56 protein-coding genes, 5 pseudogenes and 1 riboswitch (2 of these 62 only partly in view) are annotated in these 55,483 nt (G+C 67.5%); of the genes and pseudogenes, 32 read left to right on the forward strand and 29 right to left on the reverse strand.

The genetic code is table 11. The annotated features are described in order from the left end of the window. The 3 genes in view from lnt to ACFVJ3_RS17110 are tightly spaced (at most 12 nt apart) and all read right to left on the reverse strand, a layout consistent with a single transcriptional unit that may run on beyond the window. Window positions 1-1,510, reverse strand: partial view of an apolipoprotein N-acyltransferase gene (lnt, locus tag ACFVJ3_RS17100; protein ID WP_378453154.1) — the 5' portion only. Its footprint begins 194 nt before the window's first position; only the first 1,510 of its 1,704 coding nucleotides appear in the window; it begins with the start codon at window positions 1,508-1,510; its stop codon lies beyond the left edge, outside the window. Further along, on the reverse strand, window positions 1,500-3,104 hold the full coding sequence (locus tag ACFVJ3_RS17105; protein ID WP_378453155.1) for an amidohydrolase: 1,605 nt from the start codon (window positions 3,102-3,104) through the stop codon (window positions 1,500-1,502). The genes lnt and ACFVJ3_RS17105 overlap by 11 nt, the downstream gene beginning before the upstream one ends. Window positions 3,105-3,116: 12 nt before the next feature. After that, entirely contained in the window at window positions 3,117-3,623 is a 507-nt protein-coding gene (locus ACFVJ3_RS17110) for an FxsA family protein (RefSeq protein ID WP_378453156.1), read from the reverse strand. A gap of 202 nt (window positions 3,624-3,825) precedes the next feature. On the opposite strand from ACFVJ3_RS17110, the gene ACFVJ3_RS17115 reads away from it, so the two are divergent. Then, entirely contained in the window at window positions 3,826-4,443 is a 618-nt protein-coding gene (locus ACFVJ3_RS17115) for a hypothetical protein (protein ID WP_378453157.1), read from the forward strand. 27 nt (window positions 4,444-4,470) lie between these two features. Here ACFVJ3_RS17115 and ACFVJ3_RS17120 read toward each other — a convergent pair whose 3' ends face one another. Then, on the reverse strand, window positions 4,471-5,130 hold the full coding sequence (locus tag ACFVJ3_RS17120) for a response regulator (protein WP_378453158.1): 660 nt from the start codon (window positions 5,128-5,130) through the stop codon (window positions 4,471-4,473). A gap of 177 nt (window positions 5,131-5,307) precedes the next feature. On the opposite strand from ACFVJ3_RS17120, the gene ACFVJ3_RS17125 reads away from it, so the two are divergent. The 4 genes from ACFVJ3_RS17125 (at window position 5,308) to ACFVJ3_RS17140 (ending at window position 8,685) form a co-directional block, all read left to right on the forward strand. Beyond that, on the forward strand, window positions 5,308-5,736 hold the full coding sequence (locus ACFVJ3_RS17125) for a CBS domain-containing protein (protein WP_378453159.1): 429 nt from the start codon (window positions 5,308-5,310) through the stop codon (window positions 5,734-5,736). An 11-nt stretch (window positions 5,737-5,747) separates the two neighbouring features. Continuing rightward, the gene (locus ACFVJ3_RS17130; RefSeq protein ID WP_378453160.1) at window positions 5,748-6,032 is read left to right on the forward strand and encodes a YciI family protein; all 285 of its coding nucleotides are present in this window, start codon (window positions 5,748-5,750) and stop codon (window positions 6,030-6,032) included. Window positions 6,033-6,153: 121 nt separating this feature from the next. Then, entirely contained in the window at window positions 6,154-6,888 is a 735-nt protein-coding gene (locus ACFVJ3_RS17135) for an ANTAR domain-containing protein (protein ID WP_378453161.1), read from the forward strand. Window positions 6,889-7,125: 237 nt separating this feature from the next. Next, window positions 7,126-8,685, forward strand: coding sequence for a hypothetical protein (locus tag ACFVJ3_RS17140; RefSeq protein ID WP_378453162.1), 1,560 nt, complete (start codon window positions 7,126-7,128; stop codon window positions 8,683-8,685). Window positions 8,686-8,767: 82 nt separating this feature from the next. Here the strand turns inward: ACFVJ3_RS17140 and ACFVJ3_RS17145 are convergent, their stop codons facing one another. Then, entirely contained in the window at window positions 8,768-9,496 is a 729-nt protein-coding gene (locus tag ACFVJ3_RS17145; RefSeq protein ID WP_378453163.1) for a TetR/AcrR family transcriptional regulator, read from the reverse strand. Window positions 9,497-9,667: 171 nt separating this feature from the next. Here ACFVJ3_RS17145 and ACFVJ3_RS17150 point away from each other — a divergent pair, with 171 nt between their 5' ends. From ACFVJ3_RS17150 to ACFVJ3_RS17160, 3 genes are all read left to right on the forward strand, one after another. Further along, the gene (locus tag ACFVJ3_RS17150; RefSeq protein ID WP_378453164.1) at window positions 9,668-11,203 is read left to right on the forward strand and encodes an APC family permease; all 1,536 of its coding nucleotides are present in this window, start codon (window positions 9,668-9,670) and stop codon (window positions 11,201-11,203) included. Window positions 11,204-11,263: 60 nt separating this feature from the next. Beyond that, window positions 11,264-12,919, forward strand: a complete 1,656-nt coding sequence (locus tag ACFVJ3_RS17155) for an amidohydrolase (protein WP_378453165.1) — start codon at window positions 11,264-11,266, stop codon at window positions 12,917-12,919. 116 nt (window positions 12,920-13,035) lie between these two features. Beyond that, window positions 13,036-13,440: a hypothetical protein gene (locus ACFVJ3_RS17160; protein ID WP_378453166.1), complete on the forward strand. Its 405-nt coding sequence runs from the start codon at window positions 13,036-13,038 to the stop codon at window positions 13,438-13,440. A gap of 11 nt (window positions 13,441-13,451) precedes the next feature. Here the strand turns inward: ACFVJ3_RS17160 and ACFVJ3_RS17165 are convergent, their stop codons facing one another. Beyond that, window positions 13,452-14,615, reverse strand: a complete 1,164-nt coding sequence (locus ACFVJ3_RS17165; protein WP_378453167.1) for a sensor histidine kinase — start codon at window positions 14,613-14,615, stop codon at window positions 13,452-13,454. Window positions 14,616-14,661: 46 nt separating this feature from the next. Between ACFVJ3_RS17165 and ACFVJ3_RS17170 the strand changes: the two genes are divergently transcribed. The 5 genes from ACFVJ3_RS17170 (at window position 14,662) to ACFVJ3_RS17190 (ending at window position 19,099) form a co-directional block, all read left to right on the forward strand. Then, entirely contained in the window at window positions 14,662-15,429 is a 768-nt protein-coding gene (locus tag ACFVJ3_RS17170) for a TSUP family transporter (RefSeq protein WP_378453168.1), read from the forward strand. A 22-nt stretch (window positions 15,430-15,451) separates the two neighbouring features. Then, window positions 15,452-16,972, forward strand: coding sequence for a TldD/PmbA family protein (locus tag ACFVJ3_RS17175; RefSeq protein WP_378453169.1), 1,521 nt, complete (start codon window positions 15,452-15,454; stop codon window positions 16,970-16,972). Then, window positions 16,969-18,330 (forward strand): metallopeptidase TldD-related protein, encoded by a 1,362-nt coding sequence (locus ACFVJ3_RS17180; protein ID WP_378453170.1) that lies wholly within the window; start codon window positions 16,969-16,971, stop codon window positions 18,328-18,330. Before ACFVJ3_RS17175 ends, ACFVJ3_RS17180 begins: the two co-directional genes overlap by 4 nt. 218 nt (window positions 18,331-18,548) lie before the next feature. Further along, window positions 18,549-18,755, forward strand: coding sequence for a hypothetical protein (locus ACFVJ3_RS17185; protein WP_378453171.1), 207 nt, complete (start codon window positions 18,549-18,551; stop codon window positions 18,753-18,755). Continuing rightward, on the forward strand, window positions 18,752-19,099 hold the full coding sequence (locus tag ACFVJ3_RS17190; protein ID WP_378453172.1) for an ANTAR domain-containing protein: 348 nt from the start codon (window positions 18,752-18,754) through the stop codon (window positions 19,097-19,099). The genes ACFVJ3_RS17185 and ACFVJ3_RS17190 overlap by 4 nt, the downstream gene beginning before the upstream one ends. Here the strand turns inward: ACFVJ3_RS17190 and ACFVJ3_RS17195 are convergent. Then, a pseudogene (locus ACFVJ3_RS17195) lies at window positions 19,068-19,473 on the reverse strand (DUF418 domain-containing protein); the annotation flags it as partial. The gene ACFVJ3_RS17190 and the pseudogene ACFVJ3_RS17195 sit on opposite strands and share 32 nt — an antisense overlap. 55 nt (window positions 19,474-19,528) lie before the next feature. Between ACFVJ3_RS17195 and ACFVJ3_RS17200 the strand changes: the two are divergent. Next, on the forward strand, window positions 19,529-19,912 hold the full coding sequence (locus tag ACFVJ3_RS17200) for a hypothetical protein (RefSeq protein WP_378453215.1): 384 nt from the start codon (window positions 19,529-19,531) through the stop codon (window positions 19,910-19,912). 693 nt (window positions 19,913-20,605) lie between these two features. On the opposite strand, the gene ACFVJ3_RS17205 is transcribed toward ACFVJ3_RS17200, so the two are convergent. After that, entirely contained in the window at window positions 20,606-21,778 is a 1,173-nt protein-coding gene (locus ACFVJ3_RS17205) for an epoxide hydrolase family protein (RefSeq protein WP_378453173.1), read from the reverse strand. Between the two features lie 101 nt (window positions 21,779-21,879). On the opposite strand from ACFVJ3_RS17205, the gene ACFVJ3_RS17210 reads away from it, so the two are divergent. Further along, a complete protein-coding gene (locus tag ACFVJ3_RS17210; protein ID WP_378453174.1) occupies window positions 21,880-22,467 on the forward strand; it encodes a CGNR zinc finger domain-containing protein in 588 nt (195 codons plus the stop codon). A 742-nt stretch (window positions 22,468-23,209) separates the two neighbouring features. Here the strand turns inward: ACFVJ3_RS17210 and ACFVJ3_RS17215 are convergent. The 3 genes from ACFVJ3_RS17215 to ACFVJ3_RS17225 all read right to left on the reverse strand — a co-directional run bounded on the left by ACFVJ3_RS17215 (window position 23,210) and on the right by ACFVJ3_RS17225 (window position 28,819). Further along, window positions 23,210-24,637: an FAD-dependent oxidoreductase gene (locus ACFVJ3_RS17215; protein ID WP_378453175.1), complete on the reverse strand. Its 1,428-nt coding sequence runs from the start codon at window positions 24,635-24,637 to the stop codon at window positions 23,210-23,212. Between the two features lie 146 nt (window positions 24,638-24,783). Next, window positions 24,784-25,185: a PPOX class F420-dependent oxidoreductase gene (locus tag ACFVJ3_RS17220; protein ID WP_378453176.1), complete on the reverse strand. Its 402-nt coding sequence runs from the start codon at window positions 25,183-25,185 to the stop codon at window positions 24,784-24,786. 31 nt (window positions 25,186-25,216) lie between these two features. Beyond that, complete coding sequence (locus tag ACFVJ3_RS17225) at window positions 25,217-28,819, reverse strand: cobaltochelatase subunit CobN (protein WP_378453177.1); 3,603 nt, start codon at window positions 28,817-28,819, stop codon at window positions 25,217-25,219. A gap of 55 nt (window positions 28,820-28,874) precedes the next feature. Beyond that, window positions 28,875-29,018: riboswitch (cobalamin riboswitch) on the reverse strand. 6 nt (window positions 29,019-29,024) lie between these two features. On the opposite strand from ACFVJ3_RS17225, the gene cobG reads away from it, so the two are divergent. The 3 genes from cobG to ACFVJ3_RS17240 are packed head-to-tail and all read left to right on the forward strand — an operon-like array spanning window position 29,025 to window position 32,308. Then, complete coding sequence (gene cobG, locus ACFVJ3_RS17230) at window positions 29,025-30,158, forward strand: precorrin-3B synthase (protein WP_378453178.1); 1,134 nt, start codon at window positions 29,025-29,027, stop codon at window positions 30,156-30,158. A gap of 24 nt (window positions 30,159-30,182) precedes the next feature. Continuing rightward, window positions 30,183-30,809: a precorrin-8X methylmutase gene (locus ACFVJ3_RS17235; RefSeq protein ID WP_378453179.1), complete on the forward strand. Its 627-nt coding sequence runs from the start codon at window positions 30,183-30,185 to the stop codon at window positions 30,807-30,809. Beyond that, window positions 30,806-32,308 (forward strand): precorrin-2 C(20)-methyltransferase, encoded by a 1,503-nt coding sequence (locus ACFVJ3_RS17240; RefSeq protein ID WP_378453180.1) that lies wholly within the window; start codon window positions 30,806-30,808, stop codon window positions 32,306-32,308. Before ACFVJ3_RS17235 ends, ACFVJ3_RS17240 begins: the two co-directional genes overlap by 4 nt. A gap of 5 nt (window positions 32,309-32,313) precedes the next feature. On the opposite strand, the gene ACFVJ3_RS17245 is transcribed toward ACFVJ3_RS17240, so the two are convergent. Then, a complete protein-coding gene (locus tag ACFVJ3_RS17245) occupies window positions 32,314-33,222 on the reverse strand; it encodes a serine hydrolase (protein ID WP_378453181.1) in 909 nt (302 codons plus the stop codon). Beyond that, window positions 33,219-34,112, reverse strand: coding sequence for a LysR family transcriptional regulator (locus ACFVJ3_RS17250; RefSeq protein ID WP_378453182.1), 894 nt, complete (start codon window positions 34,110-34,112; stop codon window positions 33,219-33,221). Before ACFVJ3_RS17250 ends, ACFVJ3_RS17245 begins: the two co-directional genes overlap by 4 nt. Window positions 34,113-34,258: 146 nt before the next feature. Here ACFVJ3_RS17250 and bla point away from each other — a divergent pair, with 146 nt between their 5' ends. After that, entirely contained in the window at window positions 34,259-35,212 is a 954-nt protein-coding gene (gene bla / locus ACFVJ3_RS17255) for a class A beta-lactamase (protein ID WP_378453183.1), read from the forward strand. Here bla and ACFVJ3_RS17260 read toward each other — a convergent pair. Then, window positions 35,187-36,014: an alpha/beta fold hydrolase gene (locus tag ACFVJ3_RS17260; RefSeq protein WP_378453184.1), complete on the reverse strand. Its 828-nt coding sequence runs from the start codon at window positions 36,012-36,014 to the stop codon at window positions 35,187-35,189. The two genes, bla and ACFVJ3_RS17260, sit on opposite strands and share 26 nt — an antisense overlap. A 145-nt stretch (window positions 36,015-36,159) precedes the next feature. Here ACFVJ3_RS17260 and ACFVJ3_RS17265 point away from each other — a divergent pair, with 145 nt between their 5' ends. Further along, window positions 36,160-36,933 (forward strand): class I SAM-dependent methyltransferase, encoded by a 774-nt coding sequence (locus tag ACFVJ3_RS17265; RefSeq protein WP_378453185.1) that lies wholly within the window; start codon window positions 36,160-36,162, stop codon window positions 36,931-36,933. Between the two features lie 31 nt (window positions 36,934-36,964). Here ACFVJ3_RS17265 and ACFVJ3_RS17270 read toward each other — a convergent pair whose 3' ends face one another. Next, complete coding sequence (locus ACFVJ3_RS17270; RefSeq protein ID WP_378453186.1) at window positions 36,965-37,285, reverse strand: serine recombinase; 321 nt, start codon at window positions 37,283-37,285, stop codon at window positions 36,965-36,967. A gap of 254 nt (window positions 37,286-37,539) precedes the next feature. Here ACFVJ3_RS17270 and ACFVJ3_RS17275 point away from each other — a divergent pair, with 254 nt between their 5' ends. Then, the gene (locus ACFVJ3_RS17275) at window positions 37,540-37,662 is read left to right on the forward strand and encodes a hypothetical protein (RefSeq protein WP_378453187.1); all 123 of its coding nucleotides are present in this window, start codon (window positions 37,540-37,542) and stop codon (window positions 37,660-37,662) included. A 15-nt stretch (window positions 37,663-37,677) separates the two neighbouring features. Here the strand turns inward: ACFVJ3_RS17275 and ACFVJ3_RS17280 are convergent, their stop codons facing one another. The 3 genes and pseudogenes from ACFVJ3_RS17280 to ACFVJ3_RS17290 all read right to left on the reverse strand — a co-directional run. Next, complete coding sequence (locus tag ACFVJ3_RS17280) at window positions 37,678-38,082, reverse strand: ester cyclase (RefSeq protein ID WP_378453188.1); 405 nt, start codon at window positions 38,080-38,082, stop codon at window positions 37,678-37,680. Then, complete coding sequence (locus ACFVJ3_RS17285; protein ID WP_378453189.1) at window positions 37,979-38,872, reverse strand: iron-containing alcohol dehydrogenase; 894 nt, start codon at window positions 38,870-38,872, stop codon at window positions 37,979-37,981. Before ACFVJ3_RS17285 ends, ACFVJ3_RS17280 begins: the two co-directional genes overlap by 104 nt. Before the next feature lie 103 nt (window positions 38,873-38,975). Continuing rightward, a pseudogene (locus ACFVJ3_RS17290) lies at window positions 38,976-39,410 on the reverse strand (hypothetical protein); the annotation flags it as partial. Between ACFVJ3_RS17290 and ACFVJ3_RS17295 the strand changes: the two are divergent. The 4 genes and pseudogenes from ACFVJ3_RS17295 to ACFVJ3_RS17310 all read left to right on the forward strand — a co-directional run. Further along, a pseudogene (locus ACFVJ3_RS17295) lies at window positions 39,358-39,675 on the forward strand (hydroxyquinol 1,2-dioxygenase); the annotation flags it as partial. The pseudogenes ACFVJ3_RS17290 and ACFVJ3_RS17295 overlap by 53 nt on opposite strands. Before the next feature lie 140 nt (window positions 39,676-39,815). Next, complete coding sequence (locus ACFVJ3_RS17300; RefSeq protein WP_378453190.1) at window positions 39,816-40,571, forward strand: SDR family oxidoreductase; 756 nt, start codon at window positions 39,816-39,818, stop codon at window positions 40,569-40,571. Window positions 40,572-40,622: 51 nt separating this feature from the next. After that, the gene (locus ACFVJ3_RS17305; protein WP_378453191.1) at window positions 40,623-41,084 is read left to right on the forward strand and encodes an RrF2 family transcriptional regulator; all 462 of its coding nucleotides are present in this window, start codon (window positions 40,623-40,625) and stop codon (window positions 41,082-41,084) included. A 68-nt stretch (window positions 41,085-41,152) separates the two neighbouring features. After that, window positions 41,153-41,347: a hypothetical protein gene (locus tag ACFVJ3_RS17310; protein WP_005246414.1), complete on the forward strand. Its 195-nt coding sequence runs from the start codon at window positions 41,153-41,155 to the stop codon at window positions 41,345-41,347. A 54-nt stretch (window positions 41,348-41,401) separates the two neighbouring features. On the opposite strand, the gene ACFVJ3_RS17315 is transcribed toward ACFVJ3_RS17310, so the two are convergent. Both ACFVJ3_RS17315 and soxR read right to left on the reverse strand, forming a co-directional pair. After that, a complete protein-coding gene (locus ACFVJ3_RS17315) occupies window positions 41,402-41,704 on the reverse strand; it encodes a hypothetical protein (RefSeq protein WP_378453192.1) in 303 nt (100 codons plus the stop codon). A 225-nt stretch (window positions 41,705-41,929) separates the two neighbouring features. Beyond that, a pseudogene (soxR, locus tag ACFVJ3_RS17320) lies at window positions 41,930-42,368 on the reverse strand (redox-sensitive transcriptional activator SoxR). 50 nt (window positions 42,369-42,418) lie between these two features. Between soxR and ACFVJ3_RS17325 the strand changes: the two are divergent. After that, window positions 42,419-43,828, forward strand: a complete 1,410-nt coding sequence (locus tag ACFVJ3_RS17325; protein ID WP_378453193.1) for an MFS transporter — start codon at window positions 42,419-42,421, stop codon at window positions 43,826-43,828. Here ACFVJ3_RS17325 and ACFVJ3_RS17330 read toward each other — a convergent pair. From ACFVJ3_RS17330 to ACFVJ3_RS17345, 4 genes and pseudogenes are all read right to left on the reverse strand, one after another. Continuing rightward, on the reverse strand, window positions 43,825-44,661 hold the full coding sequence (locus ACFVJ3_RS17330) for an HpcH/HpaI aldolase/citrate lyase family protein (protein ID WP_378453194.1): 837 nt from the start codon (window positions 44,659-44,661) through the stop codon (window positions 43,825-43,827). The genes ACFVJ3_RS17325 and ACFVJ3_RS17330 overlap by 4 nt on opposite strands. A 130-nt stretch (window positions 44,662-44,791) precedes the next feature. Further along, entirely contained in the window at window positions 44,792-45,079 is a 288-nt protein-coding gene (locus ACFVJ3_RS17335; protein ID WP_007295645.1) for a hypothetical protein, read from the reverse strand. Window positions 45,080-45,146: 67 nt separating this feature from the next. After that, window positions 45,147-45,794, reverse strand: a complete 648-nt coding sequence (locus tag ACFVJ3_RS17340; RefSeq protein WP_378453195.1) for a transglycosylase family protein — start codon at window positions 45,792-45,794, stop codon at window positions 45,147-45,149. 487 nt (window positions 45,795-46,281) lie between these two features. Beyond that, a pseudogene (locus ACFVJ3_RS17345) lies at window positions 46,282-46,527 on the reverse strand (response regulator transcription factor); the annotation flags it as partial. Between the two features lie 313 nt (window positions 46,528-46,840). Here ACFVJ3_RS17345 and ACFVJ3_RS17350 point away from each other — a divergent pair. The 4 genes from ACFVJ3_RS17350 (at window position 46,841) to ACFVJ3_RS17365 (ending at window position 50,707) form a co-directional block, all read left to right on the forward strand. Continuing rightward, window positions 46,841-48,445 carry an AMP-binding protein gene (locus ACFVJ3_RS17350; protein ID WP_378453196.1) on the forward strand — a complete coding sequence of 535 codons (1,605 nt, stop codon included), beginning with the start codon at window positions 46,841-46,843 and terminating at the stop codon, window positions 48,443-48,445. Window positions 48,446-48,621: 176 nt separating this feature from the next. After that, the gene (locus tag ACFVJ3_RS17355; RefSeq protein WP_378453197.1) at window positions 48,622-50,025 is read left to right on the forward strand and encodes a phenylacetate--CoA ligase family protein; all 1,404 of its coding nucleotides are present in this window, start codon (window positions 48,622-48,624) and stop codon (window positions 50,023-50,025) included. A 125-nt stretch (window positions 50,026-50,150) separates the two neighbouring features. Continuing rightward, entirely contained in the window at window positions 50,151-50,468 is a 318-nt protein-coding gene (locus tag ACFVJ3_RS17360) for a chorismate mutase (protein WP_378453198.1), read from the forward strand. Window positions 50,469-50,584: 116 nt separating this feature from the next. After that, entirely contained in the window at window positions 50,585-50,707 is a 123-nt protein-coding gene (locus tag ACFVJ3_RS17365) for a hypothetical protein (protein WP_378453199.1), read from the forward strand. A gap of 30 nt (window positions 50,708-50,737) precedes the next feature. Here the strand turns inward: ACFVJ3_RS17365 and ACFVJ3_RS17370 are convergent, their stop codons facing one another. After that, window positions 50,738-51,238: a DoxX family protein gene (locus ACFVJ3_RS17370; RefSeq protein WP_378453216.1), complete on the reverse strand. Its 501-nt coding sequence runs from the start codon at window positions 51,236-51,238 to the stop codon at window positions 50,738-50,740. Between the two features lie 176 nt (window positions 51,239-51,414). Here ACFVJ3_RS17370 and ACFVJ3_RS17375 point away from each other — a divergent pair, with 176 nt between their 5' ends. Next, window positions 51,415-52,341, forward strand: coding sequence for an LLM class F420-dependent oxidoreductase (locus tag ACFVJ3_RS17375; protein ID WP_378453200.1), 927 nt, complete (start codon window positions 51,415-51,417; stop codon window positions 52,339-52,341). Window positions 52,342-52,352: 11 nt separating this feature from the next. Here ACFVJ3_RS17375 and ACFVJ3_RS17380 read toward each other — a convergent pair whose 3' ends face one another. Next, the gene (locus tag ACFVJ3_RS17380) at window positions 52,353-52,739 is read right to left on the reverse strand and encodes a hypothetical protein (RefSeq protein ID WP_105421643.1); all 387 of its coding nucleotides are present in this window, start codon (window positions 52,737-52,739) and stop codon (window positions 52,353-52,355) included. 175 nt (window positions 52,740-52,914) lie between these two features. Beyond that, a complete protein-coding gene (locus ACFVJ3_RS17385; protein WP_378453201.1) occupies window positions 52,915-53,964 on the reverse strand; it encodes a sigma-70 family RNA polymerase sigma factor in 1,050 nt (349 codons plus the stop codon). A 209-nt stretch (window positions 53,965-54,173) separates the two neighbouring features. On the opposite strand from ACFVJ3_RS17385, the gene ACFVJ3_RS17390 reads away from it, so the two are divergent. Then, window positions 54,174-54,329 (forward strand): hypothetical protein, encoded by a 156-nt coding sequence (locus ACFVJ3_RS17390; RefSeq protein ID WP_378453202.1) that lies wholly within the window; start codon window positions 54,174-54,176, stop codon window positions 54,327-54,329. Here the strand turns inward: ACFVJ3_RS17390 and ACFVJ3_RS17395 are convergent. Next, window positions 54,310-55,122: an SMP-30/gluconolactonase/LRE family protein gene (locus tag ACFVJ3_RS17395; protein WP_378453203.1), complete on the reverse strand. Its 813-nt coding sequence runs from the start codon at window positions 55,120-55,122 to the stop codon at window positions 54,310-54,312. The genes ACFVJ3_RS17390 and ACFVJ3_RS17395 overlap by 20 nt on opposite strands. Window positions 55,123-55,126: 4 nt before the next feature. After that, window positions 55,127-55,483 carry the 3' portion of a serine hydrolase domain-containing protein gene (locus tag ACFVJ3_RS17400; RefSeq protein ID WP_378453217.1) on the reverse strand. The gene runs 933 nt beyond the window's last position, so 357 of the gene's 1,290 nt are visible here — the last part of the coding sequence; its start codon lies off the right edge, out of view — the gene reads right to left on this strand; its stop codon occupies window positions 55,127-55,129.

Genomic DNA, 55,483 nt, shown 5'->3' on the forward strand with positions numbered 1-55,483 from the left:
GAAGAACCTCCGGAATCGGGCCGAGCCGACTTGCCAGCGTAGTACCGGTGCGGAGCGGCACCTGCGACACCAGGGCCGCGGGTACGAAAAGTGAGGTTTCCGCCGCCGTGGAGCCGTCGGGGCCGATGATCGCGCTCACACCGCTGGTCGCGGCGACGACGACGGCGCGCCCGTGCTCCACTGCCCGCACCTTCGACATGGCGAGCTGCTGGTACGTCATCTCGGTGTCGCCGAACGTGGCGTTGTTGGTCGGGACGGCGAGCAGTTCGGCGCCGCTGCGCACCGACTGCTCGAAAGCCCGGTCGAAGGCCACCTCGTAGCAGGTCGCGACGCCGACGGCGATTCCGTCCGCGTGGACGACCCCGTCGCCGTCGCCGGGAACGAAGTTGCCCGCCCGGTCGGCGTACGAGGAGAAGTGCCGGAAGAACCCGCGGTACGGCAGGTACTCGCCGAACGGCTGGATGATCTTCTTGTCGTGCTGCTCCTGCGGTCCCGCATCGCCGTCCCACACGATCACCGAGTTGGTGGTGGTGCGGTCCGAGTTCACGAGTACCGCACCCACCAGGATGGGCGCGCCGATCGCCTCGGACGCCCGGGAGATGTCGGCGGCGGCATCTGCGTTGCGCAGGGGATCGATGTCGGACGCGTTCTCGGGCCAGACTACGAGGTCGGGCTGCGGCGCCGCTCCCGACGCGACGTCGTCGGCGAGTTCGAGGGTGCGGTTCACATGATTGTCGAGGACCCGCTTGCGTTGGTCGTTGAAGTCGAGTCCGAGTTTGGGGACGCTGCCCTGGATCGCGGCGACGGTGATCGTCCGGTCTCCCGAGTCCATGCCGGGCAGTGTCGGCCACAGTGCGAGTGACACGACGGTCGCGGCGAGGGCGGCGACCAGACCACCTGCGAACGGCCGCGTCCAGTTCAGGGCGCCGCCCGCCCGGGCCCGCACCGTCACTGCGACGGATGCCAGTCCGGCGCCGGTCAGCGCGACAGCGAAGCTGAGCAGCGGGGAACCGCCGATGCTCGCGAGCGGCAGGAACCAGCCCTCCGACTGGCCGAACGCCAACCGCCCCCAGGGGAAGCCGCCGAACGGCACGCTCGCGCGCAGCCATTCCGTGAGCGACCAGCACGCCGCGATCCACAGCGGGGCCCAGCGCAGCCGGGTGACGAGCACGGCGAGCACCCCGAACAGTCCGATGAACAGCGATTCGACCGCGGCGAGGGCAAGCCACGGGAGGGCTCCGACGAACACCCCGATCCACGGGAGCAGCGGCACGAGGAAACCGAGTCCCGCGAGGTAGCCGTAGCCGAAGCCCGCGCGCAGTCTCGGTGCCGCACCCCCGGCGCCGGTGAGGACCAGCGTCAGCACGGCGATGCCGATGGGTGCGAGGAACCAGAGGGGACGGGGCGCAAATCCGGCGAACACGAGGAATCCCGCGGCCACCGACAGGACGGAACGCACCAGCACGCCGGGCTTTCCGGTGGTCCACCGAGGTGTCGTGCTACCGCTCATGGACGACGCTCCCCCGGTGCACCGAACGCAGCAGCACCGGCGTGGGCGCGTCGTCCTCGAGCCGCGGCAGAGCCGGGACCCGGGAGCGGGGATCGGTCGACCACCGCTGCACGGAGTCCTTCGGCGCGCTGACCACGAGTTCACCGGCATCCCACACCGCGTACGACGCCGGCGCTCCCGGGTCGAGCGTGCCGGCGAGACCGTCCCGGACCCCGCCGGCCCGCCATGCACCGCGCGTGGCCGCCGAGAACGCCGCGCGCGGGGAGATCCCGCTGCCGGGCGTGCGGTGGTGGACGGCCGCGCGCAGCATCGCCCAGGGGTCGACCGGGGTGACGGGTGCGTCGGAGCTCAGTGCCAGCGACACCCCGGCGGAGGCGGCGGCGGCGAACGGGTTGAGAGTGAGGGCACGGTCGGTTCCGAGGCGCTGCGCGTACAGGCCGTCGGTCCCACCCCACAGGGCGTCGAACGCGGGCTGGACGCTGGCGATCACACCCCACTGCGCGAGCCGCGCCGCGTCGTCACCGGTCATCATCTCGGCGTGTTCGAGTCGGTGCCCGGCCTTCGCGACCGCGGGACCGCCCAGCTCGTCGGCGACGACGGCGAACGCGTCGACCGCGGCCCGGACGGCGGCGTCGCCGATGACGTGGAACCCGGCCTGGATGCCGGCGATCGTGCAGGCGCGCACGTGTGCGGCGATCTCGTCGACACCCAGGTAGCTCTTGCCGGTGCCGCCGTCCAGATCTGCATAGGGTTCGCTGAGCCACGCCGTATGGGAGCCGAGGGATCCGTCGATGAACAGGTCGCCGCCCAGCGCGTGGGCGCCGGTGGAGTTCAGCAACTTCCTGGCCTCGTCGGCGTCGGTGACCGCCTCGCCCCAGTAGCCGCGGACCTCGACACCGTGCGGGGTGGCCAGGAGTTCACGGAAATCGTCGAGTCCGGCGATGTCGGGGCCCCCGCACTCGTGCACCGCGACGATGCCGCGGGAGGCGATGGCGTCGAGGGCGGCGATGCGGGCGGCGGAACGCTGCTCGGCCGTCAGCAGCGAGCGCGCGACGGTGCGGGCGGCGTGGTGCGCCTCGAATGTCAGCGGGCCCTCCGGCGAGAACCCGGCGGCGACGCTCAGATCCGGGACCGACCGGCGCAGGGCGGTCGAACACGCTGCCGAATGGACGTCGATCCGGGACAGATACACCGTGCGCCCGGGCGCGGCCTCGTCGAGCTGCGCCGTGGTGGGACCGGCGCCTTCCGGCCACGCCGATTCGTCCCAGCCGTGTCCCCAGATGACCGCGTCGCCGTGGGTGCGGGCGAAGGACGCGAGCCGGTCGAGGCATTCGCGAAGCGACCCGACACCGACCAGGTCGAGGCCCACGATGTTCAGGCCGAGCGCCGTGACGTGCACGTGGGTGTCGACGAATGCCGGGGTGACGAACGCGCCGCCGAGGTCGACCACGTCGGCGCCGGGGTGCAGCGCGCGGGCCGCGCGGTCGTCGCCGACCCACGACACGACACCGTCGGTCACTGCCATCGACGTGGCGTCTGGAACAAAGGAACTGTAGATTCGGCCGCCGACCAGCAGTTGGGTAGTCACAGGCAACCAGTCTGCCTGTTAGGGCAGAACGCGGGGATCACGGGTCGCGGTTCGGGGCTCCTCGTCGATCACTTCGCCCTCGAAGACCTCCTCGACCACCTCCCCTTCGATCACCTCGCCGCGACCGCGTCGGGGTGCCCGCGCGAACGCCTCCGCCCCGGCCGCGACGGTGGCGGCACGCCTGCCGGCCAGCAGGACCACGACGGGCCGCAGGGCCCACCGGGTGGGGGGAACGAGGAAGAGCAGCCCGAGCACCGAGGTGACCAGGCCGGGGACGAACATCAGCGCGGAGCCCAGCGCGACGAGCGCGCCGTCCGCGACCGCGGCACCCGGCGAACCGTCGCCGCTCGCCGCCCGGCGCAGGCCGTCCATCACACGACGCCACTGCGACCGCATCAGCAGCAGTCCGATCAGCGTTCCACCGAGCAGGAGGAGCACGGTCCACAGCACGCCGATCGCGTTTCCGACCAGGACGAGCGCGGCGATCTCCACCACTACGTACAACAGGAAGAGTGCGGCGTACATGACGCCCCCTTTCGGACGGCCGGGTTCATCGAGGGTCTGGGTCAACCGTCTGATCGTTCAACGTTCGACGGCGCCGATTTTCTCCCGGCCGGAGATATCGAAGCGCTCACGATCTAAACCTCAAGTTGACATTGAGACTCTGCGCATGATGCAGTTCACTGCGATGGGGGTCTTCCGACCCCGCGCACAACGAGGAGCCGATATGACTCGTTCCACCGTCTTCCGCCGAGCCGCAATCGTTCTCGCGTCCACAGCCGCCTTCGGCATGCTGCCTTCGGGGCCGGCGTCGGCAGCACCGGTCGCCGACTTCGCGAAGGTTGCCGCCGAACTGCAGGCGCTGGCCACCGAGGTCTCCCCCGCCGCGACCGCCGCCGTGGACGCTCTCCTCGGCGCCAGTGTGTTCATCCCGAAGAACGTGCTCGAAGTCGGACTGACCACCCCGCAGGACTTCATGTACCCGTCTCCCACCCTCGGATGCGGCGTCGCCGACAATTCCGCGACGGTCACGCTGGCAAGCGCCCAGGGCGGACCGAACCTGTTCCCCCAGATCACCGCGAACCAACTCCGATTCCAGGCCATCCCCGCCTACGTCGCGATCCCGCAGTCGTCCGATCTCAGCGTCGCCTGGATCAACCTCACGACATTCCAGGGCGGGATCGTCAAGCTCGACGACAAGCTGCCGCTCATCAACACCCCGTTGCTGTCCAAGATCGTCGACACCGGCAAGGGAACCGTCCTCGCGACGATGTTCGGCACCGTCGGCTACGCCGACTCCGTCACGTGCACCGTGGTCCCGACCGTCGGCACCTTCACCGTCTAGCGGCAGTTCGCTTCCCCACCCGCCGGCCTACGAGCCGGGTCGTACCAGGCCCGTCTCGTAGGCCAGCACCACTGCCTGCACCCGGTCGCGGACGTTCAACTTGGTCAGAATCCGGCCCACGTGCGACTTGATGGTCGACTCCGACAGGAACAGCTGACCGGCGATCTCCGTGTTGGACAACCCAGTGGCGACCAGCTGCAGCACTTCCCGTTCACGCTCGGTCAGTACGTCGAGGACTTCCGGGTCACGAAGCGGTGCCGGACCGTCGTCGAGGAACCTCGCCAGCAGCCGGCGGGTTACCTTCGGCGACACCACGGCGTCACCCGCGGCCACGCTGCGGATGGCCGACACCAGGTCTTCCGACGGGGTGTCCTTGAGCAGGAAGCCGCTGGCCCCGGCCCGCAACGCACCCATGGCGTGCTCGTCGAGATCGAAGGTGGTCATCACCAGCACGCGGCTCGCAACGCCCGACTCCAGGATCTGGGCGGTCGCGCTGACACCGTCCACCACCGGCATGCGGACGTCCATCAACACCACGTCGGGTTCGAGTTTGCGGACCGCGGCGACGGCGGCGGCGCCGTCGCTCGCCTCACCGACGACTGTGATGTCGTCCTGAGCGTCGAGCACCATGTTGAGGCCCATCCGCATCAGTTCCTGGTCGTCGACGAGTAGCACGGTGATCGGCACAGCGCCAACCTAACACCGCAGTCCCGGTGGGCGCCCGGCCCGCACGCCGGTCCGCGGGACGCGGCGGTCACGAGTAGATAACCAAACCAAGACCGGCAGAAACGCTGGCATACGCTCGAAGTCTGCCTATGATCAAGTCGGCGGCCAGTCGGAGTGCCCAGAGATCGGGGTGTCCAGATGCGAATCGCGGATGTGTTGCGGAACAAGGGTCCGGCCGTGGTGACGGTCGATCCGGAGATGCCGGTCAGCACGCTGATCGGCGAACTCGCCAGGCACAATGTGGGCGCCCTGGTGGTGATGGAGAACGACGCCGTCGTCGGGATCGTCACCGAACGCGACGTGGTGCGCCGCATCCACGAGCGCGGCCCCGACATCCTGAATGCCCGGGTCGTGGACATCATGACGACGTCGGTGTTCGCCTGTCTCCCGACCGACACCGTGGACAGTCTCGCCGAAACCATGACCGAACGCCGGATCCGGCATCTGCCGGTGATCGTGGACGGTCAGCTGGTCGGCATCGTCAGCATCGGCGACGTGGTGAAGAGCCGGATCGGCGAGCTGCAGACCGAACGCGACCAGCTCGAGTCCTACATCGACCACGGCTGAGCGAGAAGCATATGGCCTTGTTCGTCGTGGAATACACGTACAGCCCCGAGACGTCGTCCCTTCGCGACGATCACCGGACGCAGCATCGTGGGTGGCTCACCGAACTCGTCCGCCGCAAGATCATGCGCTCGACCGGCCCCCTCGCCGACGGTCACGGTGCGCTGTTCATCGTCGACGCCGAGGACGAGGACGCCGTCGCACGCCTGTTCGCGCAGGATCCGTTCGCCCAGGAAAATCTGGTGGAGAAGGTGCAGATCCGCGGATGGACACCCGCGATGGGCGAACTCAGCGAGTAGGACGCACATCACACCCAGCCGGACGGGGCTCGGCTCCGAATACCTCTAGCGGATTGATCTGTCACACCGCGATCATCGCTGTACGTGTCGTCGTCGGGGCGAAGTATCGAAGGAAGTATGCATGTCCGGGTTCCCTCTCGAACCGGCCGACGGTCACGGCCACGACGCGTTCTCAGCGCTGCTCGTTTCTCTTCCGCGTGCCGTCTGTGTCTACGACGACCGCCGGCAGCTGGTGTTGACGAACCCTGCTCTGGCCGCCCTCGTCGGGTACCGGACCGACGAACTCGATCGGGTGGACCTCGCGGGATTGATGCACCCGTCGGACGCGCCGCGCTGGTTCGGCCTCGTCCGGGATGTCCTCGATACCGGCACCGCCCATGCGGGGTATGCCCGCGTCCGGCACAGGAACGGGAACTGGCTGTGGGCGCACGGGTTCGCCTCCACGTTCACCTCCGCGGATACCCGCTTCGTCGTGCTCGTGTGGCAGGACATGACGGACGAGGTCTGGGAAAATCCACGCTTGCTCGACAAGGCCGAACGCGCTTCGGTCGACGCCTCCTCCGGGCTCCTCCAGCCGCCGCCTCCCGGTGAGTCGGTCCACGACATGGCGGCCGATGTCGTCCGTTCGCGGGCAGTCATCGAACAGGCCAAGGGTGCGTTGATGCTCGTCTATTCCCTCTCCGCCGACGCCGCCTTCGACCTTCTGACGTGGCGGTCACAGCAGACGAACACGAAGATCCGTGTGATCGCCGAGCGACTCGTTCTCGCGTTCGGCGACGAATTCCACACGCCCACTTCGTTTCGCGACCGTTTCGACGCTCTGCTTCTCACCGCTCACGAGCGACACAGCCGATAGAAGATCCCCGGGGGCGGTCCCGCGACCTGGGGGCTCAACCCGCGGAACCTGGGCCGGTGGTGCCACCGGTGACGCTTCCGACCCTGGGGCGTCGATTTCCCGTCTTCTCGAATGACTAAACAGTCGTCGGCACCAGCGAGTTCGCGCGGCAGGACATTTCCGGGGACTCGCGACCGTGTTGCCGTCAGTTCGGTGGCTGCGAGCAGCAGTCGCGGCTGCACTCTCTAGGATGTCGCGGTGTCCACAGGATTGCTGAACGAACCGCTCGAGCGGTCTGCCCCGCCACCGGTACCGAGCCCGTTCCGGGCGCCGGCGATCCTCGCTGCGTCCGGCGCGGTGGTGGCGGCCGTGTTGTTCTGGATCGTCTCCGGCAGCCTCACCGACGACGCCTACATCAGTTTGTCGGCCGCCAGGAACCTGGCCGTCCACGGGGAGTGGGCGATCGTCCACGGACTGACCGCGAACACGTCGACGTCCCCGCTCAATGTGCTCGTGCTCGGGGCACTGACGTTCCTGACCCGGTTGTGGGGCCCGGGCGATCCCCTGTTCGCACTCGGAATGCTCAACGTCGCGGTCACCGCCCTGTTGGGCTGGGTGCTCGCGCGGACGTGTCGGCGGCTCGGCCTCGGGACCGTGTGGGCGGTGCTCGCCGGTGCGCTGGTGGTGTTCAACCCGTTCGTGTTGTCGGCGGTCGGGCTCGAGGTGCTGCTGATCCCGGCGGCCGTCGCGGTGATGGTGTGGTTCGCGTTCGAGGGCAGGGCCGCCTGGTTCGGTGCGGCCGCAGGAATGGCGGCGCTCGTGCGTCTGGACCTGCTCGTCTTCGTCGTGGTCATCGCCGCCCTCTCGCCGGCGATTCGCACGCAACTGCGCCGCGCCCTCGCCGGCTTCGCCGCGATCGCCGGGCCGTGGTACCTGTTCAGCTGGGTCGTACTCGGTTCGGCTCTGCCCGACACCTTCCTGATCAAGCAGGGCCAGGCCTCCGATGTGGGCGGCTTCAACTACCTCACCGGCCCGGTCATGTACTTCGAGTCCAACCCGTGGCGGACCGTGGCGGCATTCGGTCCCGCGGCCCTCGCACTCGTCCTGATTCTCGTCGCGCTCGCCTCGTACGCCAGGCCATGGAAGCGACCGGTGCCGTTGCCCGTGCCGCTGCTCGCGCTCGGACTGTCCGGTGCCCTCTACTACGTCGCCTACGTCGTCCTCGATACCGTGCCGTACCACTGGTATTACGTGGCGCCCGCGACCACGCTGGCGATGTTCGCGGTCCTCGCCGCCGGAATCCATTGGAGCGCCGCGCGCGACACCACGGACCGCGCCGTCGCCGGCACGCTGGCCGGCCTGCTCGCCGTGCTGGGAGTCGGCGCCGTGTACTACGACGTCGAGAGCGGTCTCCCGTGGGACGCACCCCCCATCTTCGGTAACTGGGCGAGCGCGCAGGACTACGAGCGGGTCGGCCGGGCGGTCGGGACACTCGTCGGGGAGGCCCCGGTGCGATCCCCCGGTGAGATCGGGACCCTCGCGTACTTCTGTGAATGCGTCATCGTCGACGAGTTCTCCGACCGTGGACTGGTGGTCGAGGACCGGTTGGTGCCCCGTCTCGGGGAGGCAACCGAACCGGCGCGAACTTTGCTGCGCGCCAACTACGCCTTCTTCGACTATCGGCTCGCACCCGTGAACCCCGCATACGATCTCCGGTACGCGGAAGGCCGTGGTCCCGGCGGCCCGATGGCCTGGGACGTGTTCTCCGCCGCCCGCGGAGCCGGTCACTTCATCCTGGTGCCGCTCGTCGGCGGCTGACGCGGTCGTGCGGCCTGCCCTCGAAGACGTCGTAGTCGGGGGTGAGTCGGGCCGTTCGGCCACGATTCGAGCTGAACCATTGTCACGAGGTTGCCGATTCTCGTTTCGCGTCGAGTCGGTGAAGCAGGGCGCGAGCGCCGTCGAGGAGCAGTTCGAGTGCGTCGGGATAGGCGCTGCGGTCGGAGAGGTCGACGAGGAGGCCGGCGGTCGCAGCGATGTGCGGGTGCGTCTCGGCCGGCAGTTGCGCGTAGGAGGATCGCCACAGTTGCCGGTCGGACTCGCGGACGTCCTCTGGTAGCGCAAGTTCCGCTCCGTCGAGGGCGGCGAACGCCAGCATCTGATCGACGAACGCACGGTAGAGGCGCACCGCTGCGCCGTCGGGGAACCCTGCCTTGCGCAGTATTCCGAGGATCGTGTCTACGGCCGCTTTCTCCGAGGTGCGACCGCTGACGCGGCTGGCCGACAGGACTGCCGCCTGGGGATGGTCCAGATACGCTGCATGCGATCGTATTCCGAGGGAGTGCAAGTCCCGCCACCAGTCGCCGGTGGGTTCCCACCCGCGGAACGACCGGCCGATCAGCTCGTCGGCGATCGCCAACGTGAGATCGTCGATGCCGCGGAAGTACCGGTACAGGGTGCTGGGGTCGGCCCCCAGCGCGGCTCCGAGGCGGCGGACGGACAGACCTGCACTGCCGTGGTGGCGGAGCAACCGTAGCGCCGTCTCCATGATCAGCTGCTCCGAGAGAACTGCACCCTGCTTCGTCGGCCTGCGCCGCTTCCGGGCCGAGTCCGAGACCACCTGCTTCGCCATTTCCGGCTCCTTCCGTGGACCGCCAGCTTATGCCAACACCGTTGACGGTGTAAACGGCGACGGTGTTGCATATCACAGGCAGGGAGCGAAGCCCCGGGCCGCGGGCACGAGAAGCCGGACCGGCGCGTGGCCTCCCGTCCCTCTCCACCCTCCAGCGAAAGCGACGTACACATGGCAGCAGTGAACAACGGAGCGGCCGACGCGCCGAGGGCGACAGCCCTGCGCAAATCCCTCGGCGTGATGGACGGAATTGCGATCGCCGCCTCGAGTACCGCGGCTACGACGAGCATCGGTGTCGGTTTGGGAGTCATCGCCGCCGTGGTCGGTCTCCAGATGCCGGTGGTGCTGTTACTGGCTTTCGTCCCGATTCTGGGAATTGCCAGCGGATACGCCCGGCTCAACCGGGTGGAACCCAATTGCGGCAACAGCTACGTCTGGGTGGGCCGCAGCCTCAGTCCGTGGCTGGGCTTCCTCACCGGTTGGATGGCCATCGTCGCCGTCGTCGTGTTCATGGCCTACACCACCGCGATCGCCGGGTCGGCGATCCTGCAACTCGCCGGCATGGCCGGCCTGCACAGCATCGGCGGACTCACTCTCGATCCCGACTCCACGTTGCAGTCGACGTTGCTGGGGCTGACGATCCTGGGTGCGGTGACCGTCACCGCCGTCCGGGGCGTCGCGGTCGCGGCACGGCTGCAGAAGTATCTCCTCGTCTTCGAGTACGTCGTGTTGATCGGCTTCTGCACGTATGGGCTGTGTGCCGGGACCCAGCCGTTCTCGCTCTCCTGGTTCAATCCCTTCGCGATTCCGTCGTTCGCCGTGCTGGCTCAGGGCATGGTGATCGCGGTCTTCTTCTACTGGGGTTTCGAAGCGGCGTTCAGTGTGAGCGAGGAGGTGCGCGATCCGCGCGACGCGTCCCGCGCCGGTGTGATCACCGTCTTCATGGTCCTCGGCTTGTTCCTGCTCGGTGCGGTGGCGTTCCAGCGCGTCCTCACCCCCGCGGAACTGGCCGACAATGGGACCGTCGGGCTCGCGTTCCTCGGCGAGGCACTCGCCCGGCAGCCGCTGGCCGCGCTCCCCGTGGTGGCGCTGATGTTCTCCGTCGTCGCTTCGCTCCAAGCCACCGTGATACCCAGCGCGCGTGGACTGTTCGCGATGGGCCGGGACCGCACGCTCGGCCCGGTGTGGACCCGCATCCATTCCCGTTACGGCACCCCTGCCGCCGGGACCGTGCTGCTCGGCGGCATCTCCGCCGTGGTCGCGCTGCTGGCCACGGTCATCCCCAAGCTCAGCGACCTTCTCGGTGCGGGCATCAGTTCGATCGGTCTGGTGGTCGCCGTCTGGTACGGCCTGACGGCACTCGCCGCCGCTGTCCGGTTCCGCGGGCTTCTACGGGAACGTCCGTGGGAGGGACTGCGCGCGGTCGTGTTTCCCGCTCTCAGTTCCCTGGTGTTGCTGGCGCTGGGCGGCTACTTGGGCTGGATCTTCTACACCTCGGCAGATCATCTCGAATTCAGCGCGACCAACGGGTGGTTTCAACTGCTGTTCCCGGTCCTCATCCTGAGCTCGGGGCTGGTGGTGGCCGCGCACGCGAAGTGGATCCGCCGGTCGCCCTATTTCGTCACCGGCCGCGGAACAGATGCCGACGACGCCAACCTGCTCGGTGGAACTGCGCCCGCCGAAGCCCCCGTGACCACCCGTTACTGATCAGCGCAACACAACCTGATCCGAACACCGACGAAAGCACTTACCGACAGGAGATTTTCGATGTCAGCAGGACCCGCAGATCTGGTCTTCACCGGCGGATCGATTGCCACCCTGGACCCGGCCCGCAGCCGCGCCACGACGGTCGCCGTCACCGGTGGCCGGATATCAGCCGTCGGCCACGACGAGGTCCGGGAGCTGATCGGCGCCCGCACCGAGGTCGTCGACCTCACCGGCAGGCTGCTGCTGCCCGGCTTCCAGGACGCGCACATTCATCCCGTGGTGGCCGGCCTCGAGTACGCCCGCTGCAACCTCACCGGCATCAGCGATGCCGCTGCCACCCTCGCCGCCATCGGCAGCTACGCCGACGCACACCCGGAATTGCCGTGGATCGTCGGCGGCGGGTGGTCGATGGAGGCGTTCGCCGGGGGCACACCCACCGCGCAACTCCTCGACACCGTCGTGCGAGATCGGCCGGTGTTTCTGCCCAACCGCGACCACCACGGGGCATGGGCCAACACGCGAGCGCTGAACATCGCGGGCATCACCCGAGACACCCCCGATCCCGTCGGCGGACGTATCGAACGCGACGCCGACGGCGAGCCGACCGGCATGCTCCAGGAGTCTGCGATGGAGCTGGTCGGCTGCCACACCCCGGAGCACACACCCGACGACCGGCTGAAGGCACTGCTCCACGCCCAGCAGCACCTGCATTCGCTCGGCATCACCGCCTGGCAGGACGCGCTACTCGGCGACACCTCCGGGATCTCCGACGTCTCGGACGCCTACCTGACCGCGGCCGGCGACGGGTCCCTCACCGCGCGGGTGGCGGGCGCCCTGTGGTGGGATCGCGACCGGGGCGCCGAGCAGATCCCCGACCTGCTCCGGCGACGTTCCCGTCTCCGCGTCGGGAGGATGCGGGCCGACACCGTGAAGATCATGCTCGACGGTGTCGCCGAATCCCGCACCGCGGCCATGATCTCCCCGTATCTGGATGGATGTGGCTGCGCAACAGACCATTCCGGCACCAGCTTCGTCGACCCGGACGAACTGCGCCGCTACGTCACCGAGCTCGACGCCCTCGGATTTCAGGTGCACTTCCACGCGCTCGGCGACCGGGCCGTCCGCGACGCGCTCGACGCGGTTGACGCCGCTCGGACGACGAACGGATTCCGGGACACCCGACCGCACCTCGCCCACTTGCAGGTCGTGGACCCCCACGACATCCCCCGCTTCCGCGCGCTCGGCGTCACGGCCAACATGCAACCGCTGTGGGCAGCCCACGAACCGCAGATGGACGAACTCACCATCCCCTTCCTCGGGGACGAGCGCTCCCGTCGGCAGTATCCCTTCGGTTCCCTGCTGCGCTCGGGTGCAACGCTGGCAGCCGGCAGCGACTGGCCGGTCAGCAGCGCCGACCCGATCCACGGCATCCATGTCGCGGTCAATCGCGTACTGCCGGGCCGGGACGGGCAGGGGCGCCCGGTGTTCCTCCCCGAGCAACGAATCGATCTCACGGCCGCACTCACCGCCTACACCGCCGGGTCCGCGTACGTGAACCACCTCGACGACACGGGGAGCATCGAGGTGGGCAAGCTCGCCGACCTGGTGGTCCTCGACCGGGATCCGTTCACGGGAACCGCCGACGCGATCGGCGAGAGCCGGGCCGTCCTGACCTATGTGGGCGGTGATCGTGTCTACACGGCACCGGACGCCTGAGGCCAGGCGGTAGGCGGCCCTACTCTGCGGCGCGGATGCCGATCGGCGGACCGTCGTGGCGCCGATCGGCATCCGCGGCCACACTGGAGGTGTCCCGCCGAAGTCAGGAGACAGTGATGGGCGACAACAGGCCGTTCGGGTTCGACCCCGACGATCTCGACCGCGTGATCCGTGAGGCCGGCGAGGAATTGCAGGGCGTCAAGGACCGGATCGTCAGGTTCCTGGATCAGGCGGACTCTCAGATTCCGTGGACGGGCGTGTTCGCGGACTTCGCCCGCTCGCCGCGCGGCGCGTCGAAGCCGGAAACTGCCGGCGAGACCGGTGACGGTGTGTGGGCTATCTACACGCTCGACGGCGAGGGCGTCGCACGCGTCGAGCAGGTGTATGCCACCGAACTCGATGCGCTCCGCGCGCACAAGCACAACACGGATCCTCACCGGTCGGTGCGGTTCCTCCCCTACGGCGTCACCGTCAGCGTCCTCGACCAGCCGGAGGAAGCGGCGCCACCAGAGACGGAGTGACCCGAGGCCACTCAGTCCTCGAGCTCGAGCGGCAACTCCGCGGTGACCCGCCAACTGCCGTCGGTCTGCCGTCCCGCCTCGAGCGTGCCGTGCAACACCGCGACCCGCTCCCGCATACCGAGTAGCCCGTTGCCCGACCCGAGCGAGAACTGCCCGGACGAGTTGCCGTTGTCGGTGATCTCGACGAGGACGTCCGTCTCGCGGCGCCGCACACGCACCTTCGCGCGCGGACGTTCCCCGGCGTGCCGCAGCACGTTCGTCAGCGATTCCTGGACCAGCCGGTGAACACCGAGGCTGACCGCAGGGCTGATGTCGTCCAACTCCCCCGTCAGTTCGAGTTCCACGGGCAGGCCGGCGCTGCGCATCATGTCGGCCACCCGGGCGAGACCGGCCGTGCCGTGCTGGGGCATGTCGTCGGTCGCCGGCTCGGTGCGCAGCAGTGAGACGGTGCGCCGCAGTTCCGCCAGAGCCTCCCGCCCGGTGCTCGCGATGTTGGTGAGTGCCTGCTTCGCGATGTCGGGGTTGCTCTTCAAGGCGTAGGACGCGCCGTCGGCCTGAACGATCATCACGCTCACCGCATGCGCGACGACGTCGTGCAGTTCCCGGGCGATCCGGGTCCGCTCGGCCGCCACCGCGTCCTCGGCGCGGCGATCCCGGTCGTAGTCGGCGACGACGAGGCGCGCGGCAACCTCCTCGTCGTAAGCCCGGCGGGCGCCGAGGAACTCCGCCGTGATCCACGAGAGCGCGAAGACGAGGACCGAGAACAGTCCGGCCGCCAGCAGTTCCTGTTCCAGCAACCAGATCGACAGGGCCGAATCGACGGCGAGGCCCACCGCATACACCGCGGCGGTGCGGCGGCCGACGTAGGCGACGAGCGTGTAGAGGGCGACGGCGAGTGCCAGCAGACCGGGATGTTCGGCGTCGAGGTCACCGATCGAGTAACTGATGAATGTGATCGTGATCGACATCACCAGAACGGCGCCGGCCGCCGCCCGCGGATACTTGCGACGCCACACGATCGGCAGGCACAGCAGGAAACCCATGACCAGCTGCACCCACGGCGAGCGGTCTCCCGACGCGGTGAACACGAACACCTCGAGGGTGAACAGGATCGCCGCCAACATCGAGTCCGCAACCGTCGGCTTTCCTCGCAGCCACAGACTGAACCTCCGCATGTGCACAGCGTAAGTACCTCAGGGTGGGTGTGGTTGAGTCTGCACCATGAATGTGGGTGACTGGGCGCTTCTTCTCACCGCCGCGACGGCCGCCGGGTGGGTGGACGCCGTCGTCGGTGGTGGCGGACTGATCCTCATTCCCGCACTGTTTCTCGTCGCACCGCAGCTGACGCCGCAGGCCGCGCTGGCCACCAACAAGCTCACCGCGTTCACCGGCACATCCGCCGCCGTCGTCACGTTCGCGCGCCGCATCCCCATGAACTGGCGGCTGCTGGTTCCCGCCGGTCTGCTCGCGGCGGTGGCGTCCGCGCTCGGCGCGGCAACGGTGTCGCGCATCGACAAGGACGTGTTCATCCCGCTCATCATGGTGGTGCTCGTCGGCGTCGCCGTGTTCGTGACGATCCGTCCGCAGCTCGGGACCACGCTGGCGAAGGATCCGCCGACACGGCGGAAGGTCGTCGCGGTCGTCCTGCTGTCCGCCGGACTCCTCGGTTTCTACGACGGACTGTTCGGGCCGGGCACCGGCACATTCCTCATCATCAGCTTCGCCACGTTCCTCGGCACGGAATTCGTCCGTAGCGCCGCGATGGCGAAGGTGATCAATCTCGGATCGAATCTCGGTGCGCTGGTGTTCTTCGCCGCGACCGGCCATGTGCTGTGGGCACTCGGCCTGGGCATGGCGGTCTGCAACGTGATCGGCGCGATCACTGGTTCACGGATGGCGCTGAGCAAGGGCGCCGGGTTCGTCCGGATCACCCTGCTGATCGTGGTGATCGCGATGGTGATCCGATTGGGTTGGCAGCAATTCGGCTGAGCGACCGACTACGGTGGTCCACGTGACGGCTCCACGACAGGTTGATCCGGAATTCCTTGCCCTCCCCCTGCGTTCGCTGGCGGACGCGGCGCTCGCCGCTGCCCGTGCAGCGGGCGCGTCGCACGCCGACCTGCGGGTGCATCGACTGACCAGCCAGTCCCGGCGGCTGCGCGACGGCGAAGTGCAGTCGGCGGTGGACACCAACGAACTCGGCTTCGCGGTGCGTGTCGTCGTCGACGGCACCTGGGGTTTCGCCTCGCACGCCGAGCTGACCCCGGCGACCGCCGCCGCGACCGCGGAACAGGCCGTCGCCGTCGCGCGGGCGTTGCGTGGACTGAACCGGGAGCACGTCGAACTCGCCCACGAACCGGTGCACACGGATGTCCACTGGGTGTCCGACTACGACGTCGATCCGTTCGAAGTCCCCGCCTCGGACAAGATCTCGCTGCTCGGCGAATACTCCCGCAGGCTCCTCGCATCCGACGGCGTCGACCACGTCACCGCCGGATGCCTGCAGGTGAAGGAACAGACGTTCTACGCCGATCTCGCGGGATCGTCCATCGTGCAGCAGCGGGTGCGGCTGCACCCGCAACTCGAAGCCACCACCGTCGACCAGTCGGCCGGCGTGTTCGAGACGATGCGCACCCTCGCGCCCCCCGTCGGCCGCGGATGGGAGTACGTCGCCGGCGACAGGGTGTGGAACTGGACCGACGAACTCTCCCGGATTCCCGATCTACTGGCCGAGAAGGTGAAGGCCCCCACCGTGGTGCCCGGTCCCACCGATCTGGTGATCGACCCGACCAACCTGTGGCTGACCATCCACGAATCCATCGGGCACGCCACCGAGTACGACCGCGCGATCGGCTACGAGGCCGCATATGCCGGCACGTCGTTCGCCACCCCCGACAAGCTCGGCACGCTGCGCTACGGGACGCCGATCATGCACGTGACCGCGGACCGGACCGAGCGGCACGGTCTCGCCACGGTCGGCTACGACGACGAAGGTGTCGAAACACAGTCCTGGGACCTGGTCGCCGACGGGATTCTCGTCGGCTACCAACTCGACCGGGCGTTCGCGCCCCGGCTCGGGCTGGAGCGTTCCAACGGATGCTCGTACGCCGACTCGCCGCACCACGTTCCGATCCAGCGGATGGCCAACGTGTCGTTACAGCCGGATTCCGACACCGATCGCAGCACCGACGACCTGATCTCCGGTGTGGAGGACGGCATCTACGTCGTCGGCGACAAATCCTGGTCGATCGACATGCAGCGCTACAACTTCCAGTTCACCGGTCAGCGGTTCTACCGCATCCGCGGCGGGAAACTCGACGGGCAACTCCGCGACGTCGCGTACCAGGCGACCACCACGGACTTCTGGGGTTCGATGGACGCCGTCGGTGGCCGGTCCACCTGGCAGCTGGGCGGCGCTTTCAACTGCGGCAAGGCGCAGCCCGGTCAGGTCGCGGCCGTCAGCCACGGCTGCCCGTCGGCGCTCTTCCGCGGCGTGAACGTACTGAACACTCGGACGGAAGGCGGCCGATGATCGCGCCACAGCAACTCGTCGAGCAGGTCCTCGCCCGCGCCACCGTGGACGAAACCATCGTGATCGTCACCGATGCCAGCGAAGCCTCCCTGCGGTGGGCCGGTAACTCGATGACCACCAACGGCGTGTCCACGTCGCGCAGCTGGACCGTCATCTCGATCGTCCGGGCCGGCGAGGACGCGAAGGTCGGCATCGTCACGTCCGCGTCCGTCGACGCCGCCGACATCGACGGCGTGGTCCGTTCGGCCGAAATCGCTGCCCGCGCAGCCACACCCGCATCCGACGCGATGCCGCTACTCACCGGCACCGGCACCGATGAGCGGTGGGACGATTCGGCGGAGCGCACCGAGATCGGCGCATTCGAACAACTCGCCCAGGATCTGAGCATGGGCTTCGACGGCGACGACCAGCTCTACGGTTTCGCCCATCATCAGATGCACACCACCTGGCTGGGCACGTCGACCGGGATCCGGCGCCGGTTCGCCCAGCCGACCGGGTCGGTCGAGATCAACGGAAAACGCGGCGACGCCAGCGCCTGGGTCGGCACCAGCACCAAGGACTTCACGGATGTCGCCAGCGTGAAGTTGCTCCAAGACCTGTCGACGCGCCTCGACTGGGCCGGCAACCGGGTCGAGTTACCCGCGGGCCGCTACGAGACGATCCTGCCGCCGTCCGCGGTCGCGGACCTCATGATCTACCTGATGTGGACGATGGAGGGGCGGGCCGCGGAGGAAGGGCACTCCGCCCTGGCGGCGCCGGGGGGCACCCGTATCGGGGAGAAGCTGAGTACGCTCCCCCTCACCCTCTATTCCGATCCGGCCGCGCTCGGCGTGGAGTGCACGCCGTTCGTCGTCACCGGGTCGTCGTCCGAATCCGTGTCCGTCTTCGACAACGGGATGGACGCGCGCCGGGTCGACTGGATCCGTGACGGCACCGTCAACGCGCTCGCGTACCCGCGGGCGGCGGCGAAGGAGTTCGGCGCCGACGTGACCGTGCCCGGCGACAATCTGATCCTCGACGCCGGCGGCTCGGTGTCGCTCGACCAGATGGTGGCCGAGACCGAACGCGGGCTGCTACTGACCACCCTCTGGTACATCCGGGAGGTCGACCCCGCCACCCTGCTGCTGACGGGATTGACGCGGGACGGTGTCTACCTCGTCGAGAACGGGAAGGTCACGGGTGCCGTGAACAACTTCCGGTTCAACGAGAGCCCCCTCGACCTGCTGCGGAGGGTCACCCAGGCCGGCGCCACCGGGCGGACGCTGCCCCGGGAATGGAAGGACTGGTTCACCCGAACCGCGATGCCACCGTTGCGTGTCCCGGACTTCCACATGTCGTCGGTCAGCAAGGCGCTCTGAGGCGCGGATTCTATGCGGACGCTCGTCTAGGTGACAGCCCGTGCAGTTTCCGTTATAAATGCTGCAGACATCGCGCATATGAGATTTCTCACTCCAGAGCCGTTTCACCGCGCATGTCATATTCAGGTCTCCAGAGAACGGGGCCGAAACTCACCGCAGCGCCGCGTGGCCGGCGCGTGCGCCGGTTACGTCCCTTGCACGTCTGACCAGGAGGTTTCATGCACTCCGAGAGCACTACCCGCGAACTGCTCCACGGCCACACCAAGGTCACGGGACGGTTCGCTCTCGCCGACGTGGCACTGACGACGTTCGTCTGCCTGGCCTGCGCCGTCGGCATCGGCATCATCACCGGTTCAGTTCTCGCCGCCGCGACGGGAGGACTGATCGTCGTCCTCGCCACGGCGCTGATGGTGGCGGCGGTATGACCGCGCCGAGACATCAGCGAAGCACCACAATCCAGGAGATCACAGTGTCGAACGACGCACTCGAGGTCGCACCGCCCGCACATTCGATTCCGTACCGTCACCCCGACGGACGCGAGGTTCTCGCCACCGCGAGAGGCATTCTCATCGCCACCCGCGGTTACGGCGAGGCCGAGGCGTTCGAGGAGCTGCTCGACGTCTCCCGACATCACCACGTCAGCGTGATGCGGGCAGCGAAGTCGTTGGTGGAGTTGGCGACTCGGCGGCAGTCGTGCCCCTCCGTGACGACGCCCGCACCGCCCTACGCTCTCGAGTTCAAGGAATGGACGACACTGCTGGCGCGGTGACACCGTCCCTGTCCGCCCGGGTGAGACGCTTGGAGCTCCGGTGCGGGAGCCATTCGAGCGGACCCGTGATCGAACCGCCGCAACCACAGGCGTGACACGACGATCAAGGTCGCCGAGACAGCACCGAACAACGCGACGGTTGCCGGAACGACGGTGGTGCCGTTCAATTGGGCCGCGAGGCCGAGTCCCCAGCCGTAACAGACGATCGAGCACAGGATGTTCTGCAGCACATAGCAACTGAGTGCACTGCGGCCAACTCCCGAGAATGCCCGACCGGCCGGGCCGGGTTCGCGTCCGTCCGCGTAGCGGTGCGCGATCGCGGCGAGTAGCCCCAACGCCACCATCGGAGCGGTCCCGTACCTACCGAGGACCAGTGCATGCGCCGCGATCCTGACCGGCCTCGTTCAACGGGGCCTGATCGCGCCCGACATCGACGTCGACACCGAGTTGGTGCGCCTGCACGCACTCGTCGACGGCGCGGCGATGCACGTGCTGCTCGGCGACACCGGCACCCCGGAGCCCGCGCAGCCGGAGGCAGCGCTGGAGTCCGGCTCAAGGGCGGAAACAGCGAATCCGGCACGAAATAGCAAGCAGCACAGAGATTTCCGTGACACCTTGGGCCGCTTGATCTTGAGGCATCACCGTATCGACGCCGGAACTCCCGGGCAGTTCCCTCGTCTACCCCGCGGTTGCGGGCGTAGCCGTCGGTGGTGGTCAGGTGGTCGCGTTTTGCTGTCGGTCCCGGTAGATCCGGTATGCCTTGCGGTCGGCGGCCGACGCGCTCTTCCCGACTGTCGCGGCGGCGGCCAGTAGCCGCGTCGTATCTCCCGGCCGCCGTGCTGCTGGCACCAGCCGGGGACTGCCAGGATGTCGACGAGATCGCGGCACAGCCGGTACAGCTCGGACACGGTGAGTCGGTCACCATGTCGCGCGTATCCAGCCAGTCGGCAGAAGCCGTCGCGGTCGAGCGCGGGGACTTGGATGAGGTGGCCGGGTGAGCGAACAGTCGCACGCCCTGCGCGCCGTCGACGGGACCGGCCTCGGTGAGGAGGTGGGTCTGACGCAAGGCGCTCTGCTCGTCGGTGGACACCCGTGTGTAGACAAGTTCGGCCATGACCGCCGCCTTCCTTCCGCCGGCCCGGAATGCTTCCATTCACGGTTCAATCTGTCGTCAAACCCTGTCGTCAATCCGGAACGGATCACAATGGATCGGGTGAGCTGTTTCCGCACGATACGGGTGGGTACGAGAGCCGCCCCGTACGCATGTCGTCAACACCCGCATCGGGGACTTCTAGTTTCCCGTCATCCTGTGCTTCCCACTCTCGCCCTCCACTCGTCCGCGCACCCCCGCTCCGCGGGTCGGCTACGACCGATAAGTTCCCACCGCGGTCGCAGGCTCGCTCCGGGGGGCGGCACCTGAGCACCGGGGCAAGTGCCGCCGCGCAGAGCATTCGGCGCGTAGCTCAGATCCCCGGACTAATTCCGAGTCCCGGCACCCAGCCGCGTTCACCGATTGGCGGCCAGCACTGCTGCGAGGCCTTCTTGCAGGTCCTTGACGAAATACTCGGGAACCTCCAGCGACGGGAAATGTCCCCCGATTTCGGGCGACCTCCATCGGACAATCTGTCGGTACCGCTCCTGTGCCCAGGGGCGCGGACACTTCTCGATGTCGCGGGGATACATACTAATTGCCGACGGGACGTCGACCCGAAGTTCGGGGTCCAGCGAGTTGTGGCTTTCGTAGTAAATGCGGGCCGACGATGCGCCGGTCCGCGTCAGCCAATACAGGGTGACGTCGTCAAGAACGCTGTCTCTGGAAATCGTCTCGAAGGGGCTGTCTTCGGTATCTGTCCACTCAGCGAACTTGTCAAGGATCCAGGCAAGAAGCCCGACCGGTGAGTCGACGAGCGAGTAGCCGATGGTCTGCGGTCGGGTCGCCTGCTGCTTCGCGTACGCCGCGTGGTGGTGCCAGAAATCGCGGGTTTCCTCGGTCCACTTGCGCTCGACCGCCGTCAGCCCGTCCGTTGTCAACCCGGGCGGTCCCTCCGCGAACGTTGTGTGGATGCCGAGAACGTGCGCCGGGAACCTGCCGCCGAGAACCGTGGTGATATTGCCTCCCCAGTCGCCGCCGTGGGCTGCGAACTTGCTGTAGCCGAGCCTTCCCATCAGTTCCACCCATGCGGCCGCGATCTTTTCGGTTCCCCACCCGGTGGTGGCCGGCTTGTCGCTGTAACCAAAGCCTGGTAACGATGGAACCACGACGTGGAACGCCGGCGCGTCTGCATCTTTCGGATCTGCCAGCTCGTCTACTACATCGACGAACTCGGCAATGCTGCCTGGCCACCCGTGCGTCAAGATCAGAGGAGTGGCATCTGCGCGCGCGGATCGGCGGTGCAGGAAGTGGATTCCCAGATCATCAATGGTCGTGCGGAACTGGCCGATACGGTTAAGGCGCTCTTCGAACGACCGCCAGTTGTACCCGGTGCGCCAGTAGTTCACGACATCGACGAGGTCGGCGAGAGGAACGCCCTGTTCCCATCGGCGAGGGTCGGGCGCGGCGCGATAGACCGTCTCGGCCTCCGGTAGCCGCGCCGCGGCTAATCGCGCGCGCAGATCGTCGAGGTCAGCGTCAGTTGCGTGGGCTTCAAATGCTTGCACGTCGCTGGTTGGACGGGGCATGAGACCTCCTGGCCATCGCGGAACCGGCTGCAACCATCGCGAACCGGCTAAGACGGTTCTAGCATGTCCGATGTCAGCGTGCAACCTGCTAAGGTGGTTCCATGCGTGCCGAGTTCCCTGACTTTCGTCTCGGCAACGTGCTAGCGACCAGCTTCACGGCGACTCTGACGGAGCGTCGTGGCAACGCTGTGGAGCGCATTCCCACGCCGCAGCGACTCGTCGACTGGCTGGCAGTGAACGGCCTCGCCGTGGAGACCTGCACCACCGCCCAGCTCGAACTCGCTCGGGAACTGAGGGAATCAATTCACGCCGCCGCGACAGCGATCGCGATCCAAGACGCTCTCCCTGCGTCTGCTATCCAAATCATCAATGACTGCAGCATTCAGGGTCGGGCCGCGGCCATCCTGACGCCCGAGGGCAATCGTCAATGGCGACTCAGCTCGGCTTCCTGCGTAGAAGATGCCCTAAGCGTGATCGCCGCCGACGCGATCAGCATCATCGCAGGCGAACGAGACGGAAAATTGGCCTTGTGCGCATCGCCAACCTGCCAGGCCGCCTTCTTCGATACCAGTCAAAGTCGCACCCGCAAATGGTGTGACATGAACACGTGCGGGAATCGTCAGAAGAAGGCGCGCTTCAATGCCAACCAGCGCAAGAACGGGACTGCCGCACGGACGGGTGTCATCTGATCTGGCTTGCCCGGGAGGGCGGGCCTGGAAGGAGGGAATCGGCCGGACAGTCGGTCGCCTACCCCCGCTCGACGGCCACCATGCACGAACCCGAACCCGACCGATATGCCAAGGTCTTCACCGACTGGGCCGTCGCACTGAACTGATCACCTCGGCGTCTAACCTCCGGACCTCTCCGCCACACCGCCCGTCCACTGCACATCACCATCGAAACCACCACGCTCACTAGCAAACTCGTCACCACCGCCTACGATCACGGTCTCGCCCGGCTCATCCTGCACGAGGTCGGCCATCTCGACGGGCGCTGTACCGGGCGCGAATGCGACCCGGCGTCAAGCCGATCCCGATCGAAGAGTACAAACAGACCGGACGCCAATGGACTTACCGGTAATCACCGCCACTGCCGCCGGATCCGGATGTCTCAACCGGCTACTCGTTCGCGGAGTGAGGTCCAGGCGGGTGTCCGTATCGAGCCGGAACCGGCAGTAGGGGTCGACGTTGGACCAGAACAGCGGGCTCAGGGCGCGGCACTCCCTGTCGCCGACCAGATCATGAAACTCCGGATCCTCCAAAACCGCTTGTAGCAGAAGCCTATTGATGTGCACCATCGCCGATTGCAGTAGGTCGGGCCGGTACAACCGGATCGAGCCGATGTTCTTCAGCCGGGCGGACTGCCGAGTGGACATCTTCGGTGGGCACGCGCGAACCCTGAGCAGAAAGGCCGATCCAGCACAGCCTCGACCTACCGGCCGACGCGGCTCACCCGCGCTGATCGGGTGAGGACGGGCGCCAGGACTCTCGGGTGGAAGATCCGGACCGGCGAATCGATCATGTTCGCCACACGCACGAAGCGGATAAGCACCTTCGGATCACGCGCCGCGAGCGCATGCACCCGTCCGAAGTACCAGTTCATGAACGGGGTTCCGAACGGCGCATCACCCTGTGTTCCAGGCCAGTTCATGTCCTCCCCGGCGGCCATCCTCCAGGGCGCCTCGAGCCTCCTCGGCACCCTCTTCAGGAAATGGTGGGCCATCGCATCGATGCCCTCACCCTGGTGGACAGCCCGTTCGAGACACTCCCGCAACGTCATCGCATCCAGGGCGCTGGTCGTCATTCCCTGGCCGTAGATCGGGTTGAAACTGCACAGGCTGTCGCCGAGCACGATCAGACCACCCGGGAACCGGCGCATCCGTTCATAGTGCCTGCGGACGTTGGCGCGGAACTTGTACCCCGCGATCGGGGTCAAGGGCTCCGCCTCGCGCATGAACGTGTAGATGTCGGGCGCCTCGAGGTTGCGCGCGAATTCGAGAAGGCCGTCATCGTCGCGCGGCGGGTGATCACCGTTCCAGCCGCCGAGCATCACGATCCAGCGCTGACCCTCCACGGGGAAGATGACACCCAGCCGTCTTCCGTCCGGCGGCGTGGGCGCGATGATCAGCGCCTTCCACGGGCAGTCCTCGAGCGGCGGTCGGGCATAGAACCGTGTCGCGTAGCCGACATCGACGTCGATGACCGACATCTCGGGTCGGCCGTATCCCAACTCCTCGAGCCAGCGCGGCGTCCGGGAACCGCGCCCGCTCGCATCGACCACCAGGTCGGCGGCCACAGTCTCCTCGGTGGCGCCGGCTCGGCGCGACTGAACCACCACCCCAGTGACCCGGCCCGCCGTGGCGTCGGTGGCGAATCGCTTGACGTAGCAACGCTCGACGAGGTCGATGTTGGGGATCTGGCACACCCGCCGACGGATGTGCCATTCGAGGAACGGTCGGGTCTGACACGTGATGAAGATCCCGCTCGGTACCCGCAGCTTCCACACGCCGCGGTGGTACCAGGCGAAGTCCTTCGTCATTTCGACTTCGGCCGATCCGCCCTCGATCAGTTCGGAGGTGAGACCGGGGAAGGACTCCTCCATCAGGCTCAGGCCCCGTTTCCAGATGCTGTGGACGTGGCGGCCCTGGGGAACTCCCATACGAGGTTCGGCGCCGTCGACCAGGTGATCCTTCTCGAATATCGTGACCGTATCGAAGTAGTCCGCCAGGACGCGGGACGCGAGCAGGCCGGCGATGCTGCCACCGATGACGACGGCGTGTGCGTCCCGGCGTGGGGCGTTCGTGCGCCGCGATCGCATTGATTGGGCGACGCGGCGACGCAGGGCGATGTTGCGGTTCATGGTGACACTCCCGTCTACGGGACATTCCCACCGTGATCCCCGCACCCGCACGCCACCAGGCCCCCTGGGGTGACCTTCCCTCACCCGAGGGTGAGTACATCGACCCCTAGGTGGGCGCTACTTCGAATCGACCCTCGAACGTCCGGTCACCCACGCCGGTCGTCGGCCGTGACGGCGAGGCCGATGGTGCCGGTCTTGCCTCGGCGCAGGAGGCTGCCTTTCATCGTGAGCCAGCCGAGGATGCCGTATTTGCGGGCGATCACGTCCCGCGTGTGATCGGTGCCGGCGGCGTCGAGGATGACGGCGCGGGCGGAAACCTCGGGGCCCTTGGGCTTGCCGCGAGCGTCGCACGCGGCCACCGTCACCTCAGGGTTGCGGCGGATGCGTTTGACCTTGTAGGAGTCGGTGATCGTCCACATCAGCAGACGGTCCCCGTCGGCGGCGGCCCACAGCGGCGTCGCCACCGGGGTGCCGTCTTTCCGAAACGTGGTGAGCAGGACATACTTCGCGGACGACACCCGGTCGAATTCTGTGGTCACCGGGCCCATGCTAGACCGAACTGCGGAGCAGGGCGGTTGGTCAGTCCCCTTCGAGTTCGCCTTCGGTCTCGAGGTACACCTGCCGCAGGCCGTCGAGGGTCTGCTGCTCGGGGTGCTCCCACATGTCCCGCTCCGCCGCCTCGAGGAGGCGTTCGGCGATGCCGTGCAGGGCCCACGGATTGGACTGTTCCATGAACTTGCGGTTCTGCTCGTCCAGCACGTACGACTCGGCGAGTTTCTCGTACATCCAGTCGGCGACGACGTTGGTGGTGGCGTCGTATCCGAACAGGTAGTCGACGGTGGCCGCCATCTCGAACGCACCCTTGTAGCCGTGGCGGCGCATCGCCTCGAGCCACCGCGGGTTCACGACGCGGGCGCGGAACACCCGGGACGTCTCCTCCGACAGGGTTCGGGTACGCACCGATTCGGGTCGGGTGCTGTCGCCGATGTATGCCTCGGGCGACTTCCCGGTGAGCGCCCGCACGGTCGCGACCATTCCGCCGTGGTACTGGAAGTAGTCGTCGGCGTCGGCGATGTCGTGTTCGCGGGTGTCGGTGTTCTTGGCCGCCACGGTAATTCGCCGGTATGCGGTCCGCATGTCGTCGGCGGCGGGTGCGCCGTCGAGTCCGCGGCCGTACGCGAAACCACCCCACGTGGTGTACACGTCGGCGAGGTCGGCGTCGCCGCGCCAGCTCTTGGAGTCGATCAGCTGCAGCAGTCCGGCCCCGTAGGTGCCCGGCTTCGACCCGAAGATGCGGGTGGTCGCCCGCCGTTCGTCGCCGTGCTCGGCGAGATCCGCCTGCGCGTGTGCGCGCACGAAGTTGCTCTCCGCCGGTTCGTCCAACGCGGCGACGAGCCGGACGGCGTCGTCGAGCAACGCCAGGACGTGGGGAAACGCATCACGGAAGAAGCCACTGATCCGGACCGTGACGTCGATACGCGGCCGGCCCAGTTCCTCGAGGTCGATCACCTCGAGGTTCACCACGCGGCGGCTCGCCTCGTCCCACACCGGACGCACACCGAGGAGCGCGAAGACCTCGGCGATGTCGTCTCCGGAGGTGCGCATTGCGGACGTGCCCCACACGGACAGACCCACCGAGCGCGGCCACTCTCCGTGATCGGACTTGTAGCGGTCCAGCAACGATTCGGCCATCGCCTGGCCGGTCTCCCAGGCGAGCCGGGACGGTACGGCCTTCGGGTCGACGGAGTAGAAGTTGCGGCCCGTCGGGAGCACGTTGATCAGCCCGCGCAGCGGCGAACCGCTCGGCCCGGCGGCGATGAAGCCGCCGTCGAGTGCGTGCAGCACCTGCGCGATCTCGTTGTCGGTCTCCCGCAGCCGGGGCACCACCTCGGTGGCGGCGAAACGGAGAATCTTCGCGACGGTGGCGTCGGCGGTGAGCGTGTCGGCGGCGTCCGGTTCCCAGTCGGCGTCGTGCATGCCCTGCACCAGTGCGTGCGCCTGCTGCTCGATGTCGTCTACGCGGGTACGGGATTCGTCGCCGTCCTCGCTGAGGCCGAGCGCCTCGCGGAGTCCGGGGACGTTCTGCTCGCCGCCCCACATCTGCCGGGCGCGCAGCATCGCGAGCACCAGTTCGACCTCGGCGTCGTCGCGGGGGGCCGCACCGAGGATGTGGAGGCCGTCACGGATCTGGACGTCCTTGATCTCGCACAGCCAGCCGTCGACGTGCAGCAGCATGTCGTCGAACACGTCCTCGTCGGGACGTTCCTGCAGTCCGAGGTCGTGGTCCATCTTCGCGGCGCGCATCAGCGTCCAGATCTGCTGGCGAATGGCCGGCAGCTTGGACGGGTCGAGCGCGGAGATGTTCGAGTGCTCGTCGAGGAGCTGCTCGAGTCGCGAGATGTCGCCGTAGCTCTCGGCGCGGGCCATCGGCGGGATCAGGTGATCGACGAGCGTCGCGTGGGCGCGGCGCTTGGCCTGCGTGCCCTCCCCCGGATCGTTGACCAGGAACGGGTAGATCAGCGGCAGGTCGCCGAGCGCGGCGTCGGTGCCGCACGACGCGGACATGCCGAGTGTCTTGCCGGGCAGCCATTCGAGGTTGCCGTGCTTGCCGAGATGGACAACGGCGTCGGCGCCGAAACCGCCGGCGGCGGCATCCGCGGCGATCCACCGGTAGGCGGCGAGGTAGTGGTGGCTCGGTGGCAGGTCCGGGTCGTGGTAGATCGCGACCGGCTTCTCCCCGAATCCGCGCGGCGGCTGCACCATCAGCACGAGATTCCCGAACTGCATTGCGGCGATGACGATTTCACCGGCGGGATCCTGCGAGCGGTCGACGTACAGTTCGCCCGGCGCCGGTCCCCAGTGCTCCTCGACGCCCTCGCGCAGTTCCGCGGGCAGCGCCGAGAACCACTCGCGGTAGCGGGCGGCGGAGATCCGGATCGGGTTGCCCTCGAGCTGTTCCGCGGTCAGCCAGTCCGGGTCCTGGCCGCCGGCGGCGATGAGGGCATGGATCAGCGCGTCGCCGTCCTGGGCTGCGAGACCGGGCACTGAGTCCGGCCCGTCCGCGGGGCCCAGGTCGTATCCGGCGGCTCGCATCTCGGTGAGCAACCTGATGGCACTGGCCGGGGTGTCGAGACCGACGGCGTTGCCGATGCGGGCGTGCTTCGTCGGGTACGCCGACAGCATCAGAGCGATCCGGCGGTCGGATGCGGGGATGTGCCGGAGTCGGGCGTGCCGGACGGCGATGCCCGCCACCCGGGAGGCGCGCTCGGCGTCGGGAACGTAGGTGGAGAGACCGTCGGCGTCGATCTCCTTGAACGAGAACGGCACCGTGATCAGCCGGCCGTCGAACTCGGGGACCGCGACCTGGGTGGCGACGTCGAGCGGCGACAATCCGTCGTCGTTGGACTCCCACGACTCACGGCTGCTGGTCAGGCACAGTCCCTGCAGGATCGGCACGTCCAGCGCGGCCAGAGCGGCGACGTCCCACGCCTCGTCGTCGCCACCGGCCGAGACGCCGGCCGGCTTGGTGCCGCCGGCGGCGAGCACGGTGACCACCATCGCGTCCGCCCGGCGCAGCGTGTTCAGCAATTCCGGCTCGGCGGTGCGCAGCGACGCACAGAAGATCGGCAGCGGAGTGCCGTCAGCCGCCACGACGGCGTCGCACAGCGCCTCGATGTAGCGGGTGTTCCCGGCCAGGTGCTGGGCGCGGTAGTAGAGAACGGCGATTGTGGGGCGCTCCGGGTTCGCATCGGGAGCGAACGGCGCGACACCCCAGCTCGGCAGGTGGACCGGCGCCTCGAAACCGTGACCGGTCAGCAGCACGGTGTCCGACAGGAAGTGATGCAGCTGGGCGAGGTTGTCGGCGCCGCCCTCGGCGAGATAGTTGTGTGCCTCCGCCGAGACACCGGCGGTGACGGTCGAGCACTCCATCAGTTCGGCGTCCGGGGCATGCTCGCCGCCGAGGACCACCACGGGCAGTCCGCTGGCCAGGACCGCGGCGAGGCCCTCTTCCCACGCCCGGCGGCCGCCGAGGATGCGCACCACGACCAGGTCGGCGCCGTGGAGCAGCCCCGGCAGATCCTCCTCGACCAGCAGCCGGGCCGGGTTGGCCCAGCGATAGTCCGCCCCGCTGGCGCGTGCGCTGAGCAGGTCGGTGTCGGAGGTGGAGAGCAGCAGGATCACGTGTGGAGCCTTCCTGGGGGTGTCGCGCCCCGTGGCAGTGGTCCCGTGCGGAACCGTAGGTCGGAGGACGGCAGGTGAGGGTCTGGCTCGCCCACCGGTTTCGGCGAGCTCACAGTGGCGCGACCGCGCCGGATTTTCACCGGCTTCCTCTCCTGCTGCCGCAAGTGCTGGTGATGCTACCTGGGGCCGGACGTAACCTGGGACCATGGTCGACTCCCGTTCCCGCCCCGATGCATGCCCCGGCGCGCTGCAGGTCCACCAGGCCGCGGACGGTGCGCTCGCCCGGGTGCGCCTCCCCGGAGGTGTGCTGACCTCTCCCCAGCTGCAGACCCTCGCGGAATCGGCCCGCGACCTCGGGAGCGGCGAGATCGAACTGACCTCCCGCGGCAACGCGCAACTGCGGGCGGTCCGCGACCCGCAGGAGTTCGCCCGCCGCCTCGCCGACGCGGGCCTCCTGCCGTCGGAGACGCACGAACGGGTCCGCAACATCCTCGTCTCACCGCTGACCGGCCGGATCGGTGGTCTCGCGGACCTTCGGGATCTGGTCGACGAACTCGATCGGACGTTGTGCGCGGACTCCGCGTTGGCGGACCTGCCGGGCCGCACCCTGTTCACCCTCGACGACGGGCGCGGCGACGTCTCGGCGCTCGGCGGCGATTTCGGCGTCCATGCGGTGAGCGAGACGGAGGTCGCCCTGGTTCTCGCCGGTCGCGACAGCGGCGCCCGGGTCACGACGACGGAATCGGTGACGGTGCTCCTCGACGCCGCCCGCGTCTTCCTGGAACTGCGCGATCAGCACTGGCGGCTGTCCGAGATCGCCGACGGTGCCGAACGGACCCTGTCGGCATTGGCGCTCGCACCGACCGCCGACCCGGTGAGCGGGTTCGACGAGCATCGGCCACCGATCGGATGGCTGGACCAACCGGACGGCACCGTGACCCTCGGCGGCGGTCTCGCGTTCGGGACCCTCGACGCCCGGCTGGCGGAGTTCCTCGCCGCGGTCGAGAAGCCGGTGATCGTCACGCCCTGGAAGTCGGTGTTGCTGTGCGATCTCGACGAGTGGTCCGCCGAGCAGATCGTGCGGGTCCTCGCCCCGATGGGCCTGATCTTCGACGAGAACTCACCGTGGCTGAACGTCAGCGCCTGCACCGGGCAACCCGGCTGCGAGAAAGCGCTCGCCGATGTGCGGGCCGACGCGCGGGACGCCGTCGCGAGCGGCGAACTCCCGGTGGAGGGCCGACAGCACTGGTCGGGCTGCGAGCGGTGCTGCGGGCGGCCCAAGGGTGAGGTCGCCGACGTCGTCGCCACGGAGACGGGTTACCGGGTTGAGGAGCCGTGACCGCGGTGCCTCTATCGTGAGCGAATGATCGAGTACATCCGAGACGGCGCGGAGATCTACCGCCAGTCCTTCGCCACGATCCGCGCCGAGGCGGATCTCAGTGCCTTTCCCGAGGACGTCTCGCAGGCCGTGGTCCGCATGATCCACGCGAGCGGTCAGGTCGACCTCGTCGACGACGTCGCGTTCACCCCCGGTGTCGTCAAGGCTGCCCGCGCGGCGCTGGCGGGCGGCGCCCCGATCCTGTGCGACGCGCAGATGGTCGCCGCCGGCGTGACCCGGAAGCGTCTCCCCGCGGACAACGAGGTGCTCTGCACGCTGCGCGACCCCCGGGTCCCGGTGCTGGCGGAGCAGATCGGGAACACCCGTTCGGCAGCCGCCCTCGAATTGTGGGGCAGCAAACTCGAGGGTGCCGTCGTCGCGATCGGCAACGCCCCGACCGCGTTGTTCTACCTCCTGGACATGATCGAATCCGGCGCACCCCGGCCTGCCGCGATCGTCGGCGGTCCGGTCGGTTTCATCGGTGCGGCGGAGTCGAAGGAAGCGCTGATCGAGCACCCGAGCGGACTCGACTATCTGCTGGTCCGCGGCCGCCGGGGTGGCAGTGCCATCACGGCTGCGGCGCTGAATGCGATTGCGAGCGAAGTCGAATGAGCTCCGAAGAGCGGGTGACCGGCAAACTGTGGGGCGTCGGTATCGGACCGGGTGACCCGGAACTGGTGACGGTCAAGGCCGCGCGGGTCATCGCCGAGGCCGATGTGGTGGCGTTTCACAGCGCCCGGCACGGCAAGAGCATCTCCCGCGCGGTCGCGGCGCCGTACCTGCGTGAGGGCCAGATCGAGGAGCATCTCGTCTACCCCGTCACCACCGAGACCGTCGACCACCCCGGCGGATACCAGGGGGCGATGGACGAGTTCTACGAGGAGGCGTCGCAGCGACTCGCCGCCCACCTCGAAGCCGGCCGCTCGGTGGCGCTCCTCGCCGCAGGCGACCCGCTGTTCTACAGCTCCTACATGCACATGCACAAGCGGCTCGCGCACCGCTTCGAGGCGGAGGTGATTCCCGGGGTCACGTCGATCAGCGCCGCCTCCGCCGCGCTGGCGATGCCGCTCGTCGAGGGCGAGGAAATCCTCACCGTCCTGCCCGGAACGCTGCCGCGCGGCGAGCTGACGCGGCGCCTGCGGGAGACCGACGCCGCCGCCATCCTGAAACTCGGACGCACCTACCCGGCCGTCCGGCAGGCGTTGAAGGACTCCGGCCGCATCGACGAGACATGGTACGTCGAGCGGGCCAGCACGACCCGGCAGAAGATCGACGCCGCGGACGACGTCGCGGACAGCGACGTCCCCTACTTCTCGATCGCCATCGTGCCCAGCCCGTCGAACGCACGCCGCGACGACGCGGCACCGAAGGGTGAACTCGTCGTCGTCGGGCTCGGTCCCGGCGATCAGGCATGGACGACACCGGAAGTGCAGCACGAACTGTCACTCGCCACCGACATCGTCGGCTACGGCCCCTACATCGACCGGGTCCCCGAACGTCCCGGTCAGCGCCGCCACTCCAGCGACAACCGCGTCGAGGCCGAACGCGCCGCGATGGCACTCGACCTGGCGAAGAACGGGGCCCGCGTCGCCGTCGTGTCGTCCGGTGATCCGGGTGTGTTCGCGATGGCCGCCGCGGTGCTCGAAGTCGCGGCCGAGGAGCAGTGGCGCGGCGTTCCCGTGCGCGTCCTGCCCGGTATGACCGCCGCGAACGCCGTGGCGAGCCGGGTCGGCGCACCCCTCGGGCACGACTACGCCGTCCTGTCCCTGTCGGACCGGCTCAAGCCGTGGGACGTGGTGGCGCAGCGCATCTCCGCGGTCGCGAGCGCCGACATGGCCTTCGCCGTCTACAACCCCGCGTCGAAGTCACGCACCTGGCAGGTCGCCGCGATGCGCGACCTGGTTCTCGAGCACCGTTCCCCCGACACCCCGGTGATCATCGGCCGCGACGTGGCCGGCGCGCAGGAGTCGGTGCGGGTCGTGCGGCTCGCGGACCTCGACCCGGCCGAGATCGACATGCGGTGCCTGCTCATCGTGGGCTCCTCCATGACGACCGTCGTCGAGAACGAGCACGGGACCCGGGTATTCACGCCCCGACGTTATCCGGGTTGAGTACCTCACTCGACGCGGCCGGAGCGGAGTTCGGTCACCGCGATCCGGGCGGCGTGCCCGATCGCGGCATCGACCACCGGTAGCACGGGGTCGGTTCGGGCGGCACGGGTGAAGACGGCGACCGCGACGGGAGTCTCACCGGGAAACGTCACGACGGCCACCTCGTTGCGGATGGCGCCGATGGTCCCGGTCTTCCCGGCGACGTCCACCTCGGAGTACGGGAACCCGGACCGGATGCGGTGCTGCCAGATCTGCGCGGACATCACGTGCCGGACGAACTCGCCCTGCGGTCCGGGCACCGCCCGTCCGGTCCAGATCGCGTCGAGAAGCGAGGTCATCTCCCGTGGAGTCGTCGCGCTCGCATACGACGGGTCGTAGGCGGACACCGTCCACGCCTCGTCGTTGTCGGCGAGTGCCGCGAATGCTTCGGCGGTGGTATGCGCGTGGGCGTCGATCACCAGACTGCGGTGCGCATCCGCTGTGCCGCCGATGATGCGCGTGCTCGTCATGCCCAGCTCGGACAGCGCCTGCTCGACGCTCTCCAGTCCCACCTGCCCGAGAACGAGGTCGGCGGCGGCGTTGTCGGACACGGTCATCATCGACAGCGCCAGATCCCGCCAGCTCAGCACCACTGGGTCACGGAACGTCGACACCCCGGTCGGCCCCGGGGTGCAGTCGGCCGGGCTGACCCGGACGGTCGCGGTCGGCGACAACTCCCCGGATTCGAAAGCGCGGCACAGGGCGACGAGCAGCGGAAGTTTGTAGACCGATGCCAGCACCACGAGGTCGTCCGCGCCGACCGCGATGTCACCCCCGGCGTCGATCGGGGGGCCGACGCGGCGGGCGTGCAGCCATCCGGTGCACCCGGCGTCGGCGAAGACGTCACGGATCCGCTTCTCCGCCGACGGGGTCATCGATCGGCCCGCAGCAGCACCCGGTCGAGGGCGGCAGCGGACGGTGCCACGTCGGCCCCCGAGCGCCACACGATGCGCAGGCGCAGCGCGACGTCTTCGCGCAGCAGATCGACCCAGGCCACACCGGGCATCACCGTCGGTGCCGTCGCCGTCACTCCGAAATGACCGCCGGCGGCCACATGCGTGAGAATCTCTCGCGGACCCGGTGCGACCTCGATGTCCGGGTCCACACCCCGGGCCCGCCACACGTCGACGAACAAATCGTGGGCAGGCGGATTGTCCGAGCGTGGACCGGTTGCCAGCGCCAGCCCGCGCAGCATCCGGACCTGTGCCTTCTTCGCGACTGCGGCCGGGTGGTCGTCCGGCACCACCACCCAGCGCCGAAGCTTCAGCACCGGCCCGCTGTCGAGACCGGTGAGCAGAGCTGGATGTTCGACCACGGCGACGTCGAGACTGCCCGTGCGGACGGCGTCCACGAGTTCGGTGGTGGACGCCGTAGTCGTCACTACCCGGGTGGGCCGGGTCTCGTCCGCGTCGCGAAGGGCACGGACACACCGAACCACCACACCGTCGGCCACCGAGTGCGGGACACCCCATCGCACCACCCTGTCGCGACCACCGGCGATGCGGTGCGCCTCGTCCTCGAATCGGGCCGCGTCGGCGACGAGAAGCCGAGCACGCGGGAGCAATTGGCGTCCGGCGTCGGTGAGCCCGACTCCTCGGGCACTGCGCTGAACCAGCTCCGCGCCGAGTCGCTGTTCGAGCCGCCGCACGCCCTGTGACAGCGGCGGTTGCGTCATCCCGAGCCGGGATGCGGCGTTGCCGAAATGTCCCTCCTCCGCAACGGCGACAAAGAAACTCAGGTGGCGGAGCAGATCCATGGCGACCATTGAACCAGTTCCGACCGTCCCCATCTGGCCACGTCACCGTTTCCGGGCACAAAACGTTGCCCTGAACTGGGGTGATAGCGCACCCGACTCGCGACGACGCCGCTTTCGTCTTTGCGCTATGAGTGTCCGCATCCGACATTGGATCCATGCCCACACACCGAAATCATCCGAAGCCCAGGCGCACCGGTCGTCGAGGTGCCGTCGCTCTCGCGCTGGCGCTGCCCTTACTGCTCGGGGCGTGCACCGCCACCGCGGAGCACGCCCAGCCCACGACGTCGGTGGCTGCGGTACCGGATCGCCGGTCCCTCGACGCGACGATCGACGCCCTGGAGGCGCAGTACTCCACACGGATCGGAGTGACGGCCGTCAATCCCGCGACCGGCGAGGTCTACAGCCACCGGGGCGACGAACGGTTCGCGATGTGCTCGACGTTCAAGGCCTACGCGTCGGCCGCGGTTCTGCGCAAGACCGAGGACGGGTCGACGTCACTCGACAAGACGGTCGTGATCGAACCCGGCGACCTCGTCGAGAACTCGCCGGTCACTGCCGCAGCGGTCGGCACCCCGATGACCTTGGGGCAGATCGCCGAAGCAGCCCTGACGCAGAGCGACAACACTGCCGGGAACTACCTGCTCCGGGAGATCGGTGGTCCGCAGGCGGTCACAGCCCTCGCCCGGGACGTCGGCGACGGGAGCACGCGACTGGACCGGTGGGAGACCGAACTCAACACCGCATTCCGCGACGATCCCCGGGACACGACGACTCCGAACGGCCTCGCACAGGGCTTCCGGGCGCTGCTCCTGGGAGACGCGCTCGACGCGGCGAGCCGCGATCAGCTTCTCGAGTGGATGCGGGCGAGCAAGACGTCGGACAAGCGAATGCGCGCCGGTCTGCCGGCCGGGTGGACTGCCGCCGACAAGACCGGTGGCGGCGGGTTCGGCACCGCCAACGATGCCGGTGTCGCGTGGAGTCCGGACGGCGCCCCCGTCGTCCTCGCCATCCTCACCGACAGCCTCACGAATCAGGAAGGTGCGCAGGGAAACAACCAGGCGATCGCCGACACCACCGCGACCGTCATCGAGGGCTTGACTGCGCCGTGAGCCATCTGTGCAGAGACACCGCCAGTTCGACGGGAGCGTCGAACTGGATCAGGTGCCCGGCGCCGTCGATGACCTCGAGCGTCGAACCCGGAACGAGGCGCGCGAGTTCCTCGGCTCGGTCGACGGGGATCCAGGCGTCGTCCCTCCCCCACACGACCGCGACAGGAATGTCGATCGACGCATACCGATCCTGGATCTCGTCGGTGTATCGCTCGTCGGCCTCGGCGATCTGCCGGTAGAACGCGACCTGACCCTCCTCCGACAGCCACGGCGCGGTCAGGAGAGCCATCTGAGCGGGGGTCAGGCCGCGGTGGGTCGCGCCCGCGATGTAGGCCTCGAGAGCACCCCGGTGCACCGCTGCCGGTTGCGCGGCGAACACGTCGGCGTTCTCCGCGACGAGCCGGAAATAGTCCGAGCCCCACGGCCGCAACGCAACCACGTCGACCAGGGCCAGCGAGGCGTACCGGGCACCGTGCACGAGATTGGCGCGAAGCGAGACGGCGCCCCCGTAGTCGTGGGCGACGACATGGGGTGCGTCGAGGTTCCAATGCCGGAGGAGGTCGGCGAGGAGTTCACCCTGCACACCGAGATCGACGTCGTGGGCGCCGTCCTTCGACGACTGCCCGTATCCGGGCATGTCCCACAGGTAGACCGAGAACTCGGCAGCGAGCGCGCGTGCGAACGGCCACCACAGCTGCGACGACCACGGTGTCCCGTGGCACATCACCACCGCAGGACCGTCCCCGAACCTGTCCCACGCCACCGATCTGCCACGCCATTCGAACGTCTGTGAGAGCTCCACACCCGCAGTGTGCCATCAGCGGTGGAACCTTCGCTTCACCTCTTCACCCGCGGGGTCGCCGGTCTTCGTCCCGAGGTCGTCGGGGCCTTCGTCCAGAGGAACGAACGCACACCCGACGACGCCCCGGTCGACGTAGGTTCGGGATGTGAGAAACGACGAACGCGAACGGCGGGCGCGGAGCTTCGGGCAGGTAGCCGAGCTGTACGACCGGTGGAGGCCCGGCTACCCCGATGCCCTCTACGACGACGTGCTCTCCCTCGCGCCCGCCGGCCGGGTTCTCGAGTCCGGTGCCGGTACCGGTCGGGCAACGCTCGGCCTCGCGCAGCGCGGGGCGTCGGTTCTCGCGATCGAACCCGATCCTGCAATGGCCGCCGTCGCCAGGCGGCGCACCCAGGGCTGGAGTGTCGAGGTGCAGGAGTCCGCTTTCGAGGACTGCTCCGTCGCGGCCGCCGCATACGACCTCGTCGTCGCCGCCCAGTCGTGGCACTGGGTCGATCCGCAGCGCGGCGCGGCCGTCGCAGCCCGGGCTCTCCGGAAAGGCGGTTCGCTATGCCTGTGGTGGAACCGGCCCCGCGACCTGTCCGGTCCCACCTGGGACGCCATCGATGACGCCTACGCCGAATACGCCCCCGAACTCGATCGCCGCGCCGCGTCGCGCCTGCAACCCGACACCGAGGAGCAGGCCGCGCCGGCTGCCGGCTTCACTCCGTGGGCGTCCCGCACCTATAACTGGACGAAATCGTACGACGCCGAAAGCTACACCGGTCTGATGCGCACGCAGTCCAATCACGTTTTGCTACAACCTGATCAGCGGGAAAAATTGCTCGCAGCGATCCACACGGCCATCACCGATACCGGCGAAGGCTGTCTCGTGTACCCGTACCGAACCTTGCTCTTGACTGCGGGGGTGAGGCAATAGATGGTGCGTCGACTGACGGAGCGAGTTGTTGCTAGCTGACGATGTCGTGACCGCACATCGCGCGGCGCAGAGGCCTCTCTGCCCTGGCGACGCGCCGCCCGGCCACAGTCAACATCGGGCGTGGAATCCCGATACCCATGACCGGCACGCCCGTCACATACCCTTCCCTGTAGAGGTAATTCGACGCATCGGCCACTTCGTCCCGGGTCAAGGGCGCAGGCGCCCAGCCGACCGCCTCCCCGATGGCCTCCGCGTCCAGAATCGGACTTCGGTACCCTTCCGTCGCCTTCGCGAGAAGCCAACCCAGAACAGCGTCACGAACCGCCCATTGACGATCGGTAGCTGCATTCACATTTCAGTCCTCCGGTAGATGCCGTTGATGCTTGCATGCACCATAGCCACCGGCAAGGAATAAGCAAGTTCGTGAGCTTTCCTGCGGTTCTTGGGATCTCACGAAGTTCCAAATCCACCGCGGCACGACGGTCGCGGCCCGGCGACTCGGCGCTCGTGTGGTCCTGGCCGTGCCAGGTGCCGAGTGGACTTATCTACTTTCCTGGGTATGGTCGGGATCAGTTCGTGGTTGCCACTTCCGAAGATGGAGCGACAATGGCTGACAAATCCGCCGTCAAGAGTTCGAAACAGTCCGCACGCGCCCTCAAAGAGCGCCGGGCGGAGAAGCGGGCGAAGGCCCTGGAGTCGACTGAGATCATCCGAAAGCGGAAGGGCTGAAATCGCATTGAAGGTTCACGACTTGCTCAGTTGGCGATGAAGGGCACCACCGTCCCAATAGTCGGTGCTGGAAATGATGTGGTTGCCTCTCACTTCCAGCAGCTGCACTCCGGCCAAGTATAGGCTTTGCCCTTTCGGCTCGTACGAGCCCAAGCGGCCATTCAGATGACCGGATAGTCGGTAGGTCACCGCCGCACGGTTTTCATTGATGAGAATTTCATCGAGGTTCCACTGCACGTCGGGAAATGCTGCGAAGAGCCCAACGAGACCAGCGGCGATCCGCTCCGGTGTGCGGTGGTCTGCGCCGACTGCGATATCACGATGCCGACATAGCGGAGCGTAAAGCTTTGCGGCGTCCGCGGGGCGGTGGTTGTTGTATGCCGTGTACAGATCGGTCACGAGCTGGGTGAGTAAGGCCATGAGAAGTGTCTCCTTTGGTTGGCAATCTTCGACGTTGCGCACACTGTGTGCCCTCCGACTCTCCGTTCCACGCATCGTGGAGGAGCGAGCGGATCGGTTGCAGATCCAGCGGCCGAGGACTGACAAGTTTCTCGGCCACAGCCGCTTCCGCGACTGCATCGATCTGGTCCCGCGTGACGCCGATGGCTCGGAGTCCTGTCGGTGTGCCGACCGACCGGGCCAGCGACCAGACATTGTCAGCGAGTTTCGCCGGGTCACACTTCATCGCCTCGGCCAAACGCGCCATGATATCGGGGATCGCCGGTTGCAGGTACCGGATGATGTATGGCAGGACGATCGCGTGGGTTTCGGCGTGGGGGGCGTCGCACATTCCTCCGAAGAGATGACACAACGCGTGATGCACACTGGTGCCCACCGTGCCCAGCGCGACGCCGGCGAGGCAGGCGGCGATGAGAACCTCCCCACGGGGTGCAGGGTCGGTTGTGGTGTACGCCCGATGCAGGAAACGCTGGAGTCGGCCCGCACCATCGAGAGCCAGTGCGTCGGTGATCGGGTCATGGTTCGTCGCCCACAATGCCTCGGCGCAGTGGGCCAAGGCGTTCATCCCGCTGGGACCGACGATCGAGGCGGGCAACGCGGTCAGGAGCTGCGGGTCGTAGACGACGATCTTCGGCAGAGCCGCACGATCGCGGGCGGTCTTCTTGCCCGTTCCGCTGGTGAGCCCGTAGATGGGCGTCGACGTTCGGCTTCGCGCTCTCGGGGCAGGTTCGAGCGGCCGCCCGCCTGCCATAACCTGCCGAGACAACTGCCTCGACACTGTGAGAGCGGCCGAGCACTGCGTTCGCGGAGCGCACCCGGCCCGCAGTGACCTCTCGACGTATGCGTGTCGAGGAGACTGGGCCTCCGGCGATGTTGAGTAAGTCGACTTTTCGGGCCTCGAATCCCAACCTGCGGCCGGTTGCGTCGAGGGTCGAGGTGTTGCCTGCTGCGCGATATCCGTAGCGGAAGTTGGCTCCGACGGACACCGACCGCGCGCGCAGTCGAGTCGCGAGCAGATCAGTCGCGAAATCTTCGGCAGAGGTCTGCAGCAGGAAAGGGCTCATGGGGAGCGCAAGGACGAAGTCGAGGCCGCAGTCGGCTTGCAGCCCGAATTTGCGGTCGAGACTGGTCAGCACGGCGGGCTGACGTCCCGGGGAAAGGATTGTCGACGGGTGCCGGTCAAACGTCACTGCACCGACCAGTAGTCCAAGCGTGGTTGCTCGGCACGCCGCTCTACCTTGTCCGGTTGATGACGATGCAACGCAGGGAAAGATGCTGGCGGCGACCAACCGATCACCGATGAGGGTCGCGCACCTTCACTTCATGGTCACCGCGGATGGCCTGCGGACCCTCGTCACGCACATCTTTGTCGCGGGTGACCCGCAACTCGAACGCGGGGACAGCGTGTTCGGTGTGAAGGACTCCCTGATCAAGAACTTCGTGGAGCAACTCCCAGGCACACCCACCCCCGATGGGCGCCACATCGGCGATCGGACCTGGTATCGATGCGATTTCGACATAGTTCTTGCACCAGAACAGTTTGATTCTTGCTGACCCTGAATACATACCTGCATCAAGAAGGACGACGAGGCCCACCCGACCCGTCCGGCACACAGAACGTACACAAACCTTGACTCGGATACCTACCGTCCGAGTAAACTAGGACAATAGCAATCCAAGTTAAGGAGACGGGCATGAAGATCGTCATTTTCGGAACTGGACTCATCGGGAGTCAGGTCGCGTCGAAGCTGAGGGAGTCCGGACACGACGTCGCGGCACTCGGTCGCGGCGACGGTATCGACACCACCACCGGCAAGGGAGTCGCGGAGGCTGTGGAAGGCGCCGACGTCGTAGTGGACCTCACCAACTCGCCGTCATGGGAAGACGACGACGTCATGGCATTCTTCCGCGAATCGACGAACCACATGCTCGTCGCCGAAGAGGCCGCCGGCGTCGGGCACCATGTCATCCTGTCCATCGTCGGCGCCGACCGGCTCCCCGACTCCGGATACATGCGCGCCAAAGTCGCCCAGGAAGATCTGGTCAAGTCCGGCCCCGTCCCCTACTCGATCGTGCGATCGACGCAGTTCTTCGAGTTCATCGCCGGCATCGCCGACGCAGGCGCTGTCGGCGACACGGTTCATGCGACCCCGGCACAGCTCCAGCCGATTGCCTCGCACGACGTCGTAACCCGTGTAGCCGAAGTCGCCGTCGGTGCGCCGTTGGGCGGCACGGTCGAGATCGCCGGACCTGAACCGCTCGGAATCGATGAACTCGTCCGACGGCTGTTCGCCTCGACCGGCGACCAGCGAACCGTGACGACCGACCCCGACGCCGGCTATTTCGGCGCCAAACTCGATGACGCTGCGATCACTCCGACCCCTGGCGCCAACGCCTGGATCGCACCGACCACGCTGGACGAGTGGTTGCGCGAACACCTGAAACGATGACGCAACACCACCCCGCAACACCGACACAGGGGTGTGAATAGAGTCGTGGCCATGAAGCTGTCCGGTGGTGTGGAGTGGGCACTTCACTGCTGCGTAGTCCTCAGCCAGGCAGAGAGCCCGGTACCCACGACCCGGCTGGCCGAACTGCACGGTGTGTCGAAGACGTACCTCGCCAAGCACCTGCAGTCGCTCGCACGTGCCGGCCTCGTCCACCCCACCGAGGGCCGCGACGGCGGATACGTCCTGACCCGCGCGCCCGAGGCTATCACCGTCCTCGACGTCGTCCAGGCCGTCGACGGAACCGAGCCCGCCTTCCGGTGCACCGAAATCCGCCGGCAAGGAGTGCTCGCCGCCCCTCCAGAGCAGTGCCGCTCTGCGTGCGGCATCGCGAGAGTCATGGCGGACGCCGAAACAGCTTGGCGCGCATCACTATCCGGTGTGACCATTGCGGACCTCGGTGCGACAATCGACCTCGCCGTCCTCAGACACATCTTGGCGACGTCCACGACGTGAGGTCACCCGCGGCAGGCGGGACGCGAAATTCCTGTCTTCTCATTCGAGATCCGCCCTACGATCGATGGATGGAGACCGGAACCGACGAGACCAAGACCTGTTCGTTCTGCCGCGGTCCTATCGGATACGAAATCAAGGACGCTCATGCGGGCTTCGCGTCGCTGCCCCCGGGCAAGCGGTATCGCGTCTTCCACTGCATGAATCGATGCCCACGATCGGCCCCCGACGGCCTCGAATGCGGACACCGCCACGAATACCTCTGACCCGTCCGTCAATGCCCCGCCGAAAAGGTTCAACCCAACGGGTTCATGCCCTGCTTACCCGCGTGAGAGTCCGGGCTGAGTCTGAATCTGTCCGGGACCGCCCTTGAAACCGCCGGCCTTGCCCACCGTCCATTCACCGTCCGCACCGCATACCAGGGCGCCGTTGCGGTCTCCGGGCTTGCCGTAGGTCACTGTCTCATTGCCCTGCGAGTCCGTGTTCACGATCGGGCACGGGCCACCGGTGGGGCCGTTCGGGCCGATCGGCTCGGCATGAGCGACGGACGCCGCCCCGATGGCGCTCAGGACAGGGAGAGCAGCGAAAGCGATGGCGGCAATGGTGCGGCGGGCGTTGATCATTCAGTATCTCCAGAGGGGTGGTGGGATAGTGCTTCGTTGACAGGTACAACTCTGCCCACTCCAGCGCCCGAACTGAACCAACCCTCGGGGGCCTTTGCGGCACCCCCGGAGTGGAATCACCCCACCCTTACGGAGATCGATCGCGACATACCGACTGCCGGGAACCGGCATGGTGCCCCACACTCAGCAGGATCCGCACCGGTCCCGGGATCGACCGCAATCCGTTCAGAGCCGATTCGGACCCGAACCCTCTACAGCGAGTTGGTCTTCGGGGTTGAGCAGATAGCACGCCTTCATCGACAGGCAACCACACCCGATGCATCCGGTGAGCTCGTGTTCGAGGCGCTCGATTCGCTTGCGTTGATCCTCGAGCTGCACTCGCCACAGCTTCGACACGCTGCCAGTCGCGGATCGACGGCATCCGGTCCGCCGGGAGCGTCTCGAACACCGCTCCCACGTCCGCCAGTGGAATCCCGAGCCGTTTGGCCACCACGATCAGCGAGATCCGCCTGAGCATGTGGCGTTCGTACCGGCGTTGATTTCCGGACGTCCGCGTAGACGCTATCAGTCCGAGCTGCTCGTAGTAGTGGAGCGCCGAGACGGCCACACCGGTCCGACGGGACACCTCCCCCACCGACAGCAGATCCTTCGGATCCAAAGACATCACATCAGCCCCTTGACCTCGAGTCCACTCGAGATTTTAGCGTGGTGTGCATGACAACGACCGCCCCGTCACCGGCCAGCTGGTCCGAACTGCTCGGACCCCGCTACCGCTCCACCTCCGCCGTCCTCGCCGGCGGCGTCGGACTGCATGCCGTCAACATCTTCCTGACGACGAGCCTGCTGCCCACCGCCATCGGCGAACTCGGGCGCGAATCGCTGTACGCGTGGAGCGCGACCGTCTTCATGGTGGCGTCGGTGATCTCGTCGATGACCGTCAGCCGGCTGCTCGCACATCGCGGCGCGCTCGGTGCGTATATGTTCGCACTGGCTCCGTTCTTTGTCGGCACGATGATCAGCGCCCTCAGCCCGTCGATGGAGGTCCTCCTCGTCGGGCGTGCGGTCCAGGGGCTCGGCGGGGGCCTGCTCGCGGGACTGAGTTACGCCGTACTGCGCGAGGCGCTACCGGAACATCTGTGGGCGCGCGCGACCGCGCTGGTCTCGGCGATGTGGGGCGTCGGAACTCTCGCCGGACCGGCGATCGGTGGGCTGTTCGCCCAGCTCGGCCAGTGGCGTCTCGCGTTCGTCGCGCTGGCAGTGGTCGCGGCCGCCATCGCAGCGATCGCGCCCCGGGCGTTGCCGCGCACCGAGCGTGTGCGTGGCGGAGAACCCGTGCCTGCCACGTCACTCGTGCTGCTCACCCTCGCGACGATCGCGATCAGCGTGGCGGGCATCCTCGGCAACCGAACCCACATGCTGGTCCTGATCGCGGTCGGGTCCGCGATCATCGTTCTCTTCCTGGCCTGGGAGCGGCGATCACCACGCCGAGTGCTACCGCAGTCGACGTACACCCGGGCGTCGTCGCTGAAGTGGATCTACCTCACCATCGCGGTGCTCGCGTCCGGCACCGTCTCGGAGGCTTTCACACCCCTGTTCGGTCAACGGCTCGCCGGACTGGTGCCGATCGCCGCGGGGTTCCTCGGCGCCATGATGTCGGTGGGATGGTCGGTGACCATGATCTTCAGCTCCGACATCTCCCGCGCGCGTGCGCAGAGGGCGGCGAAGATCGCCGGACCGCTGGTCCTCGCGGCAGGCCTGCTCCTCACCGCGGCCCTCTGGCGTGACGACGCCGGACTGGGCGTGGTCATACTGTGGGCGGGCGCCCTGGCCGCCGCGGGTGCCGGGATCGGCCTCGCCTTCCCTCACCTGATGGTCGCCGCCATGCGGAGCACCGACGACGAACAGGAAGGGGCCAAGGCCGCGGCCGGGCTCAACACGGTCGAGTTGATCGCCATGGCCGTCGGGTCCGCGGTCGCCGGTGTGCTGGTCAACCTCGGTGCACCCTCGGCCCTCACCTCCGCACGAGTGCTCTTCCTCGGCCTCGGCGTCATCGCGGCAGCCGGCGTATTCACCGCCTATCGCGCGACCCGGCAGGCCGAACGCGAGGTCGCCCGACCGTCCTAGGCTCGAGACGCGAAGTGGTCTGCGCGACGGCGAATGTCATGGGCACGGGCGAGCTGCGGCAGATGCCCGCCGTGAGTGACGCGGCTACCATCCGCACCCAGACGCTCGATCGTCGTTTCGGCCCACAAGATGTCGTGGGCGTCGGGTGCCAACGCGGTATTGATCACCGGCACCTGCTCAGTCGCAAGGGTCAGTTTTCCGGTCATCCCCATCTCGCGGGCCAGTCGCGTGTCGTCCCGGACGACGTCGGCGTCGCGCGACAGCGTCGGCCCGTCGATCGGGGCTCCGATCCGGGCTGCCCGGCTCGCATTGACGAGCCGGGATCGGGCGTACGCCAACGCCATCGGAGTTCGCCCCGCACCGGTGTCGCGGCAGTAGTCGCCGATCCCGAACGCTAGTCGAGAGACGGGAGCGGTGCGAGCGATGTCGTCGACGGCCACGATCGCAGCCGCGGACTCGACGAGGGCGACCACCGGAACACCGGGCATCTCGGCGGCGGTAGCCCGCACCTGTTCGGGCGCTTCGGTTTTCGACAGCATCAGCCCGCGAAGTCCGGGCACACTGCGGATCGCGTCGAGGTCGCGCTGCCAGTGCGAGGTGGTCGCGTCGTTGATCCGCACCCAACCCGCATTCCGTGCGAGCCACTCGGCCGTGCACGCGCGCCCCTCGTCTTTCGCCGCGAACGGCAAGCCGTCCTCGAGGTCGATGATCAGCGCGTCGGCGCCGGACGCAGCCGCCGCCGCGAGGACCTCGCACCCGACTGCAGGAACCAGAAGCCAACTCCGCGCCATTGCGAGGTCGACCTCGCTGCGCTGGACTGTCTCGACACTCATTCTGCTTTTCCCTCGGCCATACCGAGGAGTCTGCGCTCGGCCGGGAGGCGACGCACTCGACGAAGCGGAGTGCGGCGCCGGTGGCCGGTCACCGCTTCGTCAGGTGTGGCTCCGATCCCTGCGGTCCACCTCAGAAGTCGAAGCCCCAGGAGGCCGGGTTGAAGACGACGCGGTACCAGACGTTGGTCGGTTCATCGAACGTGCACGGCACGATCACGACACCCGACGTCTGTTCGAGCGCCGCCGCCTTCCCGCAGAAGTACTCAGCGCCTTCGCCGGACGTCTCGGCACGGTAGACGGGTCCGATGTGCCAGGGTTCGGCACTCGCGGTACCGGCACCCACGGTGGCCCCGAGGACGAGGGGCGCGGACAGGATCCCGACCAATGCTGCGGTACGCCGAGCGGACTTCTTCTGCACGAGAGCTCCTTCGTAGGCGACGACACGACAGTTCTGTGTGATTAGTTCGCACAAGAACCGTCGGACGTTACCGGGGAGCCGCGACCCTCTCCTCGAACACCTGACCCGACCCGTTTCGCTCGGCAAGCTCGCGGGCGCTGTCCAGCGCCTCCTGGGCCGCCGCCTTCACGGCCGCATTCACCGCGGCGGAATCCTCGACGGTCGCAGGCGCTTCGACAGGCGCGGGCGTCTCGATGGCATCCGGTGTCTCCACAGCGTCCGGAGTCTCCACAGCGTCCGGAGTCTCGACGAGGTCAGGCGTCTCGACAGGATCAGGAGTTTCGATGGCCGGAGCAGGTGCCGGCGTGGTGTGGGGTACCTCGACGGGCGCAGTGCCGCCCTTTTTCAGGTACTGGCCGCACACGGGCCACGCGCCGGGGCCCTGAGTTTTCAGGACGTTCTCGGCGACCCGGATCTGCTCGGCCTGACTGGCTTCCGAGGCCTCTCCCGTTCCACCGTTGGCTTTCCAGGTTTCCGGTGTGAACTGCAGTCCGCCGTAGAACCCGTTTCCGGTGTCGGTGGTCCAGTCGCCGCCGCTTTCGCACTCGGCGACTTCTTCCCAGTCGTGCGGTGCGCCGCCGGCGGTTCCGGCGCCCAGCCCGAGCAGAACGGTGACGACCGCGCCGATCAGGGCGATCCAGCCGAGGGTGTGCTTCTCCATGTTGCGAGTGGTCATGCTGGCTCAATCCTCTCCGCGCTTGCGGACGCGGCGTGCCGGTGACAACGCCTCGGTTGTCGGCCCGGCCATCCCTTTCGGTGCCTCGTCCCGCGCCTCGAAGGTGTCGGGATTACGAACCCGCGTCGGCAGATCTGCAGCGGCGGGCCCCCGAACGTGGCCTCCTCCCGAAATTCACACGGCATGAACAAGGTACGGATGTTCGACTATTGAGAAACGAGAGTGAAAATTGTGCTGTTCTGAGGTTTCGATACCGTTTCGACGTCATGTCGTGACAATTCTGTAACGCGCTGAACCGACTCGTGAATGCCGCAGCGGCTCATCCATTCCCGCTCCGCGAAGTGGTCTCGATTTCGACACGACCCTCGCACGACGCACCCTCCGCGGGCCATTGTCGTGGCGGCAGCCTGCACGGATGTCTCATCCGAACGAGTTGACAGGCTTCGAACGCAAGGCATCTCGGAATCATTACCGAGACGGTGACAGATCAGGGAAGCAAACCCTGTCGCCGAGCCTCCACGACAGCTTCCTGCCTGCTGCGTACCTCCAATTTGCCCATGAGATTACGCATGTACGACTGGACGGTCTCGACGCTCAGCGACAGCCGGTCGGCGATCTCGGCATTGCGGCACCCCGGCGCCACGTGCGCCAAGACGTCACTCTCACGCCGCGACAGTGTCACCGTCGGTGCCGGGTCGTCGGGCGCGGTGAGTCGGCGCAACCGCTGCTCGACCGCCTGCACCTCGGCACCGAGACCGTCGTCGCCGAGCCTGTGCCCGAGCTCCGCGTTCCCACGAGGCCGGACAGCGTGAGATGCCTGCCCTCGACGATGCCTCCGAACAGCACCGGAAGTCGGTCTGCCGCCGCAGGCCGCGCAGTTCGGCGCGGATCGCGTCGTTGTCGCTGGGTCTCGAGGTGTCGTTCACTGGCACTCTGATACCGGCAACCCACTTCGGAGGGTAGCGGTGCCGGCGTGACGTTCAATAACGTCAGCTTGGCAGTGTGTCGCCCGTCACAGCAGTCTCACCACATATCGGAGGTTTCCAGTGTCCGGACCGACCCTCTCCACCGCGAACCACACACCGCTCAGCCCGCTGCGCTTCCTCGAGCGCTCGGCGAGCGTGTTCCCGGACCGGGTCGCTGTCATTCACGGCGACCGCCGCTACAGTTACCGCGAGTTCGGCGGCGAGGTCGAGAGACTCGCCCGTGTCCTGCGGAGCCGGATCGAGCCCGGCGACCGCGTCGCATTCCTGTGCCCGAACACCCCTGAGATGCTGTTCGCCCACTTTGCGGTGCCCCTCGCGGGCGGCGTCTTCATCGCGCTGAACTCGCGGCTGGCGGGCCGCGAACTGGAGTACATCCTCGAGCACTCCGGGACGAGCCTGCTGTTCGTCGACTCCGAACTGGTCGGATCCGTCGCGACTGCCCGCGACGCCGTACCGAGTCTGCGCGAAGTAATCGAGATCCCCGACTCCACGATCGCGCGGCCGGTGGTTCCGGAGGGGATCGTGACCGGGATGTACGCCGACTTCCTCGCGGCCGCAGACGACGTGGACGACACCCCGCTGCACTGGGGCGTCGACGACGAACAGCAGGTGATCGCGATCAACTACACGTCCGGAACCACCGGGAAACCGAAGGGCGTGATGTACACGCACCGCGGTGCCTACCTCAACTCCCTCGGCGAGACGTTCCACAACGGCTTCACCGGGTCCACCAAATACCTGTGGACGCTGCCGATGTTCCACTGCAACGGCTGGTGCACCCCGTGGGCGGTCACGCAGGCCGCCGGCACCCACATCTGTCTGCGCGCGGTGCGTGCCGACTCGATCTGGGACGCCATCGACACCCTCGGGGTCACTCACCTGTGCGGCGCTCCCGCCGTGTGCTCCACCATTGCCGAAGCGCCCCAGGCACATCCGGTCGACGCCCTGCGGATCACCACCGCCGCGGCACCGCCGTCACCGACGGTGATCGCCCAGTTGGAGGCGATCGGCGTCACCGTCGTCCACGTGTACGGGCTGACCGAGGTCTACGGGCCGTACACGATCTGCGAGTACCAGGAGTCGTGGAGCGAGCGCACCGTCGAGGAACGCGCGTCCCTGCTGTCCCGGCAGGGCGTGGGCATGGTGCAGGCCGAGAACGCCCGCGTCGTCGACACGCAGATGAACGACGTCCCGGCGGACGGCGAGACCATGGGCGAGATCGTTCTGCGAGGCAACAACGTGATGCTCGGCTACTACCGCAACCCGGAGGCCACCGCGGAAGCGTTCGCGGGCGGCTGGTTCCACACCGGCGATCTCGGCGTTATGCACCCGGACGGCTACATCCAGCTCAAGGACCGCGCGAAGGACATCGTCATCTCCGGCGGCGAGAACATCTCGACCATCGAGGTGGAGCAGGCGATGATGACGCATCCCGCCGTACTCGACGTCGCGGTCGTCGGTGTCCCACATCCCAAGTGGGGTGAGCGGCCAAAGGCATTCGTCATCGTGAAGAAAGGGGCCTCCGTCACGGCAGAGGAACTCGCCGAGCACACCCGCGGACGTCTCGCGAAGTTCAAGGTCCCCGACGAGATCGTCTTTCCCCTCGAACTCCCCCGTACCCCGACCGGTAAGGTCCTCAAGTTCGAACTCCGAAACTCGAACTGACTGTCTCGCACGCAGCGCGTGAGTCACGGCTGCGCCGGAAACCGCATCCAACCCTGACTACGCTGGGCATCGAGCTGGGCTCGCGCACGTGCCTGACGGTCGGTGCGCCGGTGTGCAAAACTCGGAAGGGCACGCACGAATGCGGTGCGTCGGACCACCGTGATGTGGAGGGCGTCATGACCCGATCGGTTCCCGGAAGTGCTCCGGAAGACGCGGAGCAGGTGGCGTATGCGCGTGTGCGCGCCGGCCATGTGAATGCGGTTCAGGCCGCCTTCGAGGATCACATGGGACGCCTGGATTGGTCGAGAGATCAGATCGAGCGCTACCGAACCGAGCGGCTGCGGGCCCTCCTCGCGCACGCACGCGAGCGGTCTCCATTTCATGCCCGGAGACTTCGTGGCCTCGATCCGTCCGCGGCCTCGCTCGCCGACCTGGCGTCGCTGCCGATGATGACGAAGCGGGACGCTCAGGACGAGTGGGATGCGATCATCACGGTTCGCGGCCTCGATCGCGAACGTGCCGAAAGGATTCTGGCCGAGCAGCAATGGTTTTCGTACACGTCGGGCGACGAGCAGATCTTCAGTTCGGGTGGTTCGAGTGGCGTCCGGGGTGTCTACGTCTGGGATTGGCAGTTCTACGTTTCGGCGGCGTGCCTTGCCTGGCGGGTGCAGGCGCGCGAGGAACGGCGGGCATCGTCCGTGCGGTCTCCCGCGCGTCTGGCCGTGCTGGCGGCCGGTGTCCCCCCGCACGCGAGCACCCCATTGTTCGATGTGCCGACCGCACCGGGGATGGAGACCGTCGTGATCCCGGCGGGCGCACCATTCGACGAGGTCGTCGCCGCGGTGGCCACTGCCCGGCCCACGCATCTGGTGGGCTATGCGACAGTGATCGGACGACTCGCCCGCGCCGCAGTGGCGGGTGATCTGAAAATCAGTCCTGTGCGGGTGAGCACCAACTCCGAACCCCTGCTGGACGAGGATCGGCAGGCCATCCGCGACGCCTGGTCGGTGCCGATCCACAACCTCTGGGGGTCGACCGAGATCGGCGTGCAGGCCGTGGGTTGCGGACTCGGCGAGGGCCTGCACGTGTGCGAGGACGAGGTTGTGCTCGAGCGTGTCGACGACAGTGGTGCCCCGGTCGCGGCCGATACGCCCGCGGCGCGAACGCTCGCGACGGGCCTGGCCAACCGCACCTTTCCCTTCATCCGTTACGACCTCGGAGACCAGGTCACGTTGCTGCCCGGTAGGTGCGCGTGCGGAAGCGCGTTCGCGCGCGTCGCCGACATCGGTGGGCGGCGGGACGACGATTTCCGGTACGGAACCACGATCGTGCCCGCGAGCACTTTTCGCTACGTCCTCGGCGCAGATCCGCGTATCTCCGAGTACCAGGTCCGACAGACCGTCGACGGCGCGGAGATCTTCGCGGTCGGCGCCCCGGATGTCGCCGCGCTGACCTCGGCTGTCAGCGCGGCGCTGCGCAGGCAAGGGGTGTCCGATCCGCAGGTCCGGATCGAGGTCGTCGACCATCTGCAGCGTCATCACGCTAGCGGGAAACTGCAGCGGTTCATCGCACTGCGATAGACCCGAAGTGCACCCCCGGCGGTCGAACCGGCCAAGGGTCGACGATCTGCACCCCAGGGTGTCTGTCTTCACGGCCACTCCGGTCCGACGATGGTAGTACACGGTCACCCAGTCGAGGAGCAACGATGACGGACACGGATTTCGGGGCGGTCACCGAAAATGCCACGGGCGCAGTCTCCGAGGGCACAGATCTGAATCGCCTCCACACCGAGATCGCTCGCCTCGATGCGGAGATCCTGGACGCAGTCAATCGCCGTCTCGCTCTCGCGCAGCTCGCGGCCCGAACCCGGGTCGAGTCCGGTGCACCTATGGTCGCGCTCGGCGGAGAGACGGACGTGATCCGCCGCTATCAGGACGAGTTGGGCCCCCGCGGCTCGCTGCTGGCCCTGGAATTGCTCCGGCTGGCGCGGCCACCCTTCTCGTCGACGTACCGAACTCGGTAGCCCACCCACTCTCATCTCGGTCGATACCGAGCACGAGAGCAGTGCCCAGCAGTCGCCATGACGCTGGGCACTGTTCGCTTGTCCGGCGCAATCCGGGACGGCAACCATTTCTCTTGGTGCCGAGGGCGGCACTCGACGAGCTCCGCGAGGCCCAGCGACGGGGCGACTTCGGTGCGTTCGGTGCCGACCTCGACCGCCTCCAGCAAGCGGTCGATGCCTCCCTCACCTCCGGGGGATGACGGCCATCGCCCCGGCACACAAGAAGCTGTTCAGGCGTTCACTTCATGCGACTCGGTGGTAGGTCCCTGTTCGCCGGCGGTGCCATCGACGCCGTCGTCCGACTGCGCCGTGCGCCCACCGCGAGCAATGACGCGATCGAGCGAGAGAGCGCCGGCACCGAGGAAGATCATCAGGAACAGGGCCCAGCAGAAGATGGCCGAGAGCTCACCGCTGTTCTGGATGGGGAGGACGCCGTCCGGCTGATGACTCCAGAAGTAGGCGTACGCCATCGAACCCGAGGCAATGAACGCGGCGATTCGCGTCCCCAGGCCGAGGAACAACGCGGCGCCACAGACGAGTTGGATGACCGCGCCCCACCAACTCGGCCAGGCACCTACCGCTGCGGTATGCCCGCCATGAGGCGCGGTCGGCCACGCGAACAACGTCGACGTGCCATGGCAGAAGAATAGGAAGCCGATAACCACGCGGAAAGCCGCGATGGCATAGTCGACACTGGGGCCGTGAAGGCGTGAAATGCTCTTTGTTGTCACCTCGCCGAAGATAAGGCATGCCTGCCCTAATCGTTGCGCCATCACGACGGTGCGATACAGCCACGTTGGAAAACTGACCCGATTGTGGCGAGCATCACATCCATTGCGGTGCGGTCGCGGATCCACTCCCCGCATTCGGTCACCGGCCGAGCCACTTCGGGTGCATCGTGAAGTCCATGCGCGATTTCAGATTCTCGTTCAACATCTTCGGCTTCGAATCCCGCGACGCCCTTCTCGACCGATGCCGACTCGGTGAGAGCGCCGGCTACGACACCGTGTTCGCCGCGGACCATCTCGGCGCCCCGGCCCCGTTTCCACTGCTGGTGGCCGTCGCCGACGCCACCCGCTTGCGTGTCGGAACTCTGGTGCTCAACGCACCGTTCTGGAATGCCGCCCTACTCGCCCGAGAGATTGCGACGACGGACGTCCTCACCGACGGAAGGCTCGACATCGGACTCGGTGCCGGACACATGAAGTGGGAGTTCGACGCTGCGGGGATCGAATGGAAGGCCTTCGGCGGACGGGTCGAACAGTTGTCGGAGATGGTCGACGGCCTGCACACCTTCTTCACCGCGGATCTCGACGAGCTACCCGAGGGCCGCGCCCTGCCACGACCGTTGCAGCGGCGCGGATTCGGCGACGCGGGTCCGCCCCTGATCATCGGCGGCACCGGCGACCGGGTGCTGCGGATCGCGGCGGCCCACGCAGACATCGTCGGCGTCGCGGGGACATTTCAGATTCCGGGCCGGCCCCCGGGCACCTTCCGCCTCGCCACCGCGGACGAGACCGCCGAGCGAATTCGCTTCGTACGGGCACACGCCGGCGCCAGAGCCGAAGACATCGAGTGGCATCTACTGGTCCAGATGGTCGTCGTGACGGACGACCGCCGCGCCGCGGCCAACGAGATCGTGGACCGGCTCGGTGGGACGATGTCGGTCGACGACGTCCTCGACACCCCGTATGCCCTAGTGGGAACCGTGCGGGAGATGGCCGACCAACTCCGAAGCCATCGGGAGCGCTACGGTTTCTCGTACATCACCGTCCACGAACCGTATCTGGAGCCGTTTGCGCCCGTGATCCGTCAACTCCGCGAACGAATTTGACGGACAACGACTCACGGCGTGTTGATGTATTCCTGGATGGCCTGCTGCGCCCGGGGGTTGCCCTGACCGATACCGACAATCGCGCCGGTGATCGCCCCGATCGGCGTGCCGATGATGCAACCGGCGAGACTGCCGGGGAACATCGAGATACATCCGACACCGAGACCCATGAGCGCACCGATCGCCGTGCCGGCCGCTCCCCCGTTTGCCCAGCCGACACCGAGTTCGTTGAGCATGTTCTCGAGAGCCTTCTGCTTGTCGACCTCGTGTCTGCCGGGGATCGCCAGGGCCGGCGTTCCCGTGTTCGGTAGAACTGGGTCGGCGTGGGCCGTACCCGCCCCGAGTGTCACCGTCGCTGCGACGAGAACCGACGCAGCCGATTTCTTGATCAAGTTCATCACGATCCCACCCTGCTGAAGAAGGAAAAACCGGTTCCGACTGTAACCTGCGGCTGCATCATCGGTGGCGAAACCGCGGCATCGGAAGAGTACCTCGGCGATTGCCCGCCGGCACAAGTGAAAAGTTCGGCTCGTGCGCCCACAGGTACCCGATCAGCGTAATTTCGATGAACGGTCAGGGCATTGATTCCGGCAACCCGAAGGGCTCGAAATGCTCCGGACCGAGGAACGAGGTCAGCTCCGCAATCTTGGAACCGCGGAGGGTCAGCACGGTGATCGACCAGCGGAGGTGAGTGCCGGCGTCTTCGTCCCACAGGTAGAAGGCGACGGCGGGCTGACCGTTCGCACCGACCGGGAGGTGACGCCACGAACCGCACCCCGTGAGCGGGACCCGGACCGCGAAATCGGTGACCGCGGCGAGACCGCGGTACCAGTGCGCCATCGGCGGCATCGACCAGGTGACATCCTCCGTCAGCAGGGCAACCAGGGCGTCGGCATCCCCGCGTTCCAGCGCGGTGGAGTACCCGGCGACGATGGCACGCACACGCGTGTCGTCGATCTCGCGCAAAGTTTGTGCCTGCGTCACCGGCGGAATCTTCTGGGCGACGATCGCCCGTGCCCGCTGCAGCGCGCTGTTCACCGACGCCGTCGTCGTGTCCATGGTGTCGGCGATCTCGGCGGCGGAGAAGCCCAAGACTTCGAAGAGCAGCAGGGCAGCCCGCTGATTGCCCGGCAGATGTTGCAGTGCCGCAACGAATGCCAATTCCACAGCCTCGCGTTGCTCGTAGCGCGCGGCCGGCCCCACCGAACCGGCGGTCAGACCCGCGTCGGCGTAGGGACCCAGCCAGGCCACGTCCGTGAGCGGGACGTCACCGATGACGGCACGATCACTGGACGGGCCCAGGTCGACGGGCAGGGCCCGCTTACCGCGCGATTCGACGGCGTCCAGGCACGTGCGCGTCGCGACGGTGTAGAGCCAGGAGCGCAGCGTACTGCGACCTTCGAACCGCGCAAAACCGCGCCACGCCCGAAACAGGGCATCCTGTAGAGCGTCGTCGGCGTCGTGACTCGATCCGAGCATGCGGTAGCAATGGGCGTGTAGTTCGCGGCGCAACGGTCCGACCAGGCGGGTGAACGCGGCGTCGTCTCCGTCGCGGGCCCTGGCCAGGCCGGCATCGTCGGCTTCTGCCGCCGCGTCGGGTGTTCGTGCGGACATGTCGGTCACAGGGGACGATTCTGCCCGAGTGTCGGCGGTCGCACCGGCGACCGGCAATACCTGCAGTGCATGCGCTCACCGACGGCGACGGTGTGGCCAGCGGACCGTTCCCCGTCGACCCGCAGCGGTTGAACACTGCCGGATCGGTGTAGCTCACCCGGTCACTACTGACGCACTTCAACCGCATCTACTGTGAATTCTCCTGGCGAGCAGTCGAATTGTTCGACGCATCGGCCGCCGGGACCGTGACAGTGACGACGGGTGAGCAGTACGACCTCGTGGACGCCGCGCAGGACGTGCGTGCGCGGCAGCGTAGTCGCCAAGGGTCCGCGGCGGCGCTCGAGCGCGTGTGGGTCACCCAACCCGACCGCTGACGTGAAGTCGTGCCACAGGAACTCTCGCCTCCGCGACGGGAAGTCCCTCCACGCCGACGTCCAGACGCAACAGAGCGCCCGCCGTCGTGACGTATATCGCCGTTCCGGAGAAGGCGAGCGAGGACACGAAACGCCCTGCCAGGTCGATCAGCTCATCGAGGACTCCGTCGGCGCTGAATCGAGCGATGCCGCCGCCGCTGCCCAGGGCCACCCAGACGCAGCCCTCGACGTCGACCGCGAGCCCATCACATTCACCGCGAGGAGCATGAGCGAATACCGATGCCTCCTCCGGGCCGAGAACGCGGACACGCGAGGCAGCGAACTCAGCAACGTAAACCCGCGTGCCGTCAGGTGAGATGCCGATTCCGTTCGGCCACAAGAGGTCGTCGCGAACAACACGGACGGAGCCGGTCGGTGAAATGTGCAGCAATTCCGACGGCGGCGCGGCCTCCCCCGCACCGGGCCGGTGCCGCAGTACCCCTACAAAGAGCGACCCGTCTGAGGCGACGGTCATGTCGTTCAGTCCGGTCGCTCCATCGACCGCCAGGACGGTGGTCCGGCCCGTGGTTCCGGTATGCAGGAGGTCGCGCCCGCCCACCAGGAGTCCACCGTCGACGTGCGCCGCGATCCCGCCGATTCCCCGCCGGCGTTCCACCACGACAGTGGTGTCCGTGGCGGTCCACCGATACACACCACCGGCGGTGGTGTTCGCAAACACCACCGAGCCGTCCGGCATCGGCCGCGGGGCCTCCAACAATCCCTCCGCTTCGAACAGGACCTCCACATCGCACACCGCATCACCTGGTGGTGGTCGGAGCTGGTGTGGGCGCCAGCGACAACCCGGCGTAGATCTCGTCGAGAACTGTGGGCAGCAAAGCGTTCGCTGTGGTCTTGCCTTCGGGCGACAGGGTCAGGTTGGTCCAGATCACCAGCGTGACGTCGTTGTCCGGGTCGTAGCCGATGAACGAGTTGAAACCCGGCAGCTCACCGCCGTGGTAGTACATCGAGGCGTTCGGCCCGAAACGCTGATAGCTGATGCCGTACCCGTATTGCTGCCCATCGGGTGTGCTCGGATCCTCGGGTTGCAGGCTGTGGAGCCATTGCTGCTGGTACTCGGGATTCAGGACGTTGCCCGACACCAGTGCCCGGATCCA

Source organism: Rhodococcus sp. NPDC127593 (assembly GCF_042671975.1).
Taxonomy (GTDB): Bacteria; Actinomycetota; Actinomycetes; order Mycobacteriales; family Mycobacteriaceae; genus Rhodococcus_F.

Coding starts and splice junctions, on each gene's coding strand:
- ACFVJ3_RS17325 (WP_378453193.1), top strand. CDS start 42,419: ATGACAACGACCGCCCCGTCACCGGCCAGCTGGTCCGAACTGCTCGGA.
- ACFVJ3_RS17155 (WP_378453165.1), top strand. CDS start 11,264: ATGTCAGCAGGACCCGCAGATCTGGTCTTCACCGGCGGATCGATTGCC.
- cobG (WP_378453178.1), top strand. CDS start 29,025: ATGGTCGACTCCCGTTCCCGCCCCGATGCATGCCCCGGCGCGCTGCAG.
- ACFVJ3_RS17360 (WP_378453198.1), top strand. CDS start 50,151: ATGACGGACACGGATTTCGGGGCGGTCACCGAAAATGCCACGGGCGCA.
- ACFVJ3_RS17215 (WP_378453175.1), bottom strand. CDS start 24,637: ATGAACCGCAACATCGCCCTGCGTCGCCGCGTCGCCCAATCAATGCGA.
- ACFVJ3_RS17150 (WP_378453164.1), top strand. CDS start 9,668: ATGGCAGCAGTGAACAACGGAGCGGCCGACGCGCCGAGGGCGACAGCC.
- ACFVJ3_RS17110 (WP_378453156.1), bottom strand. CDS start 3,623: ATGTACGCCGCACTCTTCCTGTTGTACGTAGTGGTGGAGATCGCCGCG.
- ACFVJ3_RS17375 (WP_378453200.1), top strand. CDS start 51,415: ATGCGCGATTTCAGATTCTCGTTCAACATCTTCGGCTTCGAATCCCGC.
- ACFVJ3_RS17300 (WP_378453190.1), top strand. CDS start 39,816: ATGAAGATCGTCATTTTCGGAACTGGACTCATCGGGAGTCAGGTCGCG.
- ACFVJ3_RS17355 (WP_378453197.1), top strand. CDS start 48,622: ATGACCCGATCGGTTCCCGGAAGTGCTCCGGAAGACGCGGAGCAGGTG.
- ACFVJ3_RS17380 (WP_105421643.1), bottom strand. CDS start 52,739: ATGAACTTGATCAAGAAATCGGCTGCGTCGGTTCTCGTCGCAGCGACG.
- bla (WP_378453183.1), top strand. CDS start 34,259: ATGCCCACACACCGAAATCATCCGAAGCCCAGGCGCACCGGTCGTCGA.
- ACFVJ3_RS17165 (WP_378453167.1), bottom strand. CDS start 14,615: ATGCGGAGGTTCAGTCTGTGGCTGCGAGGAAAGCCGACGGTTGCGGAC.
- ACFVJ3_RS17130 (WP_378453160.1), top strand. CDS start 5,748: ATGGCCTTGTTCGTCGTGGAATACACGTACAGCCCCGAGACGTCGTCC.
- ACFVJ3_RS17235 (WP_378453179.1), top strand. CDS start 30,183: ATGATCGAGTACATCCGAGACGGCGCGGAGATCTACCGCCAGTCCTTC.
- ACFVJ3_RS17180 (WP_378453170.1), top strand. CDS start 16,969: ATGATCGCGCCACAGCAACTCGTCGAGCAGGTCCTCGCCCGCGCCACC.
- ACFVJ3_RS17340 (WP_378453195.1), bottom strand. CDS start 45,794: ATGACCACTCGCAACATGGAGAAGCACACCCTCGGCTGGATCGCCCTG.
- ACFVJ3_RS17280 (WP_378453188.1), bottom strand. CDS start 38,082: ATGGCCTTACTCACCCAGCTCGTGACCGATCTGTACACGGCATACAAC.
- ACFVJ3_RS17315 (WP_378453192.1), bottom strand. CDS start 41,704: ATGATCAACGCCCGCCGCACCATTGCCGCCATCGCTTTCGCTGCTCTC.
- ACFVJ3_RS17135 (WP_378453161.1), top strand. CDS start 6,154: ATGTCCGGGTTCCCTCTCGAACCGGCCGACGGTCACGGCCACGACGCG.
- ACFVJ3_RS17245 (WP_378453181.1), bottom strand. CDS start 33,222: ATGACCCCGTCGGCGGAGAAGCGGATCCGTGACGTCTTCGCCGACGCC.
- ACFVJ3_RS17250 (WP_378453182.1), bottom strand. CDS start 34,112: ATGGTCGCCATGGATCTGCTCCGCCACCTGAGTTTCTTTGTCGCCGTT.
- ACFVJ3_RS17145 (WP_378453163.1), bottom strand. CDS start 9,496: ATGGCGAAGCAGGTGGTCTCGGACTCGGCCCGGAAGCGGCGCAGGCCG.
- ACFVJ3_RS17275 (WP_378453187.1), top strand. CDS start 37,540: ATGGCTGACAAATCCGCCGTCAAGAGTTCGAAACAGTCCGCACGCGCC.
- ACFVJ3_RS17285 (WP_378453189.1), bottom strand. CDS start 38,872: ATGGCAGGCGGGCGGCCGCTCGAACCTGCCCCGAGAGCGCGAAGCCGA.
- ACFVJ3_RS17185 (WP_378453171.1), top strand. CDS start 18,549: ATGCACTCCGAGAGCACTACCCGCGAACTGCTCCACGGCCACACCAAG.
- ACFVJ3_RS17115 (WP_378453157.1), top strand. CDS start 3,826: ATGACTCGTTCCACCGTCTTCCGCCGAGCCGCAATCGTTCTCGCGTCC.
- ACFVJ3_RS17170 (WP_378453168.1), top strand. CDS start 14,662: ATGAATGTGGGTGACTGGGCGCTTCTTCTCACCGCCGCGACGGCCGCC.
- ACFVJ3_RS17160 (WP_378453166.1), top strand. CDS start 13,036: ATGGGCGACAACAGGCCGTTCGGGTTCGACCCCGACGATCTCGACCGC.
- ACFVJ3_RS17190 (WP_378453172.1), top strand. CDS start 18,752: ATGACCGCGCCGAGACATCAGCGAAGCACCACAATCCAGGAGATCACA.
- ACFVJ3_RS17210 (WP_378453174.1), top strand. CDS start 21,880: ATGCGTGCCGAGTTCCCTGACTTTCGTCTCGGCAACGTGCTAGCGACC.
- ACFVJ3_RS17305 (WP_378453191.1), top strand. CDS start 40,623: ATGAAGCTGTCCGGTGGTGTGGAGTGGGCACTTCACTGCTGCGTAGTC.
- ACFVJ3_RS17125 (WP_378453159.1), top strand. CDS start 5,308: ATGCGAATCGCGGATGTGTTGCGGAACAAGGGTCCGGCCGTGGTGACG.
- ACFVJ3_RS17220 (WP_378453176.1), bottom strand. CDS start 25,185: ATGGGCCCGGTGACCACAGAATTCGACCGGGTGTCGTCCGCGAAGTAT.
- ACFVJ3_RS17240 (WP_378453180.1), top strand. CDS start 30,806: ATGAGCTCCGAAGAGCGGGTGACCGGCAAACTGTGGGGCGTCGGTATC.
- ACFVJ3_RS17330 (WP_378453194.1), bottom strand. CDS start 44,661: ATGAGTGTCGAGACAGTCCAGCGCAGCGAGGTCGACCTCGCAATGGCG.
- ACFVJ3_RS17205 (WP_378453173.1), bottom strand. CDS start 21,778: ATGCCCCGTCCAACCAGCGACGTGCAAGCATTTGAAGCCCACGCAACT.
- ACFVJ3_RS17310 (WP_005246414.1), top strand. CDS start 41,153: ATGGAGACCGGAACCGACGAGACCAAGACCTGTTCGTTCTGCCGCGGT.